The organism is Sedimentitalea sp. XS_ASV28 (assembly GCF_041224545.1).
GTDB lineage: Bacteria > Pseudomonadota > Alphaproteobacteria > Rhodobacterales > Rhodobacteraceae > Sedimentitalea.
Genome location: NZ_JBGFGP010000124.1, coordinates 1 through 57235 on the forward strand (window position 1 = coordinate 1; position 57235 = coordinate 57235).

Consider the following 57235-nt stretch of genomic DNA (forward strand, 5'->3'; position numbering starts at 1 on the left):
GAAACAGTGGGAAGAGGCGGGCTATGGCAACCTGCCGATCTGCATGGCAAAGACGCAGTATTCCTTCACCACCGACCCCAACCGCCGCGGCGCCCCCACCGGCCACTCGGTTCCGGTCCGCGAAGTGCGCCTCTCCGCCGGCGCCGGTTTCGTGGTCGTCATCTGCGGCGAAATCATGACCATGCCCGGCCTCCCCCGCGTCCCATCGTCCGAAGCCATCAGGCTCAACGAAAAGGGACAAATCGACGGACTCTTCTGAAGAGGGGGCATCACTACCCGGGCGCGCATTGACGGCGCGCCCGGGATCGAGGAAACCGACATGACACCGACATTTAGGAGCGATACCATGACCGCCCAGATCATCGACGGAAAAGCCTTTGCAGCAACTGTTCGCGCCAAGGTCGCCGAGCACACCGCGCGACTGAAGGCAGACCATGACATCATCCCGGGGCTCGCCGTGGTCCTTGTTGGCGAAGACCCGGCTTCGCAGGTCTATGTCCGTTCGAAGGGCAAGATGACGGTCGAAGTCGGAATGGCCAGCTTTGAACACAAGCTGGAGGCCGATACCTCCGAGGCTGATCTGCTTGCCCTGATCGAAACGCTCAACAACGATCCAAAGGTACACGGGATACTCGTGCAGCTCCCCCTGCCCGATCACATGAACTCGGATCTGGTGATCAACGCGATCAATCCGGCCAAGGATGCGGACGGGTTCCATATTTCGAATGTCGGCTTGCTGGGGACCGGACAGAAATCGATGGTGCCGTGCACGCCGCTTGGCTGCCTGATGATGTTGCGCGATCACCACGGGTCGCTGTCGGGCATGAATGCGGTGGTTCTGGGGCGCAGCAACATTGTCGGGAAACCCATGGCGCAGTTGTTGCTCGGCGACAGCTGCACCGTAACCATTGCCCATAGCCGGACCAGGGACCTGCCCGAGGTTGTACGCCGCGCCGATATCGTGGTTGCCGCTGTCGGTCGCCCACAGATGGTGCCCGGCGACTGGATCAAACCGGGCGCGACCGTCATCGACGTGGGTATCAACCGGATCGACAAACCGGACGGTGGTACACGGTTGGTTGGTGACGTGGATTTCGACAGCTGCGCCGCCGTTGCCGGTGCGATCACCCCGGTGCCCGGCGGGGTAGGCCCGATGACCATTGCCTGCCTGCTGGCCAACACGCTGACCGCCTGCTGCCGCGCCAACGGGCTGCCGGAACCCGAGGGCCTGACGGCCTGAGCCGAACCCAAGCCGGCAAACGGCGTCAGGGGTGAACCCGGTCGCTGCGGTGGCATAAACCGCATGTCGGGGAACATCCCCGGCGTTGCCTTCGGCTATGGGATCAAGTGACACGGGCTTCGACGGATGAATCCGTTCCGCGCCATAGGCCAAACAACCGCTTGCGTTGCAAAAATTGAAAGTTCGGGGTGCCGATAAAGCCACGTTGGTTGTGACGTTTGCGCCCGTTTCTGCGGGTGCATAATCGATCCGGAAATCCCCTTGGCAAAAGCGCCTTGCGAGGCCCTGCGATCAGACAGCCCCCCACCATCGCAGGGTCTGCTCGTAATGATACCTGATCGCATCAACCGCCGCTTTGGCGTCGCGCTGCTGGACCGCATCAATCACCGCGAGATGCTCGTCCATCGCCGACACGATCCGTACCTGCAGGAACGGTCGCGCGTTCTGAATGACCGCGATACGCATGCGGTTTGCCTCGTAGCTGGCACACAGCTGACTGTTCCCGAGACCTTCGGCCAGAAAGTCATGCAGCGACAAATCCACGTCGATTGCCCTTGGTGAAAGATTGCTCTCGCTGTCCTCGCGGGCCGCCGCCTGCAACTCGGCATGTTGCACGCGCAGTTCCCGCAAACCGTCGAACGCTTTGCGCGCAATCCGCCGCCGTGCACCCTCCTGGTCAAGGACCATCCGGAAATCGAGACAATCCCGAATGGTTTCCGGTCGCGCCTCCATCACCTGGATGCCGCGCTTGGGCAAGGTGGACAAGAGACCATGCGAACTGGCATGTTTGACCGCATCGCGAATGGCGGCGATCGGGCAATCAAGCAACTGGACAAGCTGCGTCATCGACAGGAATTGGCCTGCCTGCAACCGGCCGCTGCGCAACGCGGCCCAGAGCGCGCCCTGCGCCTTGTCCGCCAGCAGATTGACTTCGTTAGCTTGGTTCACTGTTGCTCCCACGTGGCATTCTCAATCAAAACCGTAAAGTGTTATGTGAATTTCCTGATAGTCTATCATCTGATACAACATCTAAAATGTTAGCTACAAGATCAACTATAACATTCACGATAGCCGCAAACCGCCACTTTTGGGCTGCGAAGGGAGGAAAGCATGGCTTCCATTGATGAATCGAATGTCACCCATGGTGGCACGCTTGATCCGGAGGGCAATACGCTCAATCCGGTGACAGCCGACGAAAAGACCTGGGGATGGTTCGCCATCTTCAACATCTGGGCCAATGACGTGCAATCTCTCTTTGGCTATTCGCTCGTGGCCTCGCTGTTCATTTCGTTCGGGGTCGGCGGCTGGACCGCCTTTGCCGCCCTGATCGCCGCCGGGCTCTTTGTGATGTGGATGGTCAACCTCTCGGGCGCGCCGGGTGAGAAATACGGGATTCCCTACCCGGTTCTGGCCCGCGCCAGCCTTGGTACACAGGGGGCCAAGCTGCCCGCGATCCTGCGCGCCACGGTTGCCGTCTTCTGGTACGGCGTTCAGGTCTATTTCGCCTCTACCGCGGTCGCCCTGCTGATCCGCTCGGTGACCGGTGCCACCGGCGGAACCGAATTTCTTGGCCTGACCGGGATTGACTGGGTCTCCTTCGTGATCGTCTGGGGATTCCACATCGTCATCTTCTGGCGCGGCATGAGCTGGGTTGAAAGTTTCCTGAACTTTGCCGGACCCTTTGTCTATCTCGTGATGATCGGTCTTGTCGTGGTGCTCTGGCAGCGCTCGGACGGCCAGCTGCTGTCTGCGACGGCAACCATTTTCGCCAACCCCGAAAGCACGCTCTGGACCGAACTCAAGGGCTTTGTCGCCATCGTCGGCACCATGGTGGCCTATTTCGCCGCCGTGATGATCAACTTCAGCGATTTCTCGCGCTATGCCCGGGATGAACGGTCAATGAAACTGGGCAACCTTGTCGGGCTGCCGTTCAACATGATCCTGTTCTCGGCACTTGCCCTGTTGACGACCGGCGGCGCTGCCGTGGTCTTTGGCGAGGAGATCATCAATCCCACGCAGATTGTCGAGCGGACCGACAGTGTTCTTCTGGGGGTGATCGCCGCGATAACCTTTTTTGCGGCGACGGTGGGCATCAACCTCGTCGCCAACTTCATCCCGGCGGTCAACGGCATCGCCAACCTCGCGCCCGAGAAGATCAGCTTTCGCAAGGCCGGTCTGATCACCTCGTTCTTTGCGCTTGTGATCGGCGGTTTCTGGACCAGCTTCATCAGCCAGTTCGGAATCAGCGGCTTTGTGAACACTTTGGGGGCCGTGCTTGCCCCGATCTTCGGCATAATGATCGTCGACTATTACCTGCATCGCAAGGAACAGCTGCGCTTGGCGGATCTCTACAATATGGATGGCGGCATCTATCACTACGACGATGGCTGGAACAGCGCCGCCGTCAAAGCTTTCGGCATCGCGGCGGTCTTTTCGGTGGCAACGGTCTGGGTCCCTTGGTTCGCTGTATTGTCCGGTTTCAACTGGGTGATCGGCGCCCTTCTCGGTGGCGTGATCTACAACGCGATCGCCAGGGATCACGTCAGGCTTTGATCCAATCCACATCACGCAGCGCTGCCTGAAATCGGAGGCTTCAATGCGCTGCGTGCGGCGCGAGGTTTCGGCAATCTCGCCAGATGGCTTTACCGAAGTGACCCCGCACCGGTAAGGTCAGTGATCCTTGCGATCGTCATCCTTCCGCAGCCGGGCCTGCAAGCGGCGGAAGCACTCTTGTCATCGGCAGCGTCTTCATCCCGCGCTTTGTGGGGACAGCGAAATTCATCCGTGAGTCTTAGCACTACTTTGGCAAATTTTCATCTGAGCGTTCTGCGATGAGTCTTTCACAATGAGGGCAGCGTCGTGGTGGGGCATCATCGGGTCTGGCGAAGGCGTCTAGGATGGCTTGCCTGACGGCTGGCATGGTCGGTTGCGGCGGTGGTCCGGGGACTCTTTTTTCCCGTCCAGCGGCCTTGAAGCGGCGGGATTGCAGGAATGCGTAGGCGATCATCGTCATCAGTGCGTGTCGGTGAAGGCCGTTTCAGGATCAGCCCTAGAAGTCGTCGATACCGCGTTCTTCCTTGAGTTTCTGGTACGCCTGTTCGCAAATCCATCTGGCCTTGATGACGGCGGCAAGCGCCTTGAGGAGTATGTCGGCGGGCAGGTTCGAGGCATAGTATTTCCGCCCGTCGGTTGCCCGGCGTTCACCGATCAGCCAGACGTCCGCATCGCCGGGCATGGCCTGTACACGGCCATTCGCCATCGGTTCTTGTGGCCATCGGCGATGCGGACACGGGTTGCGGCGAAGCGACACTTCAGCCTGCCTTTGGTCACTCGCCTCCAACTGACCTTCCACCATTTTTCGCCTTCCAGCATTTGCAGGGCAGACACGGCCTCGCGATCCGGCAGGTGATATTTGCGGCGGCGCGCCGCCCTCACCCGGTCGATCTACTCGAGGACAATCTCAGGTTTGCTCAGGACATTTGCCGATCTTCCGGCATCCGGGCCCGGGCCATGCGGTCGGGATCGTTGGTCCAGACATCTGGGAGGAACAGCCGCAACCCCACCCCCACCGGCACCTCGCCCGGGGCCAGCGTGACCGAGACCAGCGACTGGCAATTCTCGGTCTTGCCCAGCGAGGACGCATATTGCGGCGCAAACCCGACCGAGCGTTGCCCTTCTTCGGCAGACAGGTATCATCGATGACCAGAAAGGCCTCCTCGCCGCCAACCAGCCTGTCGGCCTCGACCAGCAAGGCCGCCTCCAGCGGCGCACTGTCCCAGACCTCGTCGGCGATGAAATGATGCAGTGGTCATAGCTGACCGCCCCGTCCCCGCGCCGCCATCGACTGCACGCTCTTGCGATCACCCGGACCGATCAGCCCCGCTACATAAACAGGACACATCCGCCCTCGCGTCTTGTGCCCAAGCGCCGCGATAAACGGCGCCAGCCAGGTTTCCAGATCGTCCCGCCAGGTTCCCATAAACCGCCAGTCTCCCTTAATGCGGGCTCTCTATAAATCATCCAAAACCGCTCCCGTGAATCTGGAGATTATCGCATCAGCAAAAATCTGCCAAAGTAGTGCTAGTCACCTGAATCCGAATTTCGTTTTTTTGTTTTTTGGCAGAATTGTTTGACGGATGCGGGGATTTCGTCTGCGGATTTGACCCATTTATAGAGTTTGGGGTTCTCATTGTGGGCATCGATGAATGCGGCGATGTCGGCTTCCAGTTCTGCGGTGGAACGGTGAACACCGCGTTGCAGCTGCTTGCGCGTCAATTCCGCAAACCAGCGCTCAACCCGGTTGATCCAACTCGCTGAGGTGGGTGTGAAGCGGACATGCCAATGTGGACGCCGCGCCAGCCAGGCCTTGATCCTCGGCGTCTTGTGCGTGGCGTAGTTGTCCATCACCAGATGCACGTCCGGTCCATTGGGCATCTCGGCGTCGATCCGCTTCAGGAAATCGAGGAATTCAGTTGCCCGGTGGCGCTTGTAACATTTGCCAATCACCGCGCCCGTGGCGATGTCGAGCGCGGCAAACAGCGATGTCGTCCCGTGACGGATGTAGGTGTGGGTTCTGCGCTCTGCGACACCTGGTGCCATCGGCAGCACCGGCTGCTCGCGATCCAGCGCCTGGATTTGGGATTTCTCGTCCACGCACAACACGATGGCGCGGTTCGGCGGCGCCATGTAAAGGCCGACAATATCCTGCACCCTGTCGACGAACAGCGGATCGGTGGAAAGCTTGAATGTCTCGCTGCGATGCGGCTGCAGGCCAAACGCGGCCCAGATCCGGCGGATGGTGGTGTGCGACAGACCAGTCGTCGCGGCCATCGAGCGGATCGACCAATGAGTGGCGTCCTTCGGCCTGTTGTTCAGCGTCCGCTCAATCACCCCGGCCACCTGATCGTCTGATACCGTGCGGGGGCGGCCTGGACGATACTCGTCGGTCAGCCCTTCAATCCGGTTCCTGACAAACCGCCTGCGCCACTTGCCGACAGTGTGCTCGTGCACGCCAAGCTGCGCGCCAACCTCCTTGCTTTGAAGCCCTTGTGCACACAGCAGGATCATACGGCACCGGTCCGACAGCGAGCGCGCCGCCTTGTGCCGTCGAACCTGAGCTTCAAGAAAGTCGCGCTCCGGCGAACTAAGGACCACTTCATCGGCGGCACGGCCAATCGTATCATCTCTCCCCACATCGCTCGGATCAATGATACGAACTACAGTTCCGCGTGACTATGTGTTTGATCCCACGGTTTAATGGTGTGATCCTTTCGCAGGAATGGAAGGATGCCTTATGGGACAAGTTCGTCGTGCGTCGGGATCGGCGCCGCAAACTGGATTTCGAGAGCGGCATACGGGACGAGCTTCTTTCTCCGAATTTGGCGCGGGGAATTGAATTGTTGCGGTGCACTTTTCGCCCTCATTCAATCAGCGGAAAGGAAGACTACAGTCACAAGGGCGAAGAGGCCGGATTTGTAGTTTCTGGCAAACTTACTCTTTGGCTTGATGGTAAGGAGATCTCTCTCGAGTCTGGTGACAGCTTTGCCTTCGAGAGTTCGATTCTGAACTGGCCCCCATTTCGACCGAACACCTTGGCTTGACCAAGGAGGCTTAAGGATAGCCTTGAGCACATGCTCATGCCTGAGATTGAAATCATTACCGATGGCGGCCGCCGTCGGCGCTGGTCTGCGGCAGATAAGCTTCGGATCGTGGAAGAGACGATGTTTGAGGGGGAGAGCATTTCCGCCGTTGCGCGTCGCAATGGCGTGGCTCCCAATCTGCTGTATCGTTGGCGCAAGCTCATGCTCGAAGGAGGAAGCATCGCCGTGGCCGCAGATGACAGCGTCACCGGCAACAAGACGGACCGTGATATGGAAGCCCGCATCCGAGAACTTGAACGCCAGCTTGGGCGCAAGACGATGGAAGTGGAGGTCCTGAAAGAGGCCCTCGACAAGTCACGGGCAAAAAACGACCTTGCTTGCGCAGTCGTTGAAACGGAACGATTTGCCATGAAGACCGTTGCCGATGTTTTGGAGGTCTCCCGTTCCAACCTGCATGACCGGGTGAACGGTAGCGCAAAGCCGCGTCGGGCTATCATAAAGCCCAAGACGCGGTGGTCCTGCCACGTATCCAGACGTTGGTGGCGAAGCGCCCGACCTATGGGTACCGCCGAATTACGGCCATTCTGAACCGGCAGTTGCGTTCTGAAGGCCTTGCTGCACTAATCACAAGCGGGTTTGCCGGATCATGGAGCGCAACAACTTGCTTCTCCAGCGATCCGGCTTCGATCGACCCGAGCGAAATCATGATGCGCTCAAACCTGCGTTGGTGCAGCGATGGCCTGGAGTTCGCTTGCTGGAACGGCGATGTCATCCGTCTGGCTTTCCTCATCGACGCCCACGACCGCGAGATCATCTCATGGCGGGCTGTGGGTAATACCGGGATCAGCGGATCGGACGTGCGCGACATGCTGCTTGAGGCTGTCGAACGGAGGTTCGGCACACACCGCGCCCCGGAACAGGTAGAGGTGATGTCTGATAACGGAAGCGCCTACACTGCCAAAGAAACCCGCATCTTCGCGCAACAACTCGGCCTGGAATCCTGCTTCACGCCGGTCAAAAGCCCGCAATCCAACGGCATGTCAGAGGCTTTTGTGAAGACGCTAAAGCGCGACTACGTCCGCGTGAACCCATTGCCCAACGCCGAAACCGTGATGTCATTGATAGGTGACTGGATCGAAGACTATAACGAGAACCACCCACACAGCCGCCTGAAATGGAAATCGCCTCGCGAGTTCATCAGAGCTAAAACCCAAACCGCTTAGGTGTCCGGTGAAACGGGGGCAGGATCAGATTCCGCACCGCTATACCAATGAGAGCGACGAAGAAACGGTGATAATCTGGGCCATTTCACCGCCGTCCTACTGAGCACTAATCAATTACAGAACTTTGGAGGCCTTTGTTTGGCCCCGATGATTCCGGGCACCTGTGTGCTAAGGTGGATTTGCAACGATCTATGCTTTGAGCGATCCATCGGTATCTGTCAGGATCGAACTTGAACCGGTGAAGACCCCGAAATTGACCTGCTTGCGCAGGTTGTTTCTAGCCACCTGGAACTGTAATTCGTATCATAATCTGAACTGAGCTTCCTGAGGTGATGCGATGGTTGGACGGGTAGCAGGCGCGGTGGTGCTGAGCGAAGAAGAGCGCCGGTTTCTCGAAGATCAGGTTCGGCGGCACAAGGCACCTAAAGCGTCCCGCCTTTAACCAGAGACATACCCTGCAGCCTTGAAGAATTTCCAGTACTCGTCGGGTGAGTAGAGGTCGCAGACCTCGGCGATTGTGTCGAACATGTAGGTGGATATCCTGGCGCAGCACCTTCTGAGTATCCGCCATGCAGAAGAGCGATTTTCGATCCAGAAGCGATCGGCCTTGGCGAGCGCATTTGCGGTTTCGATCAGCTTGCGCATGAGCGCGACGAGGGCGACCTTTGCAGGTTTTCCGGCGTCGCGAAGCGCGATGTATTTGGCCTTCAAGTCCTGGTTGAAGCGCATGACGACGAGCGCCGGCATGTAGAGCGCATCGCGCAGGGGTTTTCTCCCGCCCCTGATGAAGGACTTGCCCTTCCACTGGCCGGATTCCCGACTGTGAGGAACGAGCCCGGCCAGGCTTCCCGCCTGTTTCCGCGCCAGCGTGCCGATCTCGGGCAGGAAGGCGAGGATCGCCGCCGTCACGACCGGGCCAAGGCCGGGGATCAGCCCTGCGATGAACGTCTGTGTGCCCAGGAGCCAAACGGCGCGTCCATCACCAGACGATCCCCGCGCGGCGCCCAACCGCGCAGGCGGATCAGTTTCGTCTTCACCGAGGTTTCGTCAAGGAAGACAACGTGTTCGAGGTGCTCGGCCACGTCAGGAACGCAATGCGCAAGCCACTCCTCGCGCTGCCGCCTTACCTTGGCGCGACCGGGTTCGGTGGCAACCAGCCTTCGTCAGGGAAACGCCCCACCGGGGCCTTTCCAGATCTTCCTCAGTTATTTGTGCGTATACCCCAGCTTGCGAAGGAACTTGCCAATCGCGTTCGGATGCGCGCGCACGACGGTCGCGTCCTGCAAGGCCGAGGCCAGTTCCGGCATCGTGATGTCGCCGTCCTGCGCGATGATCTCGGCGAAGAAGAACCGGTACGGATCGAGCTTGCCGTTGCCCTTTGGCCGCCACTGCGGCATGATGCTGGCCCGCCCCCTGAGCCGGATCGCATGCTTCCATCTGGCGCCTGTCGCCGGCGAAAGTTTCAGGCGCAAAGCCCCCGCACGCTTAACCCTTCTTCAGTCAATCTCTGAAACCGCAAACGAAGCGCGTTTGGTAAAGGTGCTGACATGATCCATCCTCCCAAACAGGATAAATCACATTCCCAACCATATAGGAATCCCACGATTCAGGTTTTCGGCGGGACGCCTTAAATGCAAAATACTCTAGACGACACGGCTCAGCGACCGTCAGAATGTTTTGATGGGCACCCGGCCTGTCGCGCTTTGTGTCAGATTTGTGCCAATCGGAAACTTCCGTTCCGGCAATGTTACACATTGGGCCGTATTTTCTGCATCCCCGGCCATGTACCTATTGCTGTTTTTCCTGGTTGCGAGTAATCCCTGCCTTGGGACACCCCTCCCCAACGAGGGGCGCTTTATCTGGAAGGGTAGCAAAATGGCTATTGCACAACCGGCGACGCGGCCGGCCAATCCGCGTTTTTCTTCTGGCCCCTGCGCCAAGCCCCCCACCTTCGACCTTGGCAAGCTTGCGGATGCGCCTTTGGGCCGCTCGCACCGTGCCGCGATCGGCAAGGCAAAGCTCAAGGCGGCGATCGAGGAAACCCGCGACATGCTGGGTATTCCCGCAGACTACAAGATCGGCATTGTTCCCGCCTCGGATACCGGCGCCTTTGAAATGGCGATGTGGAACCTGCTGGGCGCGCGCGCGGTCGAGATGCTGGCCTGGGAGAGCTTCGGCGCGGGCTGGGTCACGGATGTGACCAAGCAACTCGGGCTCAATGCGGTGGTCAAGATCGCCGAGTACGGCGAGATCGTTGATCTGGCGGGCGTCGATTTCGACAAGGATGTCTGCTTTACCTGGAACGGCACCACGTCCGGTGTCCGGGTTCCCGGCGGCGATGCGATCCCGGCGGATCGTGCCGGCCTGACCCTGTGCGACGCCACCTCGGCCGCCTTTGCAATGGACCTGCCGTGGGACAAGCTGGATGTGACGACATTTTCCTGGCAGAAGGTTCTGGGCGGCGAAGCGGCACATGGCATGCTGATCCTGGGCCCCCGCGCAGTGGAACGCCTCGAGAGCTATACGCCTTCATGGCCGCTGCCCAAGATTTTTCGTCTGACCAAGAGCGGCAAGCTGATCGATGGCATCTTCAGCGGCGAGACGATCAACACGCCGTCGATGCTCTGTGTCGAAGATTATCTGCTGGCGCTTGACTGGGCACGTTCCGAAGGCGGCCTGAAGGGCATGATTGCCCGCGCGGACGCCAATACCGCCGCCGTGACCGACTTTGTTCAGGCGCATGACTGGATCGATTTCCTGGCAACCGACCCGGCGACACGTTCGAACACGTCGGTCTGCCTCAAGTTTACCGATGCCCGGATCACCGATGGCGCGGGCTTTGCCAAGGCCGTGGCCAAGCGGTTGGAAATCGAGGGTATCGCGCTGGATATCGGTGCCTACCGGGATGCACCTGCGGGCCTGCGCATCTGGTGCGGCAGCACGGTCGAAACGGCGGATATCGAGGCGATGCTGCCCTGGCTGGCATGGGCCTTCGAGGTCGAGATCGCTGCCCTGAGCCAGGCCGCCTGATTCACGATATTCCGGCTCCGGATGTGTCCGGGGCCACCTTCCCAATTCCCCAGTCAGGAGAATCCGGCTCTGTTCCGGAAAATTCAACAATGACCAAACCCAAAGTACTCGTTTCCGACAAACTGTCCCCGACCGCCGTGCAGATTTTCCGTGATCGCGGCATCGATGTGGATTTCGAACCCGATCTTGGCAAGGACAAGGACAGGCTGGCCGAAGTGATCGGCCAATATGACGGTCTTGCCATTCGCAGCGCCACCAAGGTGACGGAAACCATCCTGCGCCACGCCGACAGGCTGCGCGTCGTGGGGCGTGCCGGGATCGGTACCGACAATGTCGACAAGGAAGCCGCCTCCAAGAAGGGCGTGATCGTGATGAACACGCCGTTCGGCAACATGATCACCACCGCCGAACACGCCATCGCAATGATGTTTGCCGTCGCGCGCCAGATCCCCGAAGCCTCGGCCAGCACCCATGCCGGCAAGTGGGAGAAATCCAAGTTCATGGGGGTCGAACTGACCGGCAAGACGCTGGGCGTGATCGGGGCCGGCAATATCGGTGGCATCGTCTGCGACCGTGCGCGCGGACTGAAAATGAAAGTCATCGCCTATGACCCGTTCCTGAGCGAGGAAAAGGCGCAGAAGATGGGTGTCGAGAAAGTCGAACTCGACGCGCTTCTGGCCCGCGCCGATTTCATCACGCTGCATGTTCCGTTGACCGATCAGACCCGCAACATCCTGTCCGCCGAAAACCTCGCCAGGACAAAGAAGGGGGTGCGTATCATCAACTGCGCCCGCGGTGGGCTGGTGGACGAGGCCGCGCTGGCCGAACTGCTGAAGTCCGGACATGTCGCCGGGGCCGCGTTCGATGTGTTTGCCGAGGAGCCTGCCACGGAAAACCCGCTGTTCAACCTTCCCAATGTGGTCTGCACACCACATCTGGGCGCGGCGACGACCGAGGCACAGGAAAACGTAGCCCTGCAGGTTGCCGAGCAGATGTCGAACTACCTGCTGACCGGTGCGGTCGAAAACGCGCTGAACATGCCGAGCGTTACCGCCGAAGAGGCCAAGGTGATGGGTCCGTGGGTCAAGCTGGCGGGGCATCTCGGCGCATTCATCGGACAGATGACAGACGAGCCGATGAAGGCGATCAACATCCTCTATGACGGTGTTGTGTCCGAAATGAACCTCGAGGCGCTGAACTGTGCCGTGGTGGCCGGAATCATGAAACGCGCCAACCCCGAGGTCAATATGGTCAGCGCGCAAGTCATTGCCAAAGAGCGCGGCATCAAGATCAGCACCACCAATCAGGACAAGTCGGGCGCCTTTGACGGTTACATCAAGGTGACCGTGGTGACCGAAAAACGCGAACGCTCGATCGCGGGCACGGTGTTTTCGGACGGCAAACCCCGCTTTATCCAGATCAAGGGTATCAATATCGATGCCGAGGTGGGCGCGCACATGCTCTATACCACCAATGACGACGTACCGGGCATCATCGGCACGCTGGGTCAGACCATGGGCGAGAACGGCGTGAACATCGCCAACTTTACACTGGGTCGCTCTGACAAGGGCGGCGAGGCGATCGCGCTTCTCTATGTCGACGCCGAGGTGCCCGCCCCTGTGCGCGAAAAGCTGGCCGGCACGGGCATGTTCCGCCAGATCAAACCGCTGCAATTCGACGTCGCCTGATCGCGACCGACGCGGGAAACCGCATTTTGCGCCGTCTGCCTGGCCGGGCGGACGGCGTTTTGATTTTGCGGCGGGCGCCGCATCGCAAATCTGTACTTTTCATCGGCACCGCGCTGCGCTAGCCCACGCACATGACACAACCTGTTTACGCTATCGGCGACATTCACGGCCAACTCGGCTTTCTCGAAACGGCTCTCGATCTTATCGCGGCTGACGGGGGCGATGACGCGGAGATCGTGTTTCTCGGCGATCTCGTGGATCGCGGCCCCGATGCGCGGGGTGTGATTGAGCGTCTGATGCAGGGACAGGCGGCCGGAAAGAACTGGCACGTCATCAAGGGCAATCATGACCGGATGTTCCATCGTTTCGTGACCGAGGGACACGAGCATGATGATCGCATCCTGTCCGGGATCGGCTGGCTGCACCCGCGCTTGGGCGGACCTGCCACGCTTGCGTCCTATGGGGTCGATGTCGAAACGGATCTGTCCCTACCGCGCCTTCACGGCGAAGCGCAGCGCGCGGTGCCACAGGCGCATCTGGACTATCTAAAGCATCTGCCGCTGTATCTTGAGCGCGATGATCTGCTCTTCGTGCATGCGGGCATCGCACCGGGCGTGGCGTTGCAGGATCAGGCCGAAGATGACCTGATTTGGATCCGGGACCCGTTTCTCAAGAATACCGACAGCCATCCGTGGCTGGTGGTGCATGGGCACACGGCGCTGGATTTCCCGTTGCATTTCGGCAATCGCGTCGATCTGGATGGCGGTGCCGGCTATGGTCGCCCGATCATCCCGGCAGTGTTCGAAGGCCGCGATTGCTGGTTGCTGAGCAAGGGCGGGCGGGTGCGGTTGACGCCTTAATCTTCGCCCCAGAGATCGGTTGAGAGGTACTTCAGACCGCTGTCGCAGATGATCACACCGATGCGGCCACCAGCCTCTGACCCGGCCAGCAGGTCAAGCGCCGCCGCCACGTTTGCGCCGGCAGAAAACCCTGCGAAAATGCCCTCTTCGCGCGCCAGTGCCCGTGCAGTCTCGCGCGCGGTTTCGCCGCTGATCGTGCAGAAACCGTGCACCAGCTTGGCATCCAGCAAAGACAGGTCCGGCATGGCGTAACCACCGCCCTGGATCGGGTGGCCGGGATGGGTCACTTTCTGCCCGGCGAGCGCCGCCGCGCCCTCGGGTTCGACCACATAGCCACGCAATGCCCCGTTGCGTTGCCGCAAAGCCCGCATCGTACCGCCAAAGGTGCCGCCGGAGCCTGCAAAATCTGCAAACGCGGTCAGGCTGCAATCGCTGTCCGCCCAGAGTTCGGGTCCGGTGGTGTCGAAATGGGCCTGCGCGTTGCCCGGATGTGCGAACTGGTTGGCGCGAAATGCCCCGCGCTCGGCGGTGATGCGTTGCGCCGCGTCCTCGACCAGCGCCAGATCGGCGCCGGATACCTCGCCGGCAATGCTGTTCTCGGCCTGATCGACCAGCACGACCTCGGCGCCAAGCGCGGCCATCATCCGTGCCCGCTCGGGGGAATTGCCCCGGCTCATCACCGCGACGAACGGATGGCCCAGCACCGAACAGACAATCGCCAGCCCGGTGCCCATGTTGCCGCTGGTCAACTCGACCACGGTTTGCCCCGGCGCAAGGGAACCGTCCGCGCGTGCCGCGTCGATAATGCCGCGTGCGGCGCGGTCTTTCTTGGAAAAGCCGGGATTGAGATAGTCCAGCTTGGCCAGGATGCGTCCCCTGAGCCCGCGGGATTCAACCATCCGGTCCAGCCAGACAGATGGCGTTCGCCCGATTGCCCCGAGTATCGAATCGCTCGCGCTCATGTCCAGTCGAGCACCACTTTGCCGCTCTGCCCGGATTTCATCGCCGCGAACCCTTCGGCGAAATTCTCGGCGGCAAAGCGGTGGGTGATCACGCCGCTTACATCCAGGCCGTTCTGCAACATGGCGATCATCTTGTACCAGGTTTCAAAGATCTCGCGACCATAGACTCCCTTGATGGTGATCGCCTTGAACACGATACGCGACCAGTCCACCGGCGATTTACCCGGCGGAATGCCCAGCATCGCGATGCGCCCGCCCATGGTCATTGCCTCGATCATCTGGTCCAGCGCCCGCTGGTTGCCCGACATTTCCATGCCGACGTCAAAGCCCTGTTTCATGCCCAGCCGCCCGATCACCGCGTCGAGATCCTCGTTTGCCACATTGACCGGCACCACATCGGCAACCCTTGCCGCCAGATCCAGCCGCGCCTGATTGATGTCGGTGATCGCCACATGACGCGCGCCCACGTGGCGGGCAACGGCGGCGGCCATGATGCCAATCGGCCCCGCCCCCGTGATCAGGACGTCCTCGCCCACCAGATCAAAGCTCAGCGCGGTGTGCACGGCGTTGCCCAGCGGGTCGAGAATGGCCCCGATATCGTCGCTGATTTCGTCCGGCAGGGGAACGACATTGAATGCCGGGAGCCGAAGGTATTGCGCAAATGCGCCCTGTTCGTTGACGCCGATGCCACGGGTTTCGGGATCAAGGTGAAACTTGCCCGCGCGCACCTGTCGCGATTGGTGCCCGATCAGGTGGCCTTCGCCGCTGCATCGCTGGCCGATCTCGAGATCTTCGACATTCCGGCCGATCTCGACAATCTCGCCAGCGAATTCGTGGCCGGTGATCAGCGGGACAGGCACGGTCTTTTCCGCCCATTCATCCCAGTTCCAGATATGCACATCGGTGCCGCAAATGCCGGTCTTGTTGATCCTGATCAGCACGTCATCCGGGCCGATTTCGGGAACAGCGGCATCGACCATCCACAGCCCTTCGGCGGCCCGGGATTTTTCGAGCGCTTTCATCGTGTTCTTCATGATATCACTCCAAGATCCCTGCCGACAGTACCAAAGGCAGCCAGCGCCCGGTCGAGCTCATCGCGCGTCAGCGCCGCGTTCATCTGGGTGCGGATGCGGGCCTGTCCACGCGGAACCACCGGAAAGAAAAAGCCGGAAACATAAACGCCGTCATCAAACAGGCGGGCGGCCATGTCCTGTGCCAGTTGCGCCTCGCCCAGCATCACGGGGACGATGGGATGCTCTCCCGGCAAAAGGTCAAAACCCAGCTCTTCAAGCCCTGCGCGCCAATAACGCGCGTTTTCAAACAGCCGTGCGCGCAGGTCGCCACCGTTTTCCACCAGCCGGATCGCCTCGATCCCGGCAGCGACAATTGCCGGAGGCAACGAATTCGAGAACAGGTAGGGCCGTGCGCGCTGGCGCAACAGGTCGATCACCGGCTGCGGACCCGCCACATAGCCGCCGATGGCTCCGCCAAGCGCCTTGCCCAAAGTACCCGTCAGGATGTCGGCCCGAACCCCGAAATGGTCCGGCGTGCCCGCGCCGTTCGGACCCATGAAGCCGGTGGCATGACAGTCATCGACCATCAGGATCGCATCATACCGATCGGCCAGGGCGCGGATTTCGGGCAGCTTTGCAAGGTAGCCATCCATGCTGAATACGCCGTCGGTGGCGATCATGACGTGACGCGCACCATCATCGCGCGCGGCTTTCAACTTGGTTTCGAGATCGGTCATGTCCGAGTTGGCATAGCGATACCGCCTGGCCTTGCAGAGGCGAATGCCGTCGATGATCGACGCATGGTTCAGCGCATCGGAAATCACCGCGTCTTCCGGCCCGAGCAGAGGTTCGAAAACCCCGCCATTCGCATCGAAGCAAGCGGCGAACAGGATCGAATCGTCGGTTTCAATGAAGCCGGCCAGACGTTTTTCGAGATCACGGTGCAAATCCTGCGTGCCACAGATGAACCGTACGCTCGCCATGCCGAACCCGCGCGGTTCCATCGCCGCGCGGGCGGCCGAAATCAGGTTGGGATGGTCGGCCAGCCCAAGATAGTTGTTGGCACACAGGTTGATGACCTGGCGGTCTCCGACTTCGATTTCGCCGCCTTGTGGCGAGGTGATCATGCGCTCGCGCTTGGTCATACCTTCGGCATCGATCTGGGCGAGCGTTTCGGAAATATGTGACAGAAATGCTTGAGACATGATGGACCTCCGTTCGAGTCGGCTTCTACCATAGCGGATTAAATTCCGAAATAGGGGAATTTGTTATACTGGAAAAAAATCCGCCAAACCGGAATATTTCCGTGTCACGGCGGCGGCGCGACCCGTGAAAGCTCGGAAACCAGGCTATCCACACGCTCGACATTCAAGCGCACGGGCAGCGTGATGACCTTGCTGCGAAACGCCGGGGGCAGCCGGACGGCGTCCTTTTCCGTCGTGACCATCTGCGCCCCGAGCGCGCGCGCCTCGGTCTCCATCCGCGACATGAGCGCGCCTGTCAGCGGTTGATGATCGTCCAGCGGCTCGCAGCGGCGCAGGTCGGCCCCCAGTTCGCGCAATGTGGCAAAGAACTTTTCCGGCATGCCGATGCCTGCAAATGCCAGAACCGGCGTGTCCGTCCAATCCATCCCGGTCTGCAAGGGTTCGACACTGCCCTCGTACCGTGGCACGGTCAGTGCTGCGCCCCAGTCGCGGCTGAATTTTTTCTGCGCTTCCGGCTTGCCCAGCGACAGGACCACGTCGGCACGCTGCAATCCGACCGCTACAGGTTCGCGCAGCGGGCCAGCGGGCAAACACCGGCCATTGCCGAACCCCTGCTCGGCATCGACAACGATGATCGAGAGGTCCTTGGCGACGGCGGGGTTCTGAAACCCGTCATCGAGTACGATCACCGTCGCGCCGGCCAAGGTGGCGGCCTGAACACCGGCGGCGCGGTCATTGGCCACCCAGACCTGTGCAAACGCCGCAAGCAGCAGGGGTTCGTCCCCCGTATCCGCGGCGGTATGGGCCGACGGATCGACCGACACCGGCCCGGTCAGCCGCCCGCCATAACCCCGCGTGACGACAAAGGGGTCGTGCCCGGCATCGCGCAACCGTTCGACCAGCCAGATCACGGTGGGAGTCTTGCCCGTTCCGCCCGCGTTCAGATTGCCCACGCAGATCACCGGAACATCCGGTCGCGCCACCGGCGCACGCGCAACCCGGCGTGCGGTTGCGGCGGCGTAAAGGTGACCAAGCGGCGCGAGCAACCTCGCGCGCCAATTCGGCGCATCGGCGCGGGTGAACCAGAAATCAGGCTGGCGCATGATCTGCGCCTCCGCCATCCAGCTGATCGAGGATCATGTCGACCAGCTCATCGGTCATGTGTGCGCCCTCGGTCACGATTCTCCACCCGGCCAATGCCATGGTAGCCGCACGGTCGGGAGCCGACAATTGTACCACCGCGCTGCCCAATGACTCGCCGTCATGCACAAAACGCGCGGCACCTGCCGCCGCCAGCCGGGCATAAATGTCCTTATGTCCACCCACATGACTGCCATAGAGTATCGCCGACCCCAGAGCCGCAGCATCCAGTGGCGAGCAGCCATTTGCACCGGACGGCAGCGAATTCGCCATGAAGGTCAGCGGGGCGAGGCGATACCAGAGCCCGAGATTGTCGGCGTCGCGCGACAGGATGAGTTGGGTATTCTCGTCGATCATGTCGCCAGTGTCCCAATCGACGCTGCGCAGGTTTCTTGCCTCAATGCCCCGCTTGAGCGCCCCGACATCCGCATCCGCATGGGTTACGAGCACCAGTACCAGACGGTGCAAAAGCCGCAACGCCGCCCGGTGCGCGTCCAGAACCGCGCCGAATTCGGCTTCGGTGACATGCGCGGCAAGCCAGACCGGTCTGCCGGAAAACTCGCTTGTGACACTGGCCAGCTCGTCGTCGGAACAGGGCGGCGGCGTGGCGCAGCTGCGCAGGCGCGCAGCAACGCGGATCTGAGAATTGGGCACGCCGACATTGCGGATCATCTGCGCGGCGGCATCGGAATTGGCGAGAATGGTGGTGAAACAGGCCAGGCTGGGTCCGGTCAGGTCGGGAAACCAGCTGTATCTCCGCGCCGGGAAGTCGGTTTCGCCAACATCCAGCAGGATCATCGGCACCTCGGCTTCTGACGCGGCGGCGATCAGGTTGGGCATGAGGTTGCCTCCGGTCCAGAGACAGAGGTCCGGCAGCCAGTGTTCGAGAAAGTGCCGCGCCCCGTCAGGGTGATCGGACTCGAGCGGCACAATATGATCGCAGCCGTTTTGTGGTGCGGGCGGCGGATCGAAACGTGCGGTTTCGATGGTGACGAGCAGATGCAGATCCGGCCGCATGATGCGCAACCGCAGGCTGAGATCACACAGCGCGGAATAGCGTTGTTCATTGGTGGCATGGGCCCAGATAAGTTCGCCCCGGGGGCGTGGTGGTTGCGGCGCGCTGCTGCCGACGGGTTGCCGCCGCGTCAGGGCGCGATACGCCGCGAGACCGAAAGACCGGCTCATGCGCTCAGCCCGCTCGCCCGGGCGGTATCATCGCCGGGTGGCGTCGCTGGCGGCAAAGAGTTTGTGCCATGTTCGATTTCCTTTGCGCAGCGGCGGGATCCGGAACCTTCGCAGCCTACGCGATGGGCAGGTCGCGTCAAGACGGGCGCAGCGCCGCCCTCAGCAGGCGATGCATGGCCCGGCCGCCGGCGATCAGTCCGTTGATTGTCGGGTGCGGGTTGTTGAAACGTGGGGGCGTGCCGGTCTTGTCGGTACAGATCGCGCCCGCCTCGTGCAGGATCAACGTGCCGGCGGCCACGTCCCATTCCCAGCACGGATGCAGCGTGATCATCGCGTCAAACCGGCCCTGTGCCACAGTTGCCATACGATAGGCCAGCGACGGACGATAGGCGCGGGTGAACGCGGGAACGGTCCCGCCCTGCCAGTTGCCCTCTGCCATGCTAGGCCGGTTGGCCAGCACTTTCGAACCTTTCAGGACGCTGGCGACGGATGGCGAAATCGGGGTGCCATTGACCCGCGCGCCTGCGCCTTTGGCCGCGACATACATCAGATCACGCTGCGGCAAATAGATCACGCCCGCCGTCACGATGCCCCGTTCCGCCACAGCGATGGAATGCGCCCATGTCGCGCTGCCTTCGGCAAAGCTGCGGGTTCCGTCGATGGGGTCGACGATGAACACCCGATCGCGCGACAATCGCTCGGCGCTGTCCTCGCTCTCTTCCGAGAGCCAGCCGTAATCGGGCCGCGCCCTGCGCAAAATGTCGTGCAACAGGTCATTGACCGCGAGGTCGGCTTCGGTGACTGGCCCAGCGCCATCGGGCTTGTCCCAGCGGCGCGTGCTTGGTCCGGCAAAGCCCGTCGCGATTTCGCCCGCCGCGCGGGCGGCATCGACAAGCAGATCGAGATCAGTCGCCGGCAAGGGTCATCCCTTCGATCAGCAGCGAAGGAACCACGCGCGACAGCCAGGGGCGTGCATCATTGGCGGGAATGATCCGGCGCAACATGTCGCGCAGGTTCCCTGCGATGGTGCATTCATTGACCGGATGGGTGATCTCGCCGTTCTCGACCCAGAATCCCGACGCACCGCGCGAATAGTCGCCGGTATTGGGGTTGATGGTGCTGCCGATCATCGACGTGACGAGCAGCCCGGTTCCCATCGCGGCGATCAGGTCGGCCCTGCTCTGCGCGCCCTGCGTCAGGGCGGTGTTCCACGTGGCAGGCGAAGGGGGTCCGGACACGCCACGCGCGGCGTTTGCGGTGGATGCCATGCCAAGCTTGCGGGCACTGGCGAGATCCAGTGTCCAGCCCGTCAGCACCCCGTTTTCGACAATGGCGCGGCGGGCGGTGGGCAGGCCCTCGGCATCGAACGGTCGAGACCCTGAAACCCGCGCGCGGTGGGGGTCTTCGACAAGCGAAAGATGCTCGGGCAGCACCTGTTCGCCCAGACACCCTTCCAGCCAGGATGACCCCCGCGCAATCGCGGCACCGTTGGCGGCGGACAGCAAATGCCCGATCAATGACGAGGATATCCGCTCATCAAACAGCACCGGATACGTCCCGGTGGCGGGCTTGCGCGGGTTCAGCCGTTCGACGGCCCGCTCGCCCGCGATCCGGCCGATGTCGGTTGCGCTGCGCAGGTCTGACTGGAACACTCTCGCGTCACCGTCATAATCGCGCTCCATATCCGTACCGGTGCCTGCAATGGCGACACAGCTGACCGAGCGGCTGGTGCGATCAAAACCGCCGGAAAACCCGTTGGTTGCCGCCATATACATGCTTTGCGCCCCGTAAGAGGCATTGGCCGACTGCACTTGCGACACGCCGACCACCGCGCGCCCGGCGGCTTCGGCCTCGAGCGCGTCGCGCTCCAGCGCGGCGGGCTCCGGTTCCGGTGTCGCATCCGCCAGTTCCAGCACCGCCGCATCCCGGTCGGTGGCGAGTTGATCCGGCTGCGCAAGCCCGGCATGAGGGTCTTCGGGCGCCTCGCGCGCCATTGCCACCGCGCGCTCGGCCATGGCCGCAATCGTTGTCGCGCTGCTGTCCGATGCCGAGCTGATGGCCGAGCGTTGGCCGATAAAGACCCGCAGGCCGAGATCGGTCGCCTCTGACCGTTCCGCGATCTCAAGCTTGCCATTGCGCACGTCGATGGACAGCGACGTTCCCCGGAGGATGAGTGCCTCGGCGGCGTCGGCTCCGGCGTCACGGGCTGCACGCAGAAGGGCGCCGGCGAGATCTGGCAACGAGTCGGACATGCGCTGTTACTCCGGGTTGGATCGCAGATGTTGCATGCAGCTATGCCAGACGATCTTGGCCTGCAAGGGGCACCGGGCGGTTGGTAACGCCGCCCGGTGAAATTCGCGTTACTTGATGCGCTGGCCGTTGGCTATGATATGGCCCTGGTCGTTGATCTCGATCCTTGACTTCAGGGTGTCGGGCGCATCGCCCGGAACCGCCAGAAGCCCCATCATCAAACGCGCGCCCATTGCCTCTTCGTTGGCGACGAGCCCCATGCCGCTGAGCTTTTCGAGCAACGCGTTGGCTCCGACCATCGTGAGGTCGATATAGCCGGCCGGGCGGGGATAGCCGTTCATTGTGGTGGTGTCGTCATTGTCAAAGGTGAAATCACCGGTGCCCGACAGACTGGCACCGACGAGCGAGACCAGAAGCTTGTTGATGGTCAGGGCGCTGATTTCGGCGGGCGGCGTGGCGCCGATCTGCATCATCGCGGCCTCTTCTGGGTCCAGAAGGTTGAAGAGCAACTTGCCCTTGCCGACCGCGTCCAGCACCACGTTGGCCGGGTCGCGCGGCAATTGCGCGGCTGGGTCGATCATCGACCACAGCACTTCGGACATCGTGAAATCACCCAGGTTCAGACCGATGGCGAAATCCTGATCCTCGTCCGACTCGCGAACCGGGATGCTGAGGTTGAAACCGGAAACCGCAGCGGAAATCTCGACCGGAACCGGCAGTTCGTCGGCCTGCATCGAGACCCCAATCTGCTTTTGCTCCAGGTCATAGCCGAGATGGTCGGCATCCATCGTGAAGCTGAAACGGCCGCCTTGCGATGTGCTGGCAAAGGCAAAGGACTCGCCATCGCCCACGCCCTGGAAATCCGAGCTTCCGGATCCGTATGTCAGGGTACCGTCGAATGCCAGACCATTTTCCAGCGCAGCATCGAAATCGTCCGGGTCCATGCCCGGTGGCATCGCTCCGGTTCCCTCGGTCCGAACATCGGCAATCGCGCCCTTGAAGCTGCCCATGTCGTCGGACTCGGGATCGTCAAAACCGATATCATAGCGCACGGCATCCGCCGTCAACTGCTGGCTGTAGGTGCGAAGATCGCCTGTCAGTGTGCGGGTGCTCGAATTGACATTCTCGATCGTCAAAAGGACGCTGAGCATGTTCTCGGGCATCGGTTCGTCTGCAATCGAAAGTGATGCCAGTTCCATTTTAGCCAATGCGGAAGAATAGTCATAGGTCACGTCGCCCCGGTCGCCCGAGGCGGTCATGCTGCTATCGTTGTGCGAAAACGCTAGAGCGCCCGTGACCGGCTTGCCGGTTTCATCCACAGTGGCAAAGTTCATCGGTATGTTGTCGGGTACAGCGATGTCAACGGTGCCATCGCCATTCTCGGAGAACGTCAGGGTGCCCATGGTGATCGTAACTGTGCCCTCCTCTTCCGCGAGGGGCATTTCGATCGATACGTCACTGACGGTCAGGACCCCGCCGGACCCGCTCGCGTCACCTGATACCGAATAGCCGGTGGATGTCAGGTAATCCTGCCAGTCCGCCCAGACATCTGCGGCTGTCAGGTCGGCATGGGCCGCCTGAGTTGCGAGGACATAGAAAAACGCGGCACCAAAGCCCCGTGCGAAGCGAGCGTTCATGGGCTAACCCTTCCAAAACAATTTTCGGCGCATCGTCTGCGCTTGGCAATCGGGCGTCAAGGGGTGGACCCGATCAATTCGTGGCATTACCACCTGTCCCAGGTGGCATTGTGAGGGAACGTGCACATGGACATGACGGGAAAGACGGTACTGATCACGGGCGCCAGCCGCGGGATCGGTGCGGAAGCGGCGCGGGTCTTTGCCCTTGCGGGGGCGAATGTGGGCCTGTTGGCGCGCAGCGAGGCACGCGTGGCCAGTCTTGCGGACGACCTTGGCGCGCGCGCCTTCGGCATAGCCTGCGACGTCAGTGATTACGCACAGGTCGAGGCTGCGGTGCAGGCCTGTGTCGATCGCTTTGGCGGGCTGGATGTGCTGATCAATAATGCCGGCGTGATCGAACCGGTCTCACATCTGGCCAGCGCCGATCCGGCAGCCTGGGGCCATGTCATCGACATCAACCTGAAAGGCGTGTTCTATGGCATGCGCGCTGCCCTGCCGGTGATGAGCAAGGCGGGCGGGGGCAGCATCCTGACAATCAGTTCGGGCGCGGCACATGCCCCGATCGAGGCATGGAGCCATTATTGCGCGTCAAAGGCGGGGGCCGCGATGCTGACCCGCTCGCTCGATCAGGAAAACCGTCACGCCGGCATCCGCGCGATGGGCCTGTCACCCGGAACCGTGGCCACCCAGATGCAGCGCGAGATCAAGGCCAGCGGCATCAACCCGGTAAGCCAGCTTGACTGGGAAGATCATATTCCCCCCGACTGGCCGGCGCGGACATTGCTGTGGATGTGTTCGCCGGATGCGGACGAGTTCATCGGCTCCGAGATTTCACTGCGCGACGAGGCCATTCTGAAACGCGTTGGCCTGACATGATCGACCTGCATCGGGATGACGGGTTGTGGACGGTCACGCTGAACCGGCCGGACAAGGCCAATTCGCTTACGGCGGCGATGCTGGACGAACTGGCGGGGATTGCCGAGGAAGCGACCGGGGCGCGGGCGCTGATCCTGACCGGGGCGGGCCGGGTCTTCAGCGCGGGTGCCGATCTCGACGAGGCGCGGGCCGGTCTGGCCACATCGGATGTCTGGGAACGTCTCTCGGGTGCCATCGCACGCTTGCCATGCCTGACGATCGCGGCTCTGAACGGAACACTGGCCGGGGGAGCCATGGGCATGGCGCTGGCCTGTGACCTGCGCATCGCGGTGCCGGATGCCAGGTTCTTTTACCCTGTTATGAAGCTCGGCTTTCTGCCGCAACCATCCGATCCCATTCGGCTCGCCGCGCTGGTCGGTCCCGCGCGAACCAGGTTGATCCTGATGGCGGGTCAGCGGATTACCGCGCAGGATGCCTTGCAATTCGGGCTGGTCGATCGGCTGGTGGAACCGGGTGCCCTGCTGGCGACGGCACGTGATCTCGCGGCGGATTCATGCGCCGCCGCCCCCGACATTGCGGCGGGGATCGCGCGACTCTGTGGCAAGGCGGTGGGCTAGCGGCCGGCGCGTCGCCTGCCGGGTACACGCGATCTGAAACCGGGCGGACGGTTGCGGACCCAGGAGATGAATTTCGCCAGACGCGGATGTGCCTGCAACGCCGCGATGGTGCAGTAGCTGCGGGCCAGTTCGGTTTCCGACAGGGTTGCGTGTATCTCGCGATGGCAGATGTCATGCAGAAGCACTGTCGCCCTACACTTGCCGCCCCGCAAGCGCGGGATCAGGTGGTGCAGGCTCTGCGGCACGTCCGCAGGGATCGGGCGACCGCACAGGGCGCAAATCGGAGGCGTCTCGTCAGACATCGTGCTTGATCCTCCTGCGCCGGACAGGCAAGGGTCTTGGCGCAATACGTGAAACGAGCATGGGCTATTGTGATGGATTTCGACCTGGAGAACCAACCCGAAATCGTGCGGCGGGCAGTTGATCTCGGGCTGCAGGGCTGGGAGCTGGCGAAAGAGTGGTTGCTCAGCCCCGCGGCCTGGACACAGTTTGCCCTGCTGGTCGCGGCCTTTGTGCTGGCGCTGCTGGTTACCCGCAAGGTGCGGCCGGCGCTGACCCGGCTTCTGACGCCGGCCGAGGGCCAGGACGGCATGATCGCCACCGCACGGCGCGCGGTTCTGGCCTTCCTCCCGCTGATCCTTCCGCTCATGGCATATCTGTTCACCGGCATCGGCGAAGGTGTCGTGCGCTCCATCTTTGACAGTGGCGAGGTCATCGCGTTTGGCAAGCGGGTGTTCCTATTCCTTGCGGCCCGCATTCTGGTCAAGGAGGTCATCGACGAGCCGTTTCTCAACATGCTCGGGCGACTGGTGGTGCTGCCCATTGCTGCGCTCTACGCGTTCGGGCTTCTGGACGAGGTCAACCTGTGGCTGAGCGAAACCACCGTGGGGCTGGGCAATATCCGCTTTTCCCTCATGGCGCTGGTGCGTGGTCTGATCGCGGGCAGCTTGCTGTTCTGGTTCGGACGATGGTCGAACGATCAATCGGCGGCGTTTCTCAAGAAACAGGAGCAAATGCGCCCTGCGACCCGCGAACTTGCGATCAAGGCGGCGGAAATCGCGATCTTCGGCCTCGCCTTCATCCTGCTGATGAACATCATGGGGGTGAACCTGTCGACCCTTGCGGTTCTGGGCGGTGCCATTGGCGTCGGCCTCGGTTTCGGCCTGCAAAAGATCGCGTCGAACTTCATCTCCGGGGTGATCCTGCTGCTGGAAGGGCAAGCCACGGTGGGCGACTACGTGGAACTCGACGGTGGCGAGGCGGGCACCATCGTCAAGATGACGGCGCGGGCGGCCATTCTGGAAACCTTCGACGGGCGCTGGATCGTCGTGCCGAACGAAGATTTCATCACAACCCGCGTCGTGAACTACTCCGACAGCGGATCGGCCAACCGCTACGAAGCACCGTTTTCCGTCAGCTACGACACCGATATCAACAAGGTGCCCGAAATCATCGAGACCGCCGTGGCCAAACTGCCCTTCGTGCTGGACAAGCCGGACGGGCCGGATTGCGAATTGCGCGGCTTTGGTGACAGCGGCGTCGATTTTGCGGTGGAATTCTGGGTTAACGGCATCGACGATGGGCGCAACAAGTTCACGCCGCAGGTGCTCTTTGCCGTGTGGAACGCGCTGCGTGACAACGATATTCAAATTCCGTATCCCCACCGGGTTGTCGAGATCAAGGGCGGCGTGCCGGCTGCTACGGAATGAGCCGGCCCGGCGCCCTTGTCATCGGAGCGGGCCCTGCCGGGCTGATGGCCGCGCAGGAGCTGGCGCAGGCCGGTTGCCGGGTGACGGTGGCCGAGGCCAGGCCTTCGGTCGGGCGCAAGTTCCTCATGGCTGGCAAATCGGGTCTGAACCTGACCAAGGATGAACCCGAGGCGGCGTTTCTGACGTCCTATGGTGCGTCCGCAGACTGGCTCGCACCGATGCTGGATGCGTTTGGCCCGTCAGCGGTGCAGGCCTGGGCGCGCGGGTTAGAGCAGGACGTGTTCACCGGCAGCAGCGGACGGGTTTTCCCGGTCGCGATGAAGGCCAGCCCCCTGCTGCGCGCCTGGCTGGCCCGGCTGGACGCGTTGGGGGTGACGCGGCACACGCGCTGGCGCTGGACCGGATGGAGCGCGGAGGGCATGGCGCGGTTTGAGACCCCGGATGGCTTTGAAGAGCTCTTTGCCGATGTGACGGTCCTGGCCTTGGGCGGGGCAAGCTGGGCGCGTTTGGGGTCGGACGGTGCATGGGCGCAGGGTCTGGCCGAACGCGGCGTGGACATCGCCACATTCGCCCCCTCCAACGCCGCGCTGGACGTGAAATGGAGTCCGCATATGGCGCCCCATTTTGGCGCGGCAATCAAATCCGTCCGCTGGCACGCCGGGAACCTGTCGTCGCGCGGAGAGGCGACGATTTCGGAGCGCGGGCTGGAAGGCGGCGGCATCTATTCGCTGACGCCCGCGCTGCGCGAAGGGGCGGAACTGCGGGTCGACCTGCTGCCCGATCTGGCGCATGACGCGCTGAACAGGCGGCTGTCATCCAGGGGGGACAAGGCCCGGTTGTCGCATTGGCTCAGGAACGGGTTGCGGCTGCCGCCGGCCAAGGTCGCATTGTTTTTTGAAATGACCCAGGGTGCGCAACCGCTGCCGCGCGAAACATGGGTCAAGACGTTGAAATCCCTGCCACTGCGTCTGACCGGTCTGCGCCCGATCGACGAGGCGATCTCGACAGCCGGTGGCGTCAGGCAGGCGGCGCTGGATGACGGGTTGATGCTGCGCGCGTTGCCCGGTGTGTTTTGCGCCGGAGAAATGCTCGACTGGGACGCGCCGACCGGCGGCTATCTGCTGACGGCCTGCCTGGCAACGGGGCGATGGGCGGGGCGGTCGGCCGCGCGGATGGCGCTGGCCGATCCTGCACGGCCCAGCACTTAACCCTCGACCAGCGCCTTGACCCGCTGGAAAGCGTCGCGGGCGCGCATGGATTTGGCATAGCCAAGGATGGCCTCGTTTTCGACGGGGAATTTGGCGGCATGCGCCCAGTTCAGGCAATGGACCGCGATAATATCCGCAATCGTCATCCTGTCGCCCATCAGGAACGGTCCCTCAAGCAGGCCGGCCAGACGATCGACATTGCGTCCGAACTCCCAGGCAAGGCTGGGTTTGGCCTCGGGCACGCGCTTGTCTTCGGGCAAGACAAAGCTGTGGCGCGCTGCGGTCCATAAGACCGCGTCCAGTTCATCCAGGATCATGTTGCTCAGCGCATCCTGTCGGGCGCGCTCGATGCTGCCCGCCGGGAAGGTGAGCTTGCCATGCCTGTCCGCGAGATAGGTCATGATCGCGGTCGAGTCGGTGATCGTGACATCGTCAACCTGAAACACCGGGATCTTGCCCAGCGGACTGAGCGCCATCACCACCTCACTGCGCGGCGGCGCCTGGATCAACTCGTAGGTTTGGTCGAGTTCTTCCAGCATCCATAACACGCGAAACGTGCGGCTGTTGATGCTGCCAAAGACCTTGTACATGCCATTCTCCGGATGTTGTTTGCGGTATGGAAAGGGTTGAGTTGCGCGACGTCAATGCCGGCTATCGCGGCCGCAGCCGCATCGCCAGCCAGATCAGCGTACGCTCCATGATCGCCATCGCCGGTGCGGTCTGACCAGCAGAGCGCAGTTGCAGATCGGTGTCGGTGAGCCGCGTCAGCGCCTTTTGCAACTCGATCGGACCCCAGGCCTTGGCCTGCCGGATGATCCGGTCGCGGCGCGGTCCGTAGACCGGAGGGCGCAAGCGTCCGACACCGGAGGCCGGACCGCCCGGGTCGGCGGCGGCGGTATAGAGCATGCGGAAATGTCGCGCCGCCCCGATGCAGAGCGTCACCGCAGTGGTTCCCTGTGCCTGCAAGCGGTTGAGCAATGGTCCGATTTCGGCGTCCCGTTGTTCCGCGACCACGTTCAGGATGTCGTCCAGCGCCGCTTCGGTCGATTGCGGGGCGCAGGCGGCAATGTCATCAAGGCTCAAATCCGTCTCGTCACCATGCTTGTAGAGCGAGAGTTTTTCGACGGTGCGTGCAAAATCGCCGGGACCGAGTGCCGCCGCGAGATCGGAGAGCGCCGTCATGCTGTCGGCGGGCACCTTGCGCAGACCCGCGGCGGTCAGGATACGCTCGACCTCGGCCCGGCTGGGCGGATCGTCATAAAGACCGACGGCAAGCGTGTTTCTATGATTTTCGAACAGCTTTCGCAGCTTCGAACCGGCCTTGAGCTGATTGGCGGTCACGATGATCTGGGCATCGCCCGGCTGCCACTCCTGAACCGCGCTCTGGATCGCCGGCGTGGCGGCGTCGCTGGCCGCCTCTACGAATACGGCACGCGGACCGGGGAAAAAGCCGACCGCCTTGACCGCATCCAGCAACAACGCCGGATCGCTTCGCAGGTCCGCGCCGGGCATCCGGGTCAGCCGCATCTCTTCCTCGGCACCCTCGCCGAGCAACGCGGCAATCACCTGTTGCCGCTTGAGCGCGACGCGCATGGCATCCGCTCCGTAAATAAGCAATCCAGTCCGATCCGGATCGGGTTTGGCAAAGTATTTTTCCGCATCGCGCCCGGCGAGCTTCACGACGCAAGATCCACGGTCGCGTTCAACTGGCGGGTGACCTGATCCGCCAGAATCACCATCAACCGTTCCCGCGCGTCCCGCTGGGCCGCCAGTGTTTCGGCGGTGTTGCCGGTTGCGGAGTAACCGGTAAAGTTGGTCACGCTCCCGGTTTCGACAGAGCGCCCGCTGCCGATCTCGATGAGATCGTAATTGATGCTCCCGACAACGCTGTAATAGGTTATGTCTCCGGAGGCCGTGATGGCCTGGCCCTGGATTGTAATTTCCAGCACCATCGCAAGGCGATAGACCGGGTCAGCCGCGCGCCCCAACTGTTCTTCCAGCCTGCGAACGAGGTAATAGGTGTTTACACCATCGGGCGCATCGACGCGGACCTTGCCGTAGAGCGCCTTCCCCCCTCCGCCCGGGCCATAGACCGGTTCAAAGCCGCAGGCGGCGAGCGCCAGCGGCATCAACAGCAGAGAGCGTCGGTCAAACAACGACATTCACGATCCGGCCGGGGACCACGATGATCTTTTTCGGCGCCGCCCCGTCCAACGCCTTTTTCACAGCGTCTACCGCCAGTGCGGTTTTTTCAACCTCATCCTTTGGCATGTCCTTGGGCACGCTGATTTCCGCGCGGCGCTTGCCGTTGATCTGGATCGGCAAAGTCACCGTGTCATCGATCAGCATGGTCGGATCAGCAACCGGCCACGGCGTGGTCGCGACCAGCCCTTCGCCTCCCAGACGGCTCCAGATCTCCTCGCTCAGATGCGGGGTCATGGGAGACATGAGCTGCGCCAGCGCCCTGGCCGCTTGCAGCTTGGCCGCCTTGCCGGCGCCGGATTTGGCCAGCGTATTGGTAAAGGCGTAAAGACGGGCGATCGCGGCGTTGAACCCGAAGGACTCGACGCCAAGGGTCACATCGTTGATCGCCTTGTGCATTTCGCGCAACAGGGTCTCGTCGTCCGCTTGCGGGCCGGTATCCGCGCCGGCGATCTCATCGGCGATGCGATAAACCCGGGCAAGATGCCTGTGCGCGGCCTCGGCCCCGGCGGCGGTCCATTCCACGTCGCGTTCCGGCGGGCTGTCGGACAGAACAAACCAGCGTGCGGTATCGGCCCCATAGGCCGAAATGATGCTGACCGGATCGACCACGTTCTTCTTGGATTTCGACATCTTGGCCGAGGGGATGATCTCGACCTCGGTGCCGTCCGCGAGCCTGCCATCGGTGACATCCTCGGGCAGGTGATAAACGGGGCGGCCGCGTTCGTCGCGCGTCTGGTAGATCTCGTGCGTGACCATGCCCTGGGTGAACAGCGCGTCAAAAGGTTCGATCGCCTTTTTCGGCAGGTGACCGGTGATCTGCATCGCGCGCGCGAAAAAGCGGGAATAGAGCAGGTGCAGGATCGCGTGTTCGATGCCGCCGATATACTGATCGACGTTCATCCAGTAGTCCGCTTCTTCCATATCGGTCGGCGTTTCTGCACGGGGTGCCGTGAAGCGGGCGAAATACCATGACGAATCGACAAAGGTATCCATCGTGTCGGTTTCGCGCCTGGCGGGGGCACCGCAGGACGGGCAGGCACAGTCGCGCCATGTCGGGTGCCGGTCGAGCGGGTTGCCCGGAATGTCAAAGCTGACATCGTCGGGCAGGCGTACCGGCAGGTTTTCCTTTTTCTCCGGCACCACGCCGCATGTCTCGCAATGCACCACCGGGATCGGGCAGCCCCAGTAACGCTGGCGCGACAGGCCCCAATCGCGCAGGCGGAACTGCGTCTTTCCGGTTCCCAGCCCTCTGGCCTCTGCCCAGTCGATGGTGGCGTCTATGGCTTCCTGGCCGGTGGCGACGTCCAGGCCCGCCGGCTGGTCGATCCAGCGCACCTTTTCCGTCTTGGGGGGAACGAATGCCGTGTTCTGAACCCGGCTGTCATCGTCCAGGGCCACAAAGGTGTCGATCACGTTCAAATCGTATTTGCGCGCGAAATCGAGGTCCCGTTGATCGTGAGCCGGACACCCAAAGATCGCACCGGTGCCATAATCCATCAGCACGAAATTGGCAACCCAGACCGGCAATGTCTGATCCGGGTAAAGCGGATGCTGGACGGTCAGTCCGGTGTCGAATCCGCGCTTCTCGGCCTTTTCAAGCTCGACTTCCGAGGTGCCCATCTTGCGGCAGGCGGCGTTGAACGCGGCGAGGTCGGGATTGTCCGCCTCAAGCGCCCGCGACAGCGGATGGTCGGTTGACAGCGCCATGAAGCTCGCGCCGGCCAGCGTGTCGGGACGGGTGGTGTAAACTTCGATCCCGTCCTGCCCGTGGGCGGGTGCCGTAAGGTCGAATGTCATCTGAAGGCCGCGCGACTTGCCGATCCAGTTTTCCTGCATCAGCCGCACCTTGGCGGGCCAGTTCTCGAGCCCGTCCAGCGCCTCGAGCAGTTCCTCGGCCATGTCGGATATCCTGAAGAACCATTGCGTCAGTTCGCGGCGCTCCACATCCGCGCCCGAGCGCCAGCCCTTGCCGTCGATCACCTGTTCGTTGGCCAGCACCGTCATGTCGACGGGATCCCAGTTGACCACCGCATTCTTGCGATAGACCAGACCGGCCTGAAGCATGTCGAGAAACAGCGCCTGTTGCTGGCCGTAATATTCCGGATCGCAGGTGGCGAACTCGCGGGACCAGTCGATCGACAGGCCCAGCGGTTTCATCTGGCCACGCATGTCGGCGATGTTGTCATAGGTCCATGTCTTGGGATGACCGCCGATGGCCATGGCGGCGTTTTCCGCAGGCATTCCAAAGGCATCCCACCCCATCGGGTGCAGGACGTTGTGGCCGGTCGAAATCTTGTAACGCGCGATCACGTCGCCCATCGTGTAGTTGCGCACATGCCCCATGTGGATCCGCCCGGAGGGATAGGGGAACATTTCCAGCACATAGTATTTGGGGCGGTCGGTCTTGTGGCTTGCGGTAAAGACACCGGTCTTGTTCCAGGCCTCTTGCCACTTTGATTCGATTTCTGCGGCGGAGTAGCGCGACATGAAAGCGGTCCTTTGACTGAAAACGCCGGGCATGAACCCGGCGCCCTGATGATTGTCTATGCGTGACGGTCAGATACGGCTGTCCTGCACGCGAAGCTGGCGAGCGCGGGACAGGATCGCATCCTCGACGGCGCGGGTTGTCGCGGCACTGACCGTTCCGCCACCCGACGTGTGCAGCGAGACCTTGAGCGACCGCGCATCCAGAGCCGGATCGTCGATCAGAACGGTGGCCCGATAGGATCGGCCGCCACCGGGCGGGGTACCATATCCGGTCACGATGACGCCGGTGAACGGATCGACGTCGGTCACCGGCAGAAACGAGAGCACGTCGAGCGAGGCCGCCCAGAGATACTTGTTCACGTTGACCGTCTGGTCGGTCTTGTTGGGGCCGAAGATATCCCAGATTGTAGACCCGTCAGAATCGGTAAATCCCGCTGTTTCGGGGTTGTTGGCCATATATTCCGACGGTGGAACCGTTGCCGGCACGGCGCGGTTGGCCGAGCGCCGGTTGCCGCATGCGGTCAGGCCCAGGCAAACCAGAATGATCAGCGTCGCCTTGAAGAATCCAGTAGCGTTCATCGTCAAATCCCGAACAGTGTTGGCAAGGTTCCTACCCAAGCAGGCAAGGTGGAGCAAGGCTTTACCGCGTGTAGAGGTGTCAGAGCCGCGCAAATCGCGGACTTGTCGCCGTAAGGTGCCGGTTTTCATGCGCTGCCCTGCGCACACGTATAATCAGAGTATCTTCGGATGTGATGCGGCGGGGCAAGGCAACTGTGGCAAAGCTGCACCATCCGCGACCGCTTTGATGCGCACCTGCTGCGAGCACTTGCCAAAACGGCCCCGAAAGAGCGAAACCCCTTTGCATACCCACGCCGGATTCCCCGGTTTGGGCGTATGATTTGAAAACCGAGGGAAAAACGATGAAAAAGGTTCTCTTCGCAACGACTGCGCTGATCGCTCTTGGCAGCATGGCAGCAGCAGACGTTCGCCTGAGCGGTTACGGCCGTTTCGGCTTGGACTTCAACCAGGCTAACGACAACGACTACAACGACGGTAACAACCCCGATTACAACGGCATCAGCGAGACCAACATCACCTCGCGTCTGCGTCTGCAGGTTGACATGTCGACCGAAACCGATGGCGGTGTTGGCTTCAACGCTCGTTTCCGTGCTCAGGCCGAAAGCCGCGACGGTAACGCAGGCGGCGCGACCTTCAACGGTGCCCGTTTCGGCGTGACCTATGGCGGTCTGATCGTTAACGTCGGCAACATCATCGGTGCCATTGAAAACGCGCCCGGCCTCTACACCACCGGCACACGTTCGTCCGGCACCGGTATCGACGGTATGGACTTCATGTCGCTGCCGCTCAAAGGTATCAACGTTGATCCGACCTCGAGCAACTTCCTGACACCCGGCACAAGCTTTGGCTGGGATGCGTACAGCTCGACCGGTTCTGGCGCCAACGGTGTCGAAGCACTCTACACTGTGGGTGGTTTCACCGGACACATCTCGTTCAGCCAGGACAACGATTACGCTCCCGGCGTAACCGGTGAAGATCGTCTTGCTGTCATGCTGACCTACAGCTTCGGCGACTACTATGTCACCGGTGCATACCAGTCGGTTGACGACAACCCGCTCACCTACACCGACGCAAACGGAACCGTTTGGGACCAAGAAGATGGCCTGTACTTCCTGGCAGTCGGCGGCCAGTGGGGCAACTTCGGTGCCAAGCTCGCCTACGGCTCCAACGACGTGGCTGACTCCGTGACGCTGGAAGGCAACATGGACATCGGCGCCGCCAGCAACATCCTGGTCTGGGTCAACAACACCGAAGTTGAAAGCGCTCTGCTTGATCCGGCGAACGAAAGCATTGTCGGCTTTGCTGACGCGATCAGCGAAATCGATGGCACTGCCTTCGGCATCAACTACCAGTATGACCTCGGCGGTGGCGCAACCTTCGTCGCTGGTTATGCCCAGTCTGCTGCTGATGACAACAACAGCCAGTTCCAGGCCGGTGTTTACTTCAGCTTCTAAGCTGAACTCAGGTTTGACCTGAATTTTGGGCGGGCCCTCGTGGCTCGCCCTTTTCTTTTTGGGCGGACTGGTGTTTCTGTCGGGGAAACCGCTGCGAGGACCAGATGCCCCTTTCCGACATCAAGACACGTATTTCCGCCGCCGAAGCCGCTGCCGGGCGGATACCCGGTTCCACGACGCTGATCGCGGTGTCCAAGGTGCAGCCGAATGAACGGGTCGAGGATGTGCTGAACCAGGGGCACCGTTGTTTCGGCGAAAACCGGGTTCAGGAAGCGGCGGGAAAATGGCCCATGTTCCGCGAGCGGTTCGACGGCATCGACCTGCATCTGATCGGCCCGTTACAGACCAACAAGGCGCGACAGGCCATGGAATTGTGCAATGCCATTCATTCGCTCGATCGCCCCAAGCTCGCCAAGACCCTCGCGCGGCTGGCGCAGGAGATCGGACACTGTCCGGACCTTTTCGTTCAGGTGAACACCGGTGAAGAAGAACAGAAGGCGGGCATATTGCCGGCTGACGCCGACGGTTTTATCGCCGATTGCCGCGCGCTGGACCTGCCGGTCCGTGGCGTGATGTGCATCCCACCGGTAGATGAGGAACCAGCGTTGCATTTTGCCCTTCTGGCCAAGATTGCGGCGCGGAACGGCCTTGAGGGGCTATCGATGGGCATGAGCGCGGATTTCGAAACCGCAATCGCCCTTGGCGCAACCCATATACGGGTCGGATCGGCCATTTTTGGCGAGCGTACGCCCGACTGACCGGTCGCTTGTCACTACTGAAAGCGACAACGAGAGCAATGTTGTCTTGCCGGATGAACCGGGATCGCTCGGGGATCGGACATCTGTTAATGCAATTTCAATAGCTTGACGTTTCCATCAAACGCCGAACGTTCGGGGCTGCGTGCCCGATCTGTAACGCAAGGACCGCAGTGAACATGGCGATACTATCGTCCGTTAATTTTTTTTGATAGGGTCGCACAGTAACAGGTTTGATCGAACATTCAGTAACGAGGACACATTTTAACGATGCCCGATCCTACAGGAATAAATTTCAGCGGCACGGTATACGCTTACACGCTGGACATGTTCACCTTCACCGATGCCGGGGGGGCAACCATCTCCTCCTTCCCGACCGGGGGAACGTCGTCGTCCGGTTATACCGGTGCTGAAACGATTGCATTGAAGACAGGCGAAGCGCCCGGCGAACTCGACGTGGAAGCGCCCGATACACCGAACCTTGTCGAAGGCGAGCCGACGATGACGGGAACCGGGACGGTGAGCAGCACCAACGAAACGGTCACGTTTGACGGGTCATCGTCATTCGAACCGGTCAATGTCTGGGACTTTACCGGCTCGGACGGGGCACAATACTGGATTTCCGAGATCGTCCAGGATGGCCAGTCGCTCTACCTGACCAACTATTCCTTCGAGGAGAATGTTGCGCTTGATCTGGTCGGACATGATACGACTGCTGGTTTCAGGACCTCCAGCACATCGGATTACGATAGCCCCAACGGCGCAATCGGGCCCCAGAATCTGAACTGGCTTCTGATCTCGGATGTCACGACGCCGGGCGCACCGTCGGAGAACGCGCTCGGATACCTGACCTATCGGGCGTGGGATCCTGCTGATTTTACCCTCAATTCAGGGCAATGGACGCTGGCCTCCACCGCCGTCGCGGGAACTTTCACGACCTACGACAATGATAACTACTTTTCCGACGGAATCGCGAATTATTCCGATACCAGAAATGATACCGACCAGATCGGGGACGCATCGGTCGGATCCGTGTCCGCAACCGGACAGATTTATCAGGCGGAAGCGATCCGAGTGGTGGAAGATGCCAACGGCAATCGGTTCCAGGTGATCACGATCAGCTTTGCCGATGGGTCTTCCGTCCTGGTTAGTACGAATGAACTTCAACCCGGCGAAAGCTATGACAATATCTTAAACGACGGCACGCCGGGAGGTGACAACGTAAATCGCACGGATGCCGAAGAACAATCTGCCAGCTATGCAACCCTTGTCGTCTGTTTTGCCTACGGGACAAGGATAGAGACCGAAAGCGGCGAGAAATCTGTGGAGGAGCTCGCAATCGGCGACCTGGTAAAGACCAGGGACAATGGGTTTCAGCCGATCAGGTGGATCAGGCACCAGACGGTTGATTTGCGATCACTGCAAGACCCGAACCGGTTCCAACCCGTTCGCATACGGGCAGGTGCCCTGGGCAGGGGGATGCCCAAACGCGATCTCTATGTATCGCAGCAGCATCGTATCCTGATAAAATCCAGAATTGCGCGGCGCATGATCGGCGATGATGAGGTTCTCGTTCCGGCCAACAAACTGCTCGACATCGAGGGAATCGACATGGTGACCGAATGTGACGAGGTGACTTACGTGCATTTCCTATTTGACCAGCATGAACTGGTCTATGCGAACGCCGCAGAGACGGAATCCCTTTATACCGGACCTCAGGCGCTCAAGGCCGTCGGACCCGAGGCACGTGACGAGATTCTGGCGTTGTTTCCGGACCTTGCCGAAGTGGATTACGACGCGCCGCCGGTCAGAACCATCGTGTCAGGCAAACAGGCCAGGGTATTGGCAGTCCGCCACGCCCTGAACAACAAGTCGCTGTATCTGGCATAGAAAGCGCGCAGATGCGGTCGCGTCGGCGCGTCCCGGCCTGTGCGCGCCCCATTCTCGGGACGCGGATGGGATCCTTGCGGAAAGCGGAGTTCAGTGACCGTGACGAACGCACGCGGATGTCGTCGCCGGGCCGGCCGATCAACCGTTGACGAGCCACATCGCGATCCACGGCTGAAACGATACCAGCAGCAAACACAGGATCATCAGAGCGACCCAGGGCAACGCCGCACGACAGACCGCGCCAAACCCCTCTCTGAACGCGGTCATCGCCACGATGAGGTTCAGCCCGAGCGGTGGTGTCAGGATGCCGATTTCGAGGTTCAGGATCACGATGATCCCGAGATGGGTCGGGCCGATTCCATACGCCTCTGCAATCGGCTTCAGGAGCGGCGAGGAGATGGTGATCGCCGAGGCCGTATCCATGAAACACCCCATCACCAGCAGGATCACGTTGGTCAGCAGGATGAACCCCGTTGGGCTTTCGATCCGTTCGGTCAGATACGCGATCACCTCGTGCGGGATGCGTTGTTCGGTGATCAGGAGATTCATGCTCACCGCGATGGCAATCAGCGGAAACAAGGCCCCAACCAGCTTGGCGGCGTCGATCGTCATGTCGAAATACTGAGTGAATTTCAGTTCACGAAAGAACAACGTCTCGATCCCGAGCGCATAAACCAGAGCAACTGCGGCGGCTTCGGTCGGCGAGAAATATCCCGAATAGATCCCGCCCAGCAGAATGACGGGCATCATCAGGGCCGGAAGCCCCTTGTAGAGCGTCGTCCCGAGTTCGGCCAGGGCAAAGCGTTGACGCGGGATGTGCAGGTTCATGCCGATTGCGTAGACCGAGAAAACCATGGTCAGCAGCAGCCCCGGCCCGACCCCCGCAAGGAACAGGGCGCTGATCGATGTTTCGGTGATGATGCCGTAGATGATCATCGGTATCGACGGTGGTATGATGATCCCAAGCGTACCGCCGGCCATCAGCGCACCGATCGCGAAACGCGAGGAATATCCATTGGCCGTCAGCGCGGGATGAAGCACCGAGCCAACCGCCAGCATCGTCACGATGGAGGATCCGGAGATCGCGGAAAATACCGCGCAGCTCAGGATCGTGGCCACGGCAAGCCCGCCGGGAATGGGGCGTGTAAGGGCCGTCATGACATCGACGAGCCGTTGCGCAATCGATCCGCGGCTCATGACCGAGCCAACGAGGATGAAGAGCGGAACGGCGACAACCAGTTCCCGGTCCATCGCCGACCAGATGTCCTGAATGAAATAGTCAAGCTGGCCTGCGCCCCAAACCATATGGGTATAGCCCGCAACGAACATCAGGATGAGAATGAGGTTCACCCGCAACGCGAGCAGAACGACAATCGCTGCGATCAGGAGATACCCCATCATTCGGCCACCGCGCTTTCTGCTGGCAGGAGGTCAGGCCAGATCCCATAGATGATGTGGCGCAGGCCCGAGAGGCTGAATCCGATCGGGATCGCCATCTGCACGGGCCATATCAGCACGTCGAGCGTCACATCCCGCTCTTCGAGCAGCATCCCGGATTCGACAAAGGTCAGCCCCGCCCAGGCAAGCGTCAGCAAAATCGCCGCCGACGCGAATTGCCCGAGACGCACCGCCACGGAAGACAGTGACGCAGGAATTGCGTCGTCAAGGAACTTGGGACGCAGGTGACTTCCCGTGGCCGTTGCGATGCCAAAGCCCGCCATGGCACAGTAGATCAGCACGTAAACCGCGAATTTTACGGCACCGAATACGCCATGGCCGAAGACCTCGCGCCCGATTACATCGGCCGCCAGCGCCCCGAGCATGAGCACGAAAGCGGCGAACGCAATCGCCTTTTCTATCCGGACGATCCATTCGATCAGAGATTTAGCAAAGGACTTCACGGGGCGGGCCTCGATGCGGGATCAGTTCAGGCGGTCCGGAACCATCAGCGGACCGCCACTTGGGACAGAGCCTTACGGCGCGCAGCCTTCTTTGGCCGACTGGATCGCGGCGAGAAAACCATCCGCGTCACCGCGGATTTCAGGCAGGATGGCTTCCCAACTTGCCAGACCGGCCTCTTTCCAGGCGGCTCTTTCATCGTCGGTCAGCTCGACAACCGTGCCGCCGCCCTTTTTATGAGCCGCCAGCATCTTGGCTTCGAAGTCTGCGACTTGGGCGATATTCTGGTCAATAGGCATGGTTTCCGCCCATGCGTCAGTCAGGATTTTCCGCTCTTCATCGCTCAACCCCATCCAGGTCCTGGTCGATACTGCGAACCCGCCCAGATTGTAGGTATGCTCGGTCGGTGTAAAATAAGGTGCCGGCTTGTTGACACCCGTGGCGACATAATAGGTCGGCGCAAAGTCGACCGCGTCCACGAGACCGGTGCCAAGCGCAGCCGTCGACTCGGCCGCTGCCATCGGGACCGGGTTGGCACCGACCGTGCCAAAGAACGTCATGGTCGTTTTCAGCGGTGCGGTGCGCAGCTTTACATTGGTCAGATCGGCCGGCGTGCGGATTTCCTCACGCGAACCTATGCTCTGCGTGCCGACCGCCGTGAAACCCAGAAGATGAAACTTCTTGCCAGCCGCCTCGCGGGTGCGATCCATCAGCTTGGGTACGGCACAGGCCGCCTGCGTCGGCGAGGCAAAGACATATGGCAGCGACAGCAGGGACATTTCGGGCACGACAGCCCCAAGCGCAGGCACGGCCCCGAGCCACATGTCCAGACGACCGGTCAGTGTCATCTTCATCGTGTCGGCCATCGTGCCGAGTTCGGCATTGCCGAAATAGGAAATCGTCAGATCGCCGCCCGACATTTCCTCGACCTTTGCAACAAAGCCCCGTGCCTGCTCGGCCCAGATCGTGTTGTCGGGTGTGATCGTACCAAGGCGAAGCTCCTTGGCCTCGAGCGCGGAGCCAAAGGCGAGCGCCGCCGCAAGGCCTGCGCCTGCCAGTTTCGTGACGTGTTTCATTTTTCCTCCCTTCGGCTCCGCGTCTGAAGCCGCTCGTTCTCTATCCAATGCTAGGAAGCGGTAACCGCGCGAGTCTGTCACCCAAGTTACAATTTGCCGCCCCTGCCCTGTCATGCATCCCTAAGTTCACGCCGCAGGATCTTGCCAACGGTCGATTTCGGCAGTTCCGGCACGAAGACCACCTGCTTTGGCACCTTGTAAGCGGTCAGTTCGGCGCGGCAGAAGGCAATCACATCGTCCTTGCTGACGCTGTCGTCCTTGCGCACGCAGAAGACCTTGACGGCCTCGCCAGACTTGTCGTCCGGCACGCCAACGCATGCACTCTCGACCAGTTGATCCATGCGCGCCAGCGTGTCCTCGATCTCGTTCGGAAACACATTGAAACCGGAGACGATGATCATGTCCTTCAGGCGATCGACGATGCGGAAATAGCCGTCTTGCTCGTAGGTCGCGATATCGCCCGTGCGGAAATATCCATCTTCGGTAAAGGTGCCCTCGTTGTCGTGGTTCCAGTATCCCTGCATGACCTGTGGTCCCCTGGCGCAGAGTTCTCCCGGCTCGCCACGCGCGACTTCGTTGCCGTCTTCTCCGCGAATGGAGATTTCGGTCGAAGGCAGGGGCAGGCCGATCGACGCAGTTGCATCGGTTTCGCTCATCAGGTTGGCGGTCAGCACCGGCGATGTCTCGGACAGGCCATATCCTTCGGTGATATGCAGGCCCGTCATCGCTTTCCACTTGTCCGAAACCGCCTTCTGCACCGGTGCGCCGCCGCCCATCGCAAGGCGCAGTGCGGAGAAATCGCATTTTTCGAACCCCGGCGTCATCATCAGCCCGACAAAGAGCGTGTTGACCCCGACAAAGGCCGAGACACGCCACTTGGACCACTCGGCGACAAAGGCAGGCATGTCGCGCGGATTGGGGATAAAGACATTGAACGCACCAGCCCTGAAGTAGGTCAGGAAATTCACCATCAGCCCCATGATGTGATAGAGCGGCAGTGCCGTCACGATCGTGTCTTCGCCCGGCTTGATCTCGTCGCCAAGCCAGAGCGTGAACTGCTCGATATTGGCGGTCATGTTGCCATGGGTGAGCATCGCGCCCTTTGACAGGCCGGTCGTTCCGCCGGTGTATTGCAGAAAAATCAGATCGTCCTGCGTAATCCCGGGCTCTTTGAATTCCATCTGCAAACCCTCGGCCAGAGCGCGCGGCAGCGGCACAGCGGTGGCGCGCAGGCTTTCGTGCACCGGCGGACTGGGTTGTTGCAGCCCGCAAAGGTCATCGATTCCCAAAGTGATGACATTCTTGACCGGAGTGTCCTCGATCACCTCGGCCAGGGTAGGTGTGGCCATCGAGAAGATCACCATGGTTTCGGCACCGCTGTCATTGAGCTGGTGCTTCAGTTCGCGCGCCGTGTAGAGCGGGTTGACATTCACCTGTACGCCACCGGCCCGGATGATCCCGAAGCTGACGACAGGAAAGGCCAGCAGGTTCGGCATCATCAGCGCAACCCGGTCGCCCTTTTTGAGTCCGAGGCTGTTTTGCAGCCAGGCGGCAAAGGCGGTGCTCAGGCGGTCGACCTCGTTGAATGTCAGGTTGGTGTGCAGCGCGTGAAACGCGTGCTTGTCACCGTAGGTCGCCACCGTCTCCTTGAGCAGATCAACCACTGTACCCGTCCGGGTCGCGTCAATCTCGTGCGGGATGTCCCCGTATTTTTCCAGCCAAGGCTTGTTCATTTTTCGTCCTCCCTTATCCCGCGTCGGCGAGGACCATGTCCGCGCCTTTTTCGCCAATGGCGATCGTGGGAACATTCGTGTTGGTGGCGGGCAGTGTCGGCATGATCGAACTGTCGATCACCCGCAGCCCCCGAAGCCCGTGTACCCGCAGCCGCGCATCGACGACATCCATCGGTCCCGATCCCATGCGGCATGTGCTGACCGGGTGCCATGATGTCTGGCCCGTCGCCTTCATGAACTCGATGATCTCGGCATCGCTGTCGATGTCAAACCCCGGCTCGCTCTCGTCGATGATGTGCTCGGCCATCGCCGGATGCCGGGCGATCTCGCGCAGTTTGCGCATGCCCTTGAGGGCGGCTTCCGCATCGCCCTGCGCCGAGAAGTAATTGGCGTTCATCTCGGGGTAATCGCCCGCATCGGCCGATTTGATGTGCACCGAGCCGCGGCTTTCGGGATAGATGTGGAATTGCCCCAGTCCGATACCTGAGAACAGATCCGTGGGCGAACCTTTGCTGCCGTCCAGATAGCGGTCCTTGGCGCTGTACATCGCGATCTGCAACTTGAGGTCGGCATAGGGCGCGGCCTCGTGGCTTTTGGTCATCGCATGTGCCGTGACCGAGGGGATGGCCATCAACCCCTGCCGCGTGACGAGATATTTGAGCAGGGCAAAGGCGCCGCGCAGCTTGTTCGACATCAGGTCGTTGACGGTGATCTTCTTGTTGATCTTGTAGTTGAACCGGGTGTGCAGGTGATCGACAAGGTTCTCTCCGACGCCCGGCAGCGCGTGCCGCACCTCGATACCATGCTCCTTTAGCAGATCAGGCGCGCCGACACCGCTCAGTTCGAGGATTTTCGGACTGATGATCGGCCCTGCCGAAAGGATCACCTCCTTGGTCGCCTTCAGTTCGCGTTGCCCGCCTTCGCCGCCGACCACGACGCCCGTAGCGCGTGTGCCGTCGAAGGTGAGGCGCTCGCAGGGGGCGCCTGTCATCACCGTCAGATTGGGCCGCCCGGCAACAGGGTGCAGATAGGCCTTGGCCGTCGAACAGCGCTGTCCGTTGCGGATCGAGAATTGCAGCCAGCCGACGCCATCCGCGCGATCGCCGTTGTAATCTTCGTTATAGGGGATGCCGATGCCCTGCGCCGCCTGAATGAAACTCTTTGAGACGGGGTCACGATATGTGCCGTAGGAACAGGTGACGGGCCCGCCCCGTCCGCGGCGCTCGCCCGTACCCTCCGGGGCGTCTTCGAGCTTTTTGAAGTATGGCAGAAGATCATCGAAGCCCCAGCCGTCATTTCCCGCATCGCGCCATTCGTTGTAGCGTGCAGGCTCGCCGCGCACAAAGATCATCCCGTTGATCGAAGACGACCCGCCCAGCACCCGCCCGCGCGGCCAATATATCTGCTGCCCCTTGAGCGACGTTTCCGCGCCCGTCCAGTAATCCCAGGCAAAGCGCGGATTTTGCAAGAGCTGCCCCACGCCCAGCGGCATGTCGACCCAGAAATGCTTGTCGCTGCCGCCCGCCTCCAAGAGCGCGACCGAGTATTTTCCGTTCTCGCTCAGACGATTGGCGAGCACGCAGCCGGCAGAGCCTGCGCCGACGACGATATAATCGAAGCTCGCGCTCATTTGCTCACTCCCAATGCGTCCATCATCGCGCGGGCCTCGGTCCCCATGCGCTCGAACTGCATGTCTGGGAATTCGGGCTGCGGGCTTTCGCGGGTGAACTTTGGCGGCGTGGCGATTTCGAGTTCGACAAAATGCGGCCCCGGCGTTCCGATCAGCGCCGGCCCGCCCTCGATCAGGTCGGGCAAGGCGGAATACCGGTTTGCCGTGGCATATCCCGACGCCTTTGCCACGGCGCAGAAATCGAACGCAGCGCCGCCCGGGCGGTCAAGGTTGGCGACACCGCCGAACTGGGCGTTGTTGTTGAACACCACATGAATGAGATTGGCCGGGGCTTCGTCGCCGATCTGTGCCATCCCGCCCAGCTCCATCAACAGGCTCGCGTCCCCGTCGAGTACCACAACTTTCCGGTCGGGCTGCGCGATGGCAAGCCCAAGCCCAATGCCCGATGCACCGCCCATCAGGGGCACGCTCGAGATGTTCAACGGGCTGGGAGAGATCGCCGAGATCATCGGCATGGCCGACATGGTGTGCACGATGATGGTGTTCTCGCCGCGCATCTTGGAGATGACGAAACAGGCTTCGATAACTTGGATGCTCATGATGCGTCTCCCCTCAGGACCAGCTCGGGTAGTGGCCGATATGAACCACTGCCGCACGCTTTCGCTCTCTGGCGGCGGCAAAAGCCTCGGCCACTGCTGGCAGATCGTCTTTGGTTTCGAGATGAAAGAACGGAATATCCATCGCCGCCATGACCGGCTCGACACGGTTCACACAGGCGCGGCGGCTTTCGGTGATCGGCTGTCCGAGGTTGCTGAATTCACGACCGAAGGCCCCCACCGAGAGAACCAGCGGAATACCGGCATCAAGGCCGACCGAGCGCAGCGTGTTGAGACAGTTGAGCAGCCCCTGGTTCTGCATCATCACCATGGGTGACATGCCGCCCACATAGAGACCCATCGCGGTTGTCAGCGCCTGATTCTCCGCGCTGCATTCGATATAGCGGACCGCTTCGTCGGATTTCATCGCATCGTGCAGCGCGAATTGCACGAAGTCCGGAACGGTCGTCACCGCATCCACACCCTGTGCACGAAATGCATCGTGCAGGACGCTGGCGGGAATCGCATAGTCGGTAATTGCCATGAACGGCATCCTCCCTCTTCGTTTCAGAGAAGATGGCGCGACTCGAGGCGTGCTGACTGTCACACTTGTGACAGAAGGTTAAGTCGGATCATCCAGAAGCCGTTGCATCGCGTCGGGGTCATGTACACGGATGCGGCCATATTCAAGACTGACCAGTTTCTCGCGCTCCATTTCCTTGAGCAGGATATTGGTGCGCTGGCGTGAGAGGTTGATCATCGAGGCCAGCGACTCCTGGCTGATCCGGATCTCCATGCCGCGCTTGCTGGGTTTGGCGATGCCGTGTGACTTGGCCATCGACAAGAGCCGCCATGCCAGCCGCGCACGAGGTGTCCAGGTGGCAAATTGTTCGGCCACGTCCAGGGCCATGCGGAACCGTTGGCATAGAAAGCTCACCAGCGCTTCCTGAATGTCGCGGTTTTCCCACATCAGATCGCGCAGCGCCTTGGCCGGCACCGCCAGCACCTCGACATCCGTCTCGGCAATCGCATCGTGGCTTTCCGCGACCCCTTCAAGGCAGGGATGAACGCCCCAGAAATTGCCCGGCTCGACAAAGATCGACACAAACTCGTGCCCCGAGACCGTATGCGCCGAAAGCCGCGCCGTCCCCTTGAGCAAGACGAAAAACCGCGGCTCCTGAGCGCCGCGCTGCAGGATGAGCGCCCCCTTGGAAAAGGACTTGATGCTGCCTCTGCTCAACAGCGCCGCCACCGCCGATTGCGGCAAGGGGCGTTTGAGAATCTTGCTGTCGCTGATGAGGTTCGTAACCTCCTGCGCGCTCCATGCCATGTGATCACCTGCGTTCAGGTGTCCAGCCTAGCCGCAATGAATTGTCGCGCAAGTGATAGTGTGAAACGCCCGCCTCCTGAAGGCTGGGTGGAAAGTGGAGGACGACATGGCCAAGACTGACAACGATCTGCTCAAGAACGGCGATCCGGCGGCGAACTGGAAAGGCAGGATGGGGCGGACATTCGCTGAATCCGAACCGCATTGGCCCGACCCGGTCGCCGCACCGGAAGGCGCGCCAAACATTGTCGTCATCCTGCTCGACGATCTCGGTTTTGCCGAAATGGGCTGTTTTGGCTCCGAGATCGAGACTCCGAACATGGACCGGCTCGCGGCAAATGGCCTGCGCTTCAACAATTACACAACCGTTCCGATGTGCGCGCCCGCCCGCGCGGCGATCATGACTGGCAAAAACCCGCATTCGGTGGGTGTTGGTTGGCTGACCCATGCAAATCCCGGTTTTCCCGGCTTTCAGGCAGGGGAAATTTCCAAGGACGCGCCCACCTTCCCCGAACTGCTGCGCGACAACGGGTATTCAACCTATGCCGTCGGCAAATGGCATAACGCGGCTGATTACAATGTCTCCGCCGCCTCCGACAAATCCTCATGGCCCTTGCAGCGCGGGTTTGACCGGTTCTACGGATTTCTAGGTGCAGAGACGAATTACCACGCCCCCGGTCAGATCGTCGAAGGGAACGAACTTTGCTCGATCGGGGAGTACGGCGAGAACTACTTTTCGACCGATGACTTCGCCGACAAGGCCATCGCCATGCTCAAGGCGCACAAGACGGCTGCACCCGACAAACCTTTTCTGATGTATTTCGCCACGAACGCGCCGCATACACCACACCACGCCAAGCCCGAGGACATGGCCAAGTACAAGGGCCGCTATGACGCGGGCTGGGATGCGATCCGTCGCGAACGCTATGCGCGCCAGAAGAAGATGGGCGTGATCGGGGATTGGGATTTGCCGGACTTGTCGCCCGGCGTGCCGAAATGGGAAGACATGCCCGAAGACCAGCTCGACATCATGGCCGCCTACATGGAAATCTATGCCGGGCTCGTCGACAATACCGACCAGAACATCGGTCGCCTCGTAAACGCGCTTGAAGAGATCGGCGAGCTTGAGAACACCCTGATCCTGATCACATCCGACAACGGCGCCTCTTCGATCGGGGGCGACGACGGCGCAGCGAATTTCACCGAAAAGCGCGTCACGCAGCAGGAAAACCCCGAGCTTGCCCGCAGGATGCTGGAAACCGGCGCATTGGGCGCGGTCAACACCTCGCCCGCCTACCCCAAGGGTTGGGGCAATGCCGGAAATACGCCCTTCCGCTTTTTCAAACGTACCCCGATGAACGGCGGTATCCGCGTTCCGCTTGTCGCCCACTGGCCCGCCAAATTGCAGGACAAGGGCGCCATTCGCAGCGAATGGGTGCATGTTACGGATGTCATGCCCACCCTGCTGGACCTTCTGGGCCTCGACTATCCTGCGCAGCACAATGGTTACCGCACCCGCACGCTGAACGGCGTCAGCTTTCTCGACGTGCTCATGGACGGCGCAGCCACGTCGAGACGATCCGAGCAATATTACGAACTCGAAGGCAACCGCGGCTACATAAGCGGGAAATGGAAGATCGCCTCGTTGCAACCGCCGGGCACAAAGATAGATCTCGACAACTGGCTCCTGTTCGACATCGAGGCCGACCCGACCGAAATCGTCAATCTCGCGGCGGAGCATCCGGATGTGCTCAGGAACCTGATCGAGCGCTTTGATCAGGACGCGTTCGAGAACTATGCCTATCCGCTCGACAATCGCACTCTTGTGCGCGCGCTCACCCATGATCCGCACCGGATCAAGGATGTGAATCGCCCCTATGTCTTCTATCAGGGCACGGAAAGCGTGCAGGCCGTTCAGGCCTCGGCGCTGTTTGCCGACCGTGACTATGAACTGACCTGTGACTTCGACCATGCAACCGGCATGGAAGGCGTGCTCTTTGCGCTTGGCGACAGCCTGCGCGGCTTTTGCGCCTTTGTGAAAGAGGGCGAACTGGTCGTTCACTATAACGGCGGTTTCCTCGTGAAACGCGATCTGCGGCTGCCGATCACCGACGGAAACCAGCGCCTGACCATCTCGCACAAGGCCAAGGGGCGCTTGCAGGGCGAGGCACATATCTCACTCGCGAACGGTGCGAATGGCGATCTGAACATGTCGCCCTGCATCCTTTTTCTCAACGGCGAGGGTTTCGACGTGGGCCTTGATCGCAAGACCAAGGTATCCGCCGAATGCGAGGGTCGCGGCACCTTCGAATACCCGGGCCGTATCAACTGGGTGAAGGTCGTTCCCGGCCCCCAGGCCCCCGGCAGCATGGTCAACCGCGCCGAGGCGCTGGCACAAAAGGACTGGTAGGCACATGAGCGACATCGAACAGCGTATCCGCACGCATTTCCCGCAACTCGTCGAACAGATGAACGCCGTACCCGAGGAATTTGCGCCGGGCTGGCTCAAGGTGGCTGCCCGCCGGAACATCGGCCTCGACGATTTCGGCCCCGACATCTTCGAAGAGCCGCTGGAACGGCTCTGCAACTCGGTCAACCGGGATGCCAATCTCAACGTCTACGGGCGGATGCTGCTCGCCGGCATGATCACGACGCAGCTGGAAAACCGTCTGCTGATGCAACGCCTTCGCGCGGCGGGCGCGCTTGGACCGCGTCCGACCCCACCCATTATCGTGACCGGCCTGCCGCGCACCGGGACGACCTTTCTGCACCGGCTTCTGGCCTCCGATCCGAACCACGCCTCTCTGCCGTACTGGCAGCTCATGCGCCCGTTCTCGCGCGGTGAAAGCGATACGCCGGAAATGCGCCTCGCTGAGGCGAAAGCGGTGCTGGATGTGCGCCGCAAGATCACGCCCGAGCTTGATGGCGTGCATCTCATCCGTGCCGACCGCCCCGAAGAATGCATGTTCATGACCGCCAGTTCGATGCAATCGCGGCTCTACTGGAACCTGGCGCCGGTCTATTCGTTCATGGATTGGTACAATCAGGCCGACCGCACCGGTAAATACGTGGAATACATTGAGGCGCTGTCCTACCTGCAGACGCAGTACCCGGGCCAGCGGCTTGTATTGAAAGCACCCGATCACGTGGATGGTCTCGCTGAATTGCTGGACGTGTTTCCGGAAGCGATTATTGTTCAGACCCACCGCGACATGTCGGAACAATTCGGCAGCTACATGAGCCTTGGCCGTGTCTCACGCAAGCTCTCGGTGAAGGCGCTCGACAGCGCGCGCGAGGTCGAGGCCATACTTGGGCTCACCGACAGTTCGATCACCCGCAATCTGGCCGCCCGCCAGCGCCACCCCGGAAAGATACTCGACATCCGATATGCCGACCTGACGGCGGATCCGCTCGAATGCGTCGAAAAGATCTATGCCCACGCGGACATCGTATTTTCGGATGCCCAACGCACCGCCCTCGCCGCGCATCTTCAAGACAACACCAAAGGCAAGCATGGGGCGCATGACTACGACCTGTCGGAATTCGGGATGACCGTTTCTGAAATCAAGTCTCGCTACGCCGACTACGAATCGCGGTTCCTGACCTAACGAACGCCGCCTCGCAATTCGGAGCATGACCTGAATAAAAAACTCTTCTCTGCCGGCCCAAGGACGGCAACGAGACGGCGCATGCCGAAAAAAAGCGCGGCGGCATTCACCCGGGTCCAGAGCATAAATGGCGCCTGAATCTCTGAATGGCGAGCGGAGCCGTTTCAGTGCTCCGCTCGATGTTGAGTGTTTTGCTTCAGTCGAGACCGAGTTGTTCGGCAAGACGCATGCCCGGATCAAGCACGCGAACCTCGTTCTCGTTGTATTCCGGCATGTTCTCCAGCTGGGATTGCGTGAACTCGGGCAGGATCAATTCATCTTCGCGGAGGATCAGCTTCTCCACGGGAACGGCGACTTCGTTCTCGCCCATTCCGAGAAAACCGCCAACGCCGATGATTGCGACGATCGTCTGTCCGCGCACGCCGATGAAGTCGACTTCGCCCACATCCTCGCCGGTTTCGGTCGCAACGCTACGACCGATCAGATCATCTGCCCGCCGGTTGAAAATAGGCAGCGGCTTGACGGATTCCTGATAGCGAGCGCGATCTTCGTTGGACATATTGCCAGCTTCGTCCGCATTGAAGTTTTCCATCACGACGCGGGCCTGCATCTGTTCGACATCGACATTCGCTTCGCCGCCATCGACCACGTTGACCTCGGGTTCTTCGCTTGTCACCGAGACATTCGCGGAGTCACCCTGTTCGACGTTTACCTGTGCATCTTCCTGGGTGACGTCGACCTGCGCTTCCTGCGCGTCGGAGATGTTCACCTGTGCCTCGCCTTTCTGGTACTCGATGCGCGGCTGTGCTTCCTGAATGGTAATTCTCGGTTCCGGGCGAATGAAACGTACTACCGGTTCGGGCTGATCAAGGTCGATGATCGGCTCACCGGTCTCTACATCGACCTGCGGCTTGGGGACCATCACCGTCACCACGGGTTCGGGGATCCGCACAGTGATCTGTGGCTGAGCCTGTTCGACCGTGATGATCGGGGCCTGCTGCCGTACGCGCACGGTGGGTTCAGGGACAACGACAGTGATTTCGGGTTGCGGCTGTTCAACCGTGACCACCGGCTGGCCCTGTGTCACTTCGACATTGGGATCAGGCACTGTCACGTTAACCGTGGCGTCTTCCTGCTCCACGACGACCTGGCCGCCCTCGGTCTGAACAACGGTTTCTTCTGTCTTGTCATTGGATTGTGCAAGGGCACCGCTGGCGACAAATGCGCTGACGGCAACTGTACCCAAAAGCGTTTTGATTGGCTGTTTCATCTGTGGTCCTCTTTGCGAACGGCGAAAACGGTCGGCACTCTGCGCATCGGATTCCGTCTCCCCCGATCAATTTGAATTTCCGTGCGAATCCCGCCTGAGGCTGTTCGTCCGGAGCCCGGGATGGCAGGCTTGTCTACCCCCCGAGTCTGGGCATGAGGATAATTGGATTGCGCCCGAGGGCGTGCGGAGTGGCACTAAACTGGAACAAGAATTGGGCGTTTTATTCGCATCCAGACCGCGTTGCTGCACGACTCGGCGCCCGAGGGTCGTTTGGCCGATGCCATATCGAAAACCCGAAGCACCGCATCAAGCGCGACAGGCGCTGCACCCTGACAGTCAAGTTGCGGAGCTTCGAATCCGTGTTGTCGCGATGCCCGTTTTGCCGTGCCTGACCCAATGGCGGCAGAGACCGCATACGATATGTCTTCGAAGGTAAGAAACTGCGGGCGTGCCACCTGAATTGAGCGACAGAGTCGCGCATGAAACGTCCGATTCACCCCTCTCAAGGACACCCGCATAAAGTGTGCGAACAACCTCTGTGCAGATGCGGATCAGGGTCAGATGAAAGCCCCGCATCGCTGACAACTCTGACGGTGCCTTCTGGTTCCCGATCGACGGCCCTCATAATTTCAAAATAAAATCAACTCTATAGACTGTTCTTTGGCCGTGATGACCCGGTTCGTCTTTTCAATCCGTCCACCTTTCGAGCCGCCCAAAATAGCTGCGGTGACTTCCCCGCACCGCACGAATCCACCGGAGCGAGGACGAGGAAAATATTTCTTTTGAATTCATGTATTTGGGTCTCTCGTTCAAGAAAAACTGCTATTTCGTTAATAATTTTGTATACTGAGTGGAAAAAAAATTGAATTTTAGAGAACAGCACAGGGAGGATCATCAATGACAGACAGCATGAAATCCAGAATCAACCGAATGTATATGGGCGACGTTTTCTTCGCCTTCGGTTTCGTCGTCGTACTTTGGGCTGTGGTGATTTTCGTCTTCCTCAGTGTCGTGTCACTGATCGGGGGCGGAGCGATTTCCAATGTCCTACTGCTGGGCGCAGCCCTTGTGCTGCTTTTCAATACGGCCGCCATCATCGCGATGATCCGGCACTACGCGCATGACAAGGATTTCATCTACGGCCTAGATATCCGCCATCTCGACGAGATGAAGCAGGTAAAGCGTCAGGGTTGAGGAAAACGGATATGAAAAAATTTTACGAGCCCCCCAAACAAAGCGGTATCGGGCAATTCTTCGATTCTGCCTTTCTCTTGGTACTGGTCTATGTCGCCCTGTTCGTTCCGCTGATTCTCGGACTGACAGGTGCGGGCAGTACAAATGACGTGCCCGAAACGATCAGTTGGGAAACGCTGGATCAGAACGAGGTCATGCAGGCCCAATGGGAGAAGCTGGGCTACACCCCGGAGACCGCCGCAGAAATCATCACGACCAAATTCGACTACTCGATCAATCCGGTTCTTCTGATCATCACTGCGGTCGTGATCATCGGCTACTTCGTCTTCCTCGTCAAAGTTTCGGACAAGGAGTACCGCGACGTCATCAGGGAGAAGTTCGACTCCTGAAATGTGTCGAACGGGAAAGGGACAAAAATGTGGATCATTCTGGAATACGCGGCCTGGGCGATATCGGGAGGATTGCTCCTTTGGATGTTGGCCGACGCGGCAAGGGTTAATCGCGAATTCGACGAGGACGTGCTGTTGTCGTCACGCGAGGGGGTCGATGAGCTGATCGAGCACGGGGAAGTGCCGGAAGCGGAGGGGTCGAAAAATGACTGATGGAACTGCCAACGGAGCGGCTGCAAGCGGGGCTGCTGCAAGCGGTGACGAACGCGTCGGCCTGCTGCGTGTTCTGGGGCCGGTGCATGTCTGGGCGCTTGGCGTGGGCATCGTGCTTGTCGGTGAATTCATGGGCTGGAACTTTTCGGTCGGAAAAGGCGGGGCACTGGGTGCCCTGATCGCCTGCTGGATCATCGGACTGCTATATACCTGCGTCGCGATGATCGATTCCGAGGTCACCTCGACGGTTGCCGCTGCCGGCGGACAATATGCGCAGGCCAAGCACATCATGGGACCGCTGATGGCGTTCAATGTCGGCCTGTATCTGGTGATGGCCTATACGATGCTTGAGGCCGCAGACGCGCTGATCGTCGGCGACCTTCTTGTCATCCTGGCCGAACAGACAGGCTATACGGATCTCGACCCGAAACCCTTTGTGATCATGATCATCGCCTTTCTGGCCTTCATGAATTATCGCGGCGTGTTCATGACGCTGACACTGAACTTCGTGATTACGGCGGCGGCCTTCGTCTCGATCATCATCCTGTTCATCGGCGTGCAACCATGGCAGCCGGGGGCAATCCTTCAGCATCAGGGGCTTTTGACGGATCTGCCATATGGCTGGATCGGTGTGATTGCGGCATTCCAGTTCGGCATCTGGTACTATCTCGGGATTGAAGGCACCTGTCAGGCCGCCGAAGAAGTGCGCTCGCCCAGCCGTTCATTGCCGCTGGGAACGATGACCGGGATCATGACGCTGCTGATTGCGGCGACGTTGACATGGTATGTCTGTTCGGGGCTGCTGCCCTGGGAATATCTCGGCCAGGCAACCGTGCCGCTCTATGACGCGGCCCGCATGACCGGAAGCACGACCCTGCAGGTATTCCTGTTCGTCGGCACCATGTTTGCGGCCACCGCATCGGCAAACGGTTGTATCAACGATGCGTCCCGCGCGTGGTTCTCGATGGGCCGTGACCGTTATATGCCGCTTTGGTTCGGCGCCGTGCACCCACGGTACCGCACGCCTTACAGGTCGATCCTGTTCCTGATCCCGATTGCCGTATCCTTCGCGTTTACCGGCCTTCTCGACCAGGTGATCACCTTCTCGATCCTGTCGGGCCTTCTGGGCTATACTTTCATGCCGATCAACATGATCATGTTCCGCAAGAAGTGGCCGCTGGGCAGCATCCACCGGGGCTATGTGCATCCGTTCCACCCGCTGCCGGCGATTGTGCTCATGGTGCTGTGCATCACCACGTTCTTCGCGACCTATCTGGGCTTCGGGACACAGTTGCTGGCCATGATGTGCTTCTACATCATCGTGTCCTTGTGGTTCTCGATGCATCGTTACAAATATGTCCGGCGCGCCGATCAGTTCACGATGAACTGGCCAAAACCGCTGGGTTACTGAGGAGTCGGCGTCATGATGGACAGAATTCTATGTGCGATCGACGGGTCGAAAGCGGCGCAGAGAGCGGTCGATTTCGGCGTTGCCCTTGCAGAGAAATGCGGAGCGGAAATCCGGTTCATCACCGTATCGACCGTGTCCCAGGCAAGCGCCGCCGACAGCCCGTTTTGGGATACCAAGCTGTTCAATGCGGGCGAAGACCTGATCAGGAAAGAGCTTTCAGATGCGCTCGAACATGCCGCTGCCACATCCGTCAACGCGACCTGCGCCACCGTGCACGGTCGTGATGTGGCTGCGGCCATCGTCGGCTATGCGTTGCATGAGGGTTTTGACCACATCGTCATGGGATCGACCGGTCACACCGCCTTTGGCCGGTTGCTCACCGGGTCTGTCGTCGATGATGTATTGAAGCGCAAGCATCCGCCAGTAACGGTCGTATGATGAGCGTCGCCGCCGCTTTTGCAGTGGTCGGGACCGCGGCGCTTGGTGCCCTCTATATCAAGGGAGCTCGGCACGAGAGATCGCGCCGGGCTATTCTGCTGGACAACTGTCTTGATCTGATCTCGCGGCCAGAGATCACGTTGGAACAAAACGGATATCCCGTTCTTTCAGGCAAGCGGGACGGATATGAAGCCGAGCTCAAGCTCTTGGCCGACACCATCCAGTTGCGCAAGTTGCCCGTCCTGTGGCTGATCGTGACAGTTCGGAGACCGCTGCCGATACCCGGCGTGTTGGACATGATGCTTCGGGCGAACAACACGGAATATTACTCTCCCCACGGTGAACTGGACGAAACAATCCCGTTGCCCGAGGGATGGAACGATCAAATGACCATCCGCAGCGATAACGCAGAGGCTGTGGCCCCCCTGCTCGATCGCCTCAAGGCGCAGGTCGAATATTTCAACGAAGAAGCGCGCGGCAAGGAAATTCTGATTACGCCGAAAGGTATCAGACTGATCTACCGCATTGATGAGAGCGACCGGGGGCACTACCTCGTGACCCGACTGCCCAAATTCGAAAACGGAACCGTGGACCGGGAAACAGCCGACCGCCTGCTGGCGCAGGCCAAGGCTATCGGTGATATTGTAGAAGGATCTTTGCAATGAGCGAACAGGACCGCCCCCCATACCACCCGGCGCTGGTCATGGTCGTGTCGGCCTTCCTTACCGGCATGGGGCAGGTCATGAACGGGCAGCCCAACCGGGGCCTGATGATGGCGTTCACCGCATTGTCCCTTGCCTGGGTCAGCTACAACCTGACGACGCCGGACCACAGCTTTGTCGGCCGATACGCCGGCGGCTTCATGATCCACGCCATCGCATTCATGGACGCGTTCCGTGTTGCCCGCTTTCGTTGGCACGAATGGATCGTCAATTCCCGTTGATCCGGCCGCTGCCCTCCCCTGACAAATCAAATTCAGCTATTTTGAGGTATGTTGCGGCGGTTTTGCCCTTCTACATCACTACGGCTTCAATTGAGCAACGGAACAGCAGGTGCGCACCTTCTGTTCTTGCCGCGCGTATGACGCTGCGGAGGACTTACCGCTTGTCATCCATCGCCACCACGTCGCCGGGTGCGAGCGTCGGCACCAAGAGGCTCTTGACGTATATACGGTAGATATCACCGTTCACTGGCCCGTCAAAGCCCCGGGCGCGTCGATCCGGTCATGATGCAGCGCGGCGATGAAGGTCGGCGTGTCCGGTGACAGAACGGGGCGACGCCCGGCAGGCGCGTGCTCATCGACGAGCAGCCTTCGTCAGGGAATTGAACGGACCCGGCGCTGGACGATTATACTTCCCGGATCAGCCCCCATCGGGCTTTCGCTTGGCGAGAAAGGCATTCACAGCTTCTGCGTGCTCTGCCGTCTTGTGTGCAAGTGCCTGATAGGCAGCAGACAACTCAAGCAAACTGCTCAGGCTGCTCATCTGGCCCTCGCGCAGCAGCCGTTTGGTAAGCCGAAGAGTTGGGCCTGGATTGGCGGCTATTCTGTTGGCCAGGGCCCGAGTCTCATCCATGAGCTGATCGTCGGGCACCACGCGGCTGACCAGCCCGCAATCCAGTGCCGCCTGCGCATCAAGCATTTCCCCGGTAAACGCCATTTCCGCCGCCTTGGACATTCCAACCACCCGGGGCAGCAACCAGGCTCCGCCGTCTCCTGGGATCAGACCCAACTTGATGAAGCTCTCTGCGAATTTCGCGCTTTCGCCCGCGATCCGAATGTCGCACATGCAACTCAGGTCACAGCCCGCCCCTATGGCATAGCCGTTCACCGCCGCGATCATTGGAACTTCAAGATTGTACATGGCCAGTGTCAGCCGCTGGATCCCCTGCTGGTACTCGGTGCGTATCGGCATCGGCCTGAGCGCGTCATCCTCGTATTTCTTCATGTCCCTTACATCGCCGCCGGCGGAAAAAGCTGCGCCTGAGCCAGTCACGATGACAACGCGAACCGAAGGGTCCCTCTCTATCCTGGCTGTCGCTTCGACGAACTCTTCAACAGCAGAGTTTCCGGTCAGAGGATTCCGCCTGTCAGGGTCGTTCATCGTCAAGGTGACGACTGGCCCGGCCTGATCGTACTTCAGGAAATTGGTCATGGTGATCCTTTCATCTACAATTCAATCGGCATTTTTTTTCGGGCTGAGACAGACAGCACGAATTCCAACGACGATTCCGTGGTGTTCAAAAGGGATTGCCCCAGTTTTCGGTTCCAGTAACTTTCCCCGCCATAAGCGATACGCGCCTCAACCAGACGACGGGTGTAAAGTTGCAGATCATGTTCCTCTGTTATGCCAATGGCACCGTGGACCGCGTGGGCGATGGCGCCGACACGAACGGCCGCTTCGCTGACGCGGGATTTGGCAATGGCGCTGGCCGAGGGATCCGCAAAGCCAGCCAACCCTAATTCGGCAGACATGCGCGCAGCGTAACAGTGTTCTGCCATTTCGCCGATCTGCTGCTGTATCGCCTGTTGCTTCGCGATCGCCCGACCGAACTGTTCGCGTTCCATCGCGTGGGAAACGGTCATCTCAAGCAGACGGCCCATGGCACCCGCCATTTCGACAGCTCGCATCAGGGCGCCTATCCGGAACCAGTCTTGTCGCTCTAAGGCCAGACCATCGGGAGCATCATGAGGCCAGAGCAGATCTGCACCCAGAATGCCTGACGAGGGGGATGCAAGCACGGTTGCCTCGTCAAGAGACAAGAGATTCCAATCCATTGGGTTGCGCGCGATCACGAAGCTGACGACACGGCCAAACGGTACGTTAGACAGCATCCTGCCTTCCGCCGTGGTGTGCAGAGGCCCCGGCGCAATGGCGACGGCACCGGAACCCGACGGGACCGCCGATGCCGTGCGAGCCACTATCGTGTCACCCAGTGGCAGCGGGGCAGCGTGTGCGCCCGCCTGAAACAAGACCGGAGCCAAATCAATCAGGCTCAGCCCCGCCCCTCCGTCAGCCTCGGGGACCATGGCGTCGACAAAACCGGCATCAACCAGCTCGTTCAAAAGCGTTTCAATTTCACCCGTCTGCTCTGCCTTGCGGACGTATTCAGCATTGCAGTGGGTTGCAAAGAGCTGTTTGGAGCTTTCTTCCAGCATTTTGTTGTCCTTGGTGCCTATCGCAATCCCAGACCGCGCGCGATCATGCCGCGCAGAATCTCTCTGGTGCCGCCGCGGAGCGAGTAGCTGGGAGCTGCACGTGCGACAAATACCGTGGTTTCCATCAAAGAGCGCGGTGGCTGCAATCGCGGATCAGCACTCAGCGCGTCCGCGATCATAACCGGGAGTTCCTGTTCGAAACTGGTGCCAAGATCCTTCACCATTGCGGCCTGGACAATCGGGCTTTCGCCGGCGGCCAGGCGAGCGGTGACCGCAATGCTCAGTTCGCGCAAGGTGGCAAGATGGGCGATCGCCCTGCCCAGTTTCTCATCATGCGACTGCGGCGTGGCGCGCAGCCAGTTCAGCCACCCGTCGAGCAGAACGATGCTACTGAGGATCCGTTCGGGCCCGGAACGTTCAAATGCAAGTTCGGCAGTGACCTGTTCCCATCCGCAGCCCTCATCGCCAATCAGCGTATTGT

54 protein-coding genes and 3 pseudogenes (1 of these 57 cut by a window edge) are annotated in these 57235 nt (G+C 60.7%); 24 read left to right on the top strand and 33 right to left on the bottom strand.

The genetic code is table 11. The features are described 5' to 3' along the window. On the top strand, positions 1–259 hold a 259-nt coding region (locus AB9K34_RS09310), incomplete at its 5' end, for a formate--tetrahydrofolate ligase (protein WP_369954146.1). Between the two features lie 87 nt (positions 260–346). Then, the gene (gene folD / locus AB9K34_RS09315) at positions 347–1240 is read left to right on the top strand and encodes a bifunctional methylenetetrahydrofolate dehydrogenase/methenyltetrahydrofolate cyclohydrolase FolD (protein WP_369954249.1); all 894 of its coding nucleotides are present in this window, start codon (positions 347–349) and stop codon (positions 1238–1240) included. 291 nt (positions 1241–1531) lie between these two features. Here the strand turns inward: folD and AB9K34_RS09320 are convergent, their stop codons facing one another. Then, entirely contained in the window at positions 1532–2188 is a 657-nt protein-coding gene (locus AB9K34_RS09320) for a GntR family transcriptional regulator (protein ID WP_369954147.1), read from the bottom strand. A gap of 162 nt (positions 2189–2350) precedes the next feature. Here AB9K34_RS09320 and AB9K34_RS09325 point away from each other — a divergent pair, with 162 nt between their 5' ends. Continuing rightward, complete coding sequence (locus AB9K34_RS09325; RefSeq protein WP_369954148.1) at positions 2351–3793, top strand: NCS1 family nucleobase:cation symporter-1; 1443 nt, start codon at positions 2351–2353, stop codon at positions 3791–3793. A 496-nt stretch (positions 3794–4289) separates the two neighbouring features. Here the strand turns inward: AB9K34_RS09325 and AB9K34_RS09330 are convergent, their stop codons facing one another. The 3 genes and pseudogenes from AB9K34_RS09330 to AB9K34_RS09340 all read right to left on the bottom strand — a co-directional run bounded on the left by AB9K34_RS09330 (position 4290) and on the right by AB9K34_RS09340 (position 6415). Continuing rightward, the gene (locus AB9K34_RS09330) at positions 4290–4499 is read right to left on the bottom strand and encodes a hypothetical protein (RefSeq protein WP_369954149.1); all 210 of its coding nucleotides are present in this window, start codon (positions 4497–4499) and stop codon (positions 4290–4292) included. A gap of 211 nt (positions 4500–4710) precedes the next feature. After that, positions 4711–5219: pseudogene (locus tag AB9K34_RS09335) on the bottom strand (transposase). 101 nt (positions 5220–5320) lie between these two features. Next, positions 5321–6415 carry an IS630 family transposase gene (locus AB9K34_RS09340; protein ID WP_369954250.1) on the bottom strand — a complete coding sequence of 365 codons (1095 nt, stop codon included), beginning with the start codon at positions 6413–6415 and terminating at the stop codon, positions 5321–5323. Positions 6416–6474: 59 nt separating this feature from the next. Between AB9K34_RS09340 and AB9K34_RS09345 the strand changes: the two genes are divergently transcribed. Together AB9K34_RS09345 and AB9K34_RS09350 are read left to right on the top strand one after the other, a co-directional pair. Continuing rightward, positions 6475–6840 (top strand): cupin domain-containing protein, encoded by a 366-nt coding sequence (locus AB9K34_RS09345; protein WP_369954251.1) that lies wholly within the window; start codon positions 6475–6477, stop codon positions 6838–6840. Between the two features lie 36 nt (positions 6841–6876). Next, positions 6877–8063: pseudogene (locus AB9K34_RS09350) on the top strand (IS3 family transposase). A gap of 438 nt (positions 8064–8501) precedes the next feature. On the opposite strand, the gene AB9K34_RS09355 reads toward AB9K34_RS09350, so the two are convergent. Both AB9K34_RS09355 and AB9K34_RS09360 read right to left on the bottom strand, forming a co-directional pair. Next, the gene (locus AB9K34_RS09355; RefSeq protein ID WP_369954150.1) at positions 8502–9071 is read right to left on the bottom strand and encodes a transposase; all 570 of its coding nucleotides are present in this window, start codon (positions 9069–9071) and stop codon (positions 8502–8504) included. Between the two features lie 197 nt (positions 9072–9268). Beyond that, positions 9269–9460: a hypothetical protein gene (locus AB9K34_RS09360; protein ID WP_369954151.1), complete on the bottom strand. Its 192-nt coding sequence runs from the start codon at positions 9458–9460 to the stop codon at positions 9269–9271. Positions 9461–9938: 478 nt separating this feature from the next. Here AB9K34_RS09360 and AB9K34_RS09365 point away from each other — a divergent pair, with 478 nt between their 5' ends. The 3 genes from AB9K34_RS09365 to AB9K34_RS09375 all read left to right on the top strand — a co-directional run bounded on the left by AB9K34_RS09365 (position 9939) and on the right by AB9K34_RS09375 (position 13641). Then, a complete protein-coding gene (locus tag AB9K34_RS09365) occupies positions 9939–11093 on the top strand; it encodes a phosphoserine transaminase (protein ID WP_369954152.1) in 1155 nt (384 codons plus the stop codon). 89 nt (positions 11094–11182) lie between these two features. Further along, complete coding sequence (gene serA, locus AB9K34_RS09370) at positions 11183–12781, top strand: phosphoglycerate dehydrogenase (RefSeq protein WP_369954153.1); 1599 nt, start codon at positions 11183–11185, stop codon at positions 12779–12781. A gap of 131 nt (positions 12782–12912) precedes the next feature. Further along, a complete protein-coding gene (locus AB9K34_RS09375) occupies positions 12913–13641 on the top strand; it encodes a metallophosphoesterase (protein ID WP_369954154.1) in 729 nt (242 codons plus the stop codon). Here the strand turns inward: AB9K34_RS09375 and AB9K34_RS09380 are convergent. From AB9K34_RS09380 to AB9K34_RS09415, 8 genes are all read right to left on the bottom strand, one after another. Next, on the bottom strand, positions 13638–14603 hold the full coding sequence (locus AB9K34_RS09380; protein ID WP_369954155.1) for a PLP-dependent cysteine synthase family protein: 966 nt from the start codon (positions 14601–14603) through the stop codon (positions 13638–13640). The genes AB9K34_RS09375 and AB9K34_RS09380 overlap by 4 nt on opposite strands. Beyond that, entirely contained in the window at positions 14600–15637 is a 1038-nt protein-coding gene (gene tdh / locus AB9K34_RS09385) for an L-threonine 3-dehydrogenase (RefSeq protein WP_369954156.1), read from the bottom strand. Before tdh ends, AB9K34_RS09380 begins: the two co-directional genes overlap by 4 nt. After that, entirely contained in the window at positions 15634–16821 is a 1188-nt protein-coding gene (locus AB9K34_RS09390; RefSeq protein ID WP_369954157.1) for a glycine C-acetyltransferase, read from the bottom strand. Before AB9K34_RS09390 ends, tdh begins: the two co-directional genes overlap by 4 nt. A 104-nt stretch (positions 16822–16925) precedes the next feature. Beyond that, entirely contained in the window at positions 16926–17924 is a 999-nt protein-coding gene (gene lpxK, locus AB9K34_RS09395; protein ID WP_369954158.1) for a tetraacyldisaccharide 4'-kinase, read from the bottom strand. After that, the gene (locus AB9K34_RS09400; protein WP_369954159.1) at positions 17911–19146 is read right to left on the bottom strand and encodes a 3-deoxy-D-manno-octulosonic acid transferase; all 1236 of its coding nucleotides are present in this window, start codon (positions 19144–19146) and stop codon (positions 17911–17913) included. Before AB9K34_RS09400 ends, lpxK begins: the two co-directional genes overlap by 14 nt. A gap of 136 nt (positions 19147–19282) precedes the next feature. Further along, positions 19283–20065 carry an inositol monophosphatase gene (locus tag AB9K34_RS09405; RefSeq protein WP_369954160.1) on the bottom strand — a complete coding sequence of 261 codons (783 nt, stop codon included), beginning with the start codon at positions 20063–20065 and terminating at the stop codon, positions 19283–19285. Further along, on the bottom strand, positions 20052–21398 hold the full coding sequence (locus AB9K34_RS09410; RefSeq protein ID WP_369954161.1) for a TldD/PmbA family protein: 1347 nt from the start codon (positions 21396–21398) through the stop codon (positions 20052–20054). The genes AB9K34_RS09405 and AB9K34_RS09410 overlap by 14 nt, the downstream gene beginning before the upstream one ends. Before the next feature lie 108 nt (positions 21399–21506). Beyond that, entirely contained in the window at positions 21507–23033 is a 1527-nt protein-coding gene (locus tag AB9K34_RS09415; protein ID WP_369954162.1) for a DUF2125 domain-containing protein, read from the bottom strand. A 126-nt stretch (positions 23034–23159) separates the two neighbouring features. On the opposite strand from AB9K34_RS09415, the gene AB9K34_RS09420 reads away from it, so the two are divergent. Continuing rightward, positions 23160–23909 (top strand): SDR family oxidoreductase, encoded by a 750-nt coding sequence (locus AB9K34_RS09420; protein ID WP_369954163.1) that lies wholly within the window; start codon positions 23160–23162, stop codon positions 23907–23909. After that, a complete protein-coding gene (locus AB9K34_RS09425; protein WP_369954164.1) occupies positions 23906–24526 on the top strand; it encodes an enoyl-CoA hydratase/isomerase family protein in 621 nt (206 codons plus the stop codon). Before AB9K34_RS09420 ends, AB9K34_RS09425 begins: the two co-directional genes overlap by 4 nt. On the opposite strand, the gene AB9K34_RS09430 is transcribed toward AB9K34_RS09425, so the two are convergent. After that, positions 24523–24828 carry an HNH endonuclease gene (locus AB9K34_RS09430; RefSeq protein WP_369954165.1) on the bottom strand — a complete coding sequence of 102 codons (306 nt, stop codon included), beginning with the start codon at positions 24826–24828 and terminating at the stop codon, positions 24523–24525. The genes AB9K34_RS09425 and AB9K34_RS09430 overlap by 4 nt on opposite strands. A 72-nt stretch (positions 24829–24900) precedes the next feature. On the opposite strand from AB9K34_RS09430, the gene AB9K34_RS09435 reads away from it, so the two are divergent. Both AB9K34_RS09435 and AB9K34_RS09440 read left to right on the top strand, forming a co-directional pair. After that, a complete protein-coding gene (locus AB9K34_RS09435) occupies positions 24901–26235 on the top strand; it encodes a mechanosensitive ion channel family protein (RefSeq protein WP_369954166.1) in 1335 nt (444 codons plus the stop codon). Next, positions 26232–27443, top strand: a complete 1212-nt coding sequence (locus AB9K34_RS09440) for a TIGR03862 family flavoprotein (protein ID WP_369954167.1) — start codon at positions 26232–26234, stop codon at positions 27441–27443. Before AB9K34_RS09435 ends, AB9K34_RS09440 begins: the two co-directional genes overlap by 4 nt. On the opposite strand, the gene AB9K34_RS09445 is transcribed toward AB9K34_RS09440, so the two are convergent. The 5 genes from AB9K34_RS09445 to AB9K34_RS09465 all read right to left on the bottom strand — a co-directional run bounded on the left by AB9K34_RS09445 (position 27440) and on the right by AB9K34_RS09465 (position 32714). Continuing rightward, the gene (locus tag AB9K34_RS09445) at positions 27440–28033 is read right to left on the bottom strand and encodes a glutathione S-transferase family protein (protein WP_369954168.1); all 594 of its coding nucleotides are present in this window, start codon (positions 28031–28033) and stop codon (positions 27440–27442) included. The genes AB9K34_RS09440 and AB9K34_RS09445 overlap by 4 nt on opposite strands. 61 nt (positions 28034–28094) lie before the next feature. Then, entirely contained in the window at positions 28095–29123 is a 1029-nt protein-coding gene (holA, locus tag AB9K34_RS09450) for a DNA polymerase III subunit delta (protein WP_369954169.1), read from the bottom strand. Continuing rightward, positions 29120–29605 (bottom strand): LPS assembly lipoprotein LptE, encoded by a 486-nt coding sequence (gene lptE, locus AB9K34_RS09455; RefSeq protein WP_369954170.1) that lies wholly within the window; start codon positions 29603–29605, stop codon positions 29120–29122. The genes holA and lptE overlap by 4 nt, the downstream gene beginning before the upstream one ends. Continuing rightward, positions 29592–32135, bottom strand: a complete 2544-nt coding sequence (gene leuS / locus AB9K34_RS09460; protein ID WP_369954171.1) for a leucine--tRNA ligase — start codon at positions 32133–32135, stop codon at positions 29592–29594. Before leuS ends, lptE begins: the two co-directional genes overlap by 14 nt. A 69-nt stretch (positions 32136–32204) precedes the next feature. After that, complete coding sequence (locus AB9K34_RS09465; protein WP_369954172.1) at positions 32205–32714, bottom strand: DUF3576 domain-containing protein; 510 nt, start codon at positions 32712–32714, stop codon at positions 32205–32207. A 341-nt stretch (positions 32715–33055) separates the two neighbouring features. Between AB9K34_RS09465 and AB9K34_RS09470 the strand changes: the two genes are divergently transcribed. The 3 genes from AB9K34_RS09470 to AB9K34_RS09480 all read left to right on the top strand — a co-directional run bounded on the left by AB9K34_RS09470 (position 33056) and on the right by AB9K34_RS09480 (position 36813). Next, positions 33056–34168, top strand: a complete 1113-nt coding sequence (locus tag AB9K34_RS09470) for a porin (protein WP_369954173.1) — start codon at positions 33056–33058, stop codon at positions 34166–34168. Between the two features lie 104 nt (positions 34169–34272). Further along, on the top strand, positions 34273–34926 hold the full coding sequence (locus AB9K34_RS09475; protein ID WP_369954174.1) for a YggS family pyridoxal phosphate-dependent enzyme: 654 nt from the start codon (positions 34273–34275) through the stop codon (positions 34924–34926). Positions 34927–35193: 267 nt separating this feature from the next. Further along, positions 35194–36813, top strand: a complete 1620-nt coding sequence (locus AB9K34_RS09480; RefSeq protein ID WP_369954175.1) for a Hint domain-containing protein — start codon at positions 35194–35196, stop codon at positions 36811–36813. 138 nt (positions 36814–36951) lie between these two features. Here AB9K34_RS09480 and AB9K34_RS09485 read toward each other — a convergent pair whose 3' ends face one another. The 8 genes from AB9K34_RS09485 to AB9K34_RS09520 all read right to left on the bottom strand — a co-directional run bounded on the left by AB9K34_RS09485 (position 36952) and on the right by AB9K34_RS09520 (position 45077). After that, entirely contained in the window at positions 36952–38214 is a 1263-nt protein-coding gene (locus AB9K34_RS09485; protein ID WP_369954176.1) for a TRAP transporter large permease, read from the bottom strand. Next, entirely contained in the window at positions 38211–38714 is a 504-nt protein-coding gene (locus AB9K34_RS09490; protein WP_369954177.1) for a TRAP transporter small permease, read from the bottom strand. Before AB9K34_RS09490 ends, AB9K34_RS09485 begins: the two co-directional genes overlap by 4 nt. A gap of 72 nt (positions 38715–38786) precedes the next feature. Next, a complete protein-coding gene (locus AB9K34_RS09495) occupies positions 38787–39788 on the bottom strand; it encodes a TRAP transporter substrate-binding protein (RefSeq protein ID WP_369954178.1) in 1002 nt (333 codons plus the stop codon). Positions 39789–39898: 110 nt separating this feature from the next. Beyond that, entirely contained in the window at positions 39899–41521 is a 1623-nt protein-coding gene (locus AB9K34_RS09500; protein ID WP_369954179.1) for an AMP-binding protein, read from the bottom strand. Positions 41522–41534: 13 nt separating this feature from the next. Continuing rightward, complete coding sequence (locus tag AB9K34_RS09505; RefSeq protein ID WP_369954180.1) at positions 41535–43151, bottom strand: GMC family oxidoreductase; 1617 nt, start codon at positions 43149–43151, stop codon at positions 41535–41537. Beyond that, positions 43148–43750: a thiamine pyrophosphate-dependent enzyme gene (locus AB9K34_RS09510; RefSeq protein ID WP_369954181.1), complete on the bottom strand. Its 603-nt coding sequence runs from the start codon at positions 43748–43750 to the stop codon at positions 43148–43150. Before AB9K34_RS09510 ends, AB9K34_RS09505 begins: the two co-directional genes overlap by 4 nt. 13 nt (positions 43751–43763) lie before the next feature. Next, complete coding sequence (locus AB9K34_RS09515) at positions 43764–44291, bottom strand: thiamine pyrophosphate-binding protein (protein ID WP_369954182.1); 528 nt, start codon at positions 44289–44291, stop codon at positions 43764–43766. Between the two features lie 78 nt (positions 44292–44369). Then, positions 44370–45077 carry a Crp/Fnr family transcriptional regulator gene (locus AB9K34_RS09520; RefSeq protein WP_369954183.1) on the bottom strand — a complete coding sequence of 236 codons (708 nt, stop codon included), beginning with the start codon at positions 45075–45077 and terminating at the stop codon, positions 44370–44372. Between the two features lie 106 nt (positions 45078–45183). On the opposite strand from AB9K34_RS09520, the gene AB9K34_RS09525 reads away from it, so the two are divergent. Further along, entirely contained in the window at positions 45184–47484 is a 2301-nt protein-coding gene (locus AB9K34_RS09525; protein ID WP_369954184.1) for an arylsulfatase, read from the top strand. 4 nt (positions 47485–47488) lie between these two features. After that, positions 47489–48682: a sulfotransferase gene (locus AB9K34_RS09530; RefSeq protein WP_369954185.1), complete on the top strand. Its 1194-nt coding sequence runs from the start codon at positions 47489–47491 to the stop codon at positions 48680–48682. Between the two features lie 196 nt (positions 48683–48878). Here the strand turns inward: AB9K34_RS09530 and AB9K34_RS09535 are convergent, their stop codons facing one another. Then, positions 48879–49952 (bottom strand): PRC-barrel domain-containing protein, encoded by a 1074-nt coding sequence (locus AB9K34_RS09535; protein WP_369954186.1) that lies wholly within the window; start codon positions 49950–49952, stop codon positions 48879–48881. An 897-nt stretch (positions 49953–50849) separates the two neighbouring features. Between AB9K34_RS09535 and AB9K34_RS09540 the strand changes: the two genes are divergently transcribed. Genes AB9K34_RS09540 through AB9K34_RS09570 form a run of 7 tightly spaced genes read left to right on the top strand, consistent with a single transcriptional unit; the run spans position 50850 to position 54540 of the window. Continuing rightward, the gene (locus AB9K34_RS09540) at positions 50850–51146 is read left to right on the top strand and encodes a hypothetical protein (RefSeq protein ID WP_369954187.1); all 297 of its coding nucleotides are present in this window, start codon (positions 50850–50852) and stop codon (positions 51144–51146) included. Positions 51147–51157: 11 nt separating this feature from the next. Then, complete coding sequence (locus tag AB9K34_RS09545) at positions 51158–51535, top strand: hypothetical protein (protein WP_369954188.1); 378 nt, start codon at positions 51158–51160, stop codon at positions 51533–51535. Positions 51536–51562: 27 nt separating this feature from the next. Further along, positions 51563–51748 carry a hypothetical protein gene (locus tag AB9K34_RS09550; protein WP_369954189.1) on the top strand — a complete coding sequence of 62 codons (186 nt, stop codon included), beginning with the start codon at positions 51563–51565 and terminating at the stop codon, positions 51746–51748. Continuing rightward, positions 51741–53159: an APC family permease gene (locus tag AB9K34_RS09555; RefSeq protein WP_369954190.1), complete on the top strand. Its 1419-nt coding sequence runs from the start codon at positions 51741–51743 to the stop codon at positions 53157–53159. Before AB9K34_RS09550 ends, AB9K34_RS09555 begins: the two co-directional genes overlap by 8 nt. A 12-nt stretch (positions 53160–53171) precedes the next feature. Next, positions 53172–53597 (top strand): universal stress protein, encoded by a 426-nt coding sequence (locus AB9K34_RS09560; protein WP_369954191.1) that lies wholly within the window; start codon positions 53172–53174, stop codon positions 53595–53597. Continuing rightward, the gene (locus AB9K34_RS09565) at positions 53597–54262 is read left to right on the top strand and encodes a hypothetical protein (protein WP_369954192.1); all 666 of its coding nucleotides are present in this window, start codon (positions 53597–53599) and stop codon (positions 54260–54262) included. The genes AB9K34_RS09560 and AB9K34_RS09565 overlap by 1 nt, the downstream gene beginning before the upstream one ends. After that, complete coding sequence (locus tag AB9K34_RS09570) at positions 54259–54540, top strand: hypothetical protein (RefSeq protein WP_369954193.1); 282 nt, start codon at positions 54259–54261, stop codon at positions 54538–54540. Before AB9K34_RS09565 ends, AB9K34_RS09570 begins: the two co-directional genes overlap by 4 nt. 163 nt (positions 54541–54703) lie before the next feature. Here AB9K34_RS09570 and AB9K34_RS09575 read toward each other — a convergent pair. From AB9K34_RS09575 to AB9K34_RS09590, 4 genes and pseudogenes are all read right to left on the bottom strand, one after another. Then, positions 54704–54855, bottom strand: a pseudogene (locus AB9K34_RS09575) (IS630 family transposase); the annotation flags it as partial. Positions 54856–54958: 103 nt separating this feature from the next. Further along, the gene (locus AB9K34_RS09580; protein ID WP_369954194.1) at positions 54959–55750 is read right to left on the bottom strand and encodes a crotonase/enoyl-CoA hydratase family protein; all 792 of its coding nucleotides are present in this window, start codon (positions 55748–55750) and stop codon (positions 54959–54961) included. Positions 55751–55764: 14 nt separating this feature from the next. Next, positions 55765–56865, bottom strand: coding sequence for an acyl-CoA dehydrogenase family protein (locus AB9K34_RS09585; RefSeq protein WP_369954252.1), 1101 nt, complete (start codon positions 56863–56865; stop codon positions 55765–55767). Further along, positions 56772–57235 carry the 3' portion of an acyl-CoA dehydrogenase family protein gene (locus AB9K34_RS09590; RefSeq protein ID WP_369954195.1) on the bottom strand. 679 nt of this gene lie beyond the right edge of the window, so only the last 464 of its 1143 coding nucleotides appear in the window; its start codon lies off the right edge, out of view; it ends in the stop codon at positions 56772–56774. Before AB9K34_RS09590 ends, AB9K34_RS09585 begins: the two co-directional genes overlap by 94 nt.

Bases quoted from the DNA above. Each gene is read 5' to 3' on its own strand.
- AB9K34_RS09330 (WP_369954149.1), bottom strand. From the start codon at position 4,499: ATGGCGAATGGCCGTGTACAGGCCATGCCCGGCGATGCGGACGTCTGG.
- AB9K34_RS09550 (WP_369954189.1), top strand. From the start codon at position 51,563: ATGTGGATCATTCTGGAATACGCGGCCTGGGCGATATCGGGAGGATTG.
- lpxK (WP_369954158.1), bottom strand. From the start codon at position 17,924: ATGCGCCAGCCTGATTTCTGGTTCACCCGCGCCGATGCGCCGAATTGG.
- AB9K34_RS09400 (WP_369954159.1), bottom strand. From the start codon at position 19,146: ATGAGCCGGTCTTTCGGTCTCGCGGCGTATCGCGCCCTGACGCGGCGG.
- AB9K34_RS09375 (WP_369954154.1), top strand. From the start codon at position 12,913: ATGACACAACCTGTTTACGCTATCGGCGACATTCACGGCCAACTCGGC.
- AB9K34_RS09530 (WP_369954185.1), top strand. From the start codon at position 47,489: ATGAGCGACATCGAACAGCGTATCCGCACGCATTTCCCGCAACTCGTC.
- folD (WP_369954249.1), top strand. From the start codon at position 347: ATGACCGCCCAGATCATCGACGGAAAAGCCTTTGCAGCAACTGTTCGC.
- AB9K34_RS09495 (WP_369954178.1), bottom strand. From the start codon at position 39,788: ATGAAACACGTCACGAAACTGGCAGGCGCAGGCCTTGCGGCGGCGCTC.
- AB9K34_RS09365 (WP_369954152.1), top strand. From the start codon at position 9,939: ATGGCTATTGCACAACCGGCGACGCGGCCGGCCAATCCGCGTTTTTCT.
- AB9K34_RS09430 (WP_369954165.1), bottom strand. From the start codon at position 24,828: ATGTCTGACGAGACGCCTCCGATTTGCGCCCTGTGCGGTCGCCCGATC.
- AB9K34_RS09425 (WP_369954164.1), top strand. From the start codon at position 23,906: ATGATCGACCTGCATCGGGATGACGGGTTGTGGACGGTCACGCTGAAC.
- AB9K34_RS09510 (WP_369954181.1), bottom strand. From the start codon at position 43,750: ATGAGCATCCAAGTTATCGAAGCCTGTTTCGTCATCTCCAAGATGCGC.
- AB9K34_RS09440 (WP_369954167.1), top strand. From the start codon at position 26,232: ATGAGCCGGCCCGGCGCCCTTGTCATCGGAGCGGGCCCTGCCGGGCTG.
- AB9K34_RS09345 (WP_369954251.1), top strand. From the start codon at position 6,475: ATGTGTTTGATCCCACGGTTTAATGGTGTGATCCTTTCGCAGGAATGG.
- AB9K34_RS09555 (WP_369954190.1), top strand. From the start codon at position 51,741: ATGACTGATGGAACTGCCAACGGAGCGGCTGCAAGCGGGGCTGCTGCA.
- lptE (WP_369954170.1), bottom strand. From the start codon at position 29,605: ATGTCGTTGTTTGACCGACGCTCTCTGCTGTTGATGCCGCTGGCGCTC.
- AB9K34_RS09480 (WP_369954175.1), top strand. From the start codon at position 35,194: ATGCCCGATCCTACAGGAATAAATTTCAGCGGCACGGTATACGCTTAC.
- AB9K34_RS09560 (WP_369954191.1), top strand. From the start codon at position 53,172: ATGATGGACAGAATTCTATGTGCGATCGACGGGTCGAAAGCGGCGCAG.
- AB9K34_RS09485 (WP_369954176.1), bottom strand. From the start codon at position 38,214: ATGATGGGGTATCTCCTGATCGCAGCGATTGTCGTTCTGCTCGCGTTG.
- AB9K34_RS09545 (WP_369954188.1), top strand. From the start codon at position 51,158: ATGAAAAAATTTTACGAGCCCCCCAAACAAAGCGGTATCGGGCAATTC.
- AB9K34_RS09540 (WP_369954187.1), top strand. From the start codon at position 50,850: ATGACAGACAGCATGAAATCCAGAATCAACCGAATGTATATGGGCGAC.
- AB9K34_RS09410 (WP_369954161.1), bottom strand. From the start codon at position 21,398: ATGTCCGACTCGTTGCCAGATCTCGCCGGCGCCCTTCTGCGTGCAGCC.
- AB9K34_RS09360 (WP_369954151.1), bottom strand. From the start codon at position 9,460: ATGCCGCAGTGGCGGCCAAAGGGCAACGGCAAGCTCGATCCGTACCGG.
- AB9K34_RS09505 (WP_369954180.1), bottom strand. From the start codon at position 43,151: ATGAGCGCGAGCTTCGATTATATCGTCGTCGGCGCAGGCTCTGCCGGC.
- AB9K34_RS09580 (WP_369954194.1), bottom strand. From the start codon at position 55,750: ATGACCAATTTCCTGAAGTACGATCAGGCCGGGCCAGTCGTCACCTTG.
- AB9K34_RS09535 (WP_369954186.1), bottom strand. From the start codon at position 49,952: ATGAAACAGCCAATCAAAACGCTTTTGGGTACAGTTGCCGTCAGCGCA.
- AB9K34_RS09520 (WP_369954183.1), bottom strand. From the start codon at position 45,077: ATGGCATGGAGCGCGCAGGAGGTTACGAACCTCATCAGCGACAGCAAG.
- AB9K34_RS09465 (WP_369954172.1), bottom strand. From the start codon at position 32,714: ATGAACGCTACTGGATTCTTCAAGGCGACGCTGATCATTCTGGTTTGC.
- AB9K34_RS09570 (WP_369954193.1), top strand. From the start codon at position 54,259: ATGAGCGAACAGGACCGCCCCCCATACCACCCGGCGCTGGTCATGGTC.
- AB9K34_RS09435 (WP_369954166.1), top strand. From the start codon at position 24,901: ATGGATTTCGACCTGGAGAACCAACCCGAAATCGTGCGGCGGGCAGTT.
- AB9K34_RS09500 (WP_369954179.1), bottom strand. From the start codon at position 41,521: ATGAACAAGCCTTGGCTGGAAAAATACGGGGACATCCCGCACGAGATT.
- AB9K34_RS09525 (WP_369954184.1), top strand. From the start codon at position 45,184: ATGGCCAAGACTGACAACGATCTGCTCAAGAACGGCGATCCGGCGGCG.
- AB9K34_RS09565 (WP_369954192.1), top strand. From the start codon at position 53,597: ATGAGCGTCGCCGCCGCTTTTGCAGTGGTCGGGACCGCGGCGCTTGGT.
- tdh (WP_369954156.1), bottom strand. From the start codon at position 15,637: ATGAAGAACACGATGAAAGCGCTCGAAAAATCCCGGGCCGCCGAAGGG.
- AB9K34_RS09475 (WP_369954174.1), top strand. From the start codon at position 34,273: ATGCCCCTTTCCGACATCAAGACACGTATTTCCGCCGCCGAAGCCGCT.
- AB9K34_RS09415 (WP_369954162.1), bottom strand. From the start codon at position 23,033: ATGAACGCTCGCTTCGCACGGGGCTTTGGTGCCGCGTTTTTCTATGTC.
- AB9K34_RS09420 (WP_369954163.1), top strand. From the start codon at position 23,160: ATGGACATGACGGGAAAGACGGTACTGATCACGGGCGCCAGCCGCGGG.
- leuS (WP_369954171.1), bottom strand. From the start codon at position 32,135: ATGTCGCGCTACTCCGCCGCAGAAATCGAATCAAAGTGGCAAGAGGCC.
- AB9K34_RS09325 (WP_369954148.1), top strand. From the start codon at position 2,351: ATGGCTTCCATTGATGAATCGAATGTCACCCATGGTGGCACGCTTGAT.
- serA (WP_369954153.1), top strand. From the start codon at position 11,183: ATGACCAAACCCAAAGTACTCGTTTCCGACAAACTGTCCCCGACCGCC.
- AB9K34_RS09470 (WP_369954173.1), top strand. From the start codon at position 33,056: ATGAAAAAGGTTCTCTTCGCAACGACTGCGCTGATCGCTCTTGGCAGC.
- AB9K34_RS09515 (WP_369954182.1), bottom strand. From the start codon at position 44,291: ATGGCAATTACCGACTATGCGATTCCCGCCAGCGTCCTGCACGATGCA.
- AB9K34_RS09380 (WP_369954155.1), bottom strand. From the start codon at position 14,603: ATGAGCGCGAGCGATTCGATACTCGGGGCAATCGGGCGAACGCCATCT.
- AB9K34_RS09390 (WP_369954157.1), bottom strand. From the start codon at position 16,821: ATGTCTCAAGCATTTCTGTCACATATTTCCGAAACGCTCGCCCAGATC.
- AB9K34_RS09445 (WP_369954168.1), bottom strand. From the start codon at position 28,033: ATGTACAAGGTCTTTGGCAGCATCAACAGCCGCACGTTTCGCGTGTTA.